The 57,671-nt window shown below is 37.2% G+C and carries 56 protein-coding genes, 3 tRNA genes, 1 other RNA gene, 1 riboswitch and 1 other annotated feature (2 of these 62 only partly in view); of the genes, 13 read left to right on the forward strand and 47 right to left on the reverse strand.

Annotated elements, in window-relative coordinates:
• On the reverse strand, nt 1–270 hold the beginning of the coding sequence (locus BK581_RS04590; protein WP_078577057.1) for a hypothetical protein. 315 nt of this gene lie to the left of the window's left edge; 270 of the gene's 585 nt are visible here — the first part of the coding sequence; it begins with the start codon at nt 268–270; the stop codon falls past the left edge of the window.
• Between the two features lie 246 nt (nt 271–516).
• Between BK581_RS04590 and BK581_RS04595 the strand changes: the two genes are divergently transcribed.
• Together BK581_RS04595 and BK581_RS04600 are read left to right on the forward strand one after the other, a co-directional pair.
• Nucleotides 517–858, forward strand: a complete 342-nt coding sequence (locus tag BK581_RS04595; protein ID WP_078577058.1) for a hypothetical protein — start codon at nt 517–519, stop codon at nt 856–858.
• A gap of 79 nt (nt 859–937) precedes the next feature.
• The gene (locus tag BK581_RS04600; RefSeq protein ID WP_078577059.1) at nt 938–1,417 is read left to right on the forward strand and encodes an endolytic transglycosylase MltG; all 480 of its coding nucleotides are present in this window, start codon (nt 938–940) and stop codon (nt 1,415–1,417) included.
• 278 nt (nt 1,418–1,695) lie between these two features.
• On the opposite strand, the gene BK581_RS04605 is transcribed toward BK581_RS04600, so the two are convergent.
• The 9 genes from BK581_RS04605 to BK581_RS04645 form a co-directional block, all read right to left on the reverse strand.
• Complete coding sequence (locus BK581_RS04605) at nt 1,696–3,744, reverse strand: peptidoglycan D,D-transpeptidase FtsI family protein (RefSeq protein ID WP_078577060.1); 2,049 nt, start codon at nt 3,742–3,744, stop codon at nt 1,696–1,698.
• Nucleotides 3,745–3,834: 90 nt separating this feature from the next.
• A non-coding RNA gene (gene ssrS / locus BK581_RS04610) (6S RNA) lies at nt 3,835–4,025 on the reverse strand.
• A gap of 94 nt (nt 4,026–4,119) precedes the next feature.
• Nucleotides 4,120–5,352, reverse strand: coding sequence for an MFS transporter (locus BK581_RS04615; protein ID WP_078577061.1), 1,233 nt, complete (start codon nt 5,350–5,352; stop codon nt 4,120–4,122).
• A 302-nt stretch (nt 5,353–5,654) separates the two neighbouring features.
• Complete coding sequence (locus BK581_RS04620) at nt 5,655–6,263, reverse strand: superoxide dismutase (RefSeq protein WP_078577062.1); 609 nt, start codon at nt 6,261–6,263, stop codon at nt 5,655–5,657.
• 199 nt (nt 6,264–6,462) lie between these two features.
• A complete protein-coding gene (locus BK581_RS04625) occupies nt 6,463–6,816 on the reverse strand; it encodes an iron-sulfur cluster biosynthesis family protein (RefSeq protein WP_078577063.1) in 354 nt (117 codons plus the stop codon).
• Between the two features lie 145 nt (nt 6,817–6,961).
• Nucleotides 6,962–7,054 (reverse strand) — tRNA-Ser (locus tag BK581_RS04630).
• Between the two features lie 8 nt (nt 7,055–7,062).
• Nucleotides 7,063–7,139: transfer RNA gene (locus tag BK581_RS04635), tRNA-Ile, on the reverse strand.
• A gap of 176 nt (nt 7,140–7,315) precedes the next feature.
• Nucleotides 7,316–7,392: transfer RNA gene (locus BK581_RS04640), tRNA-Met, on the reverse strand.
• A gap of 141 nt (nt 7,393–7,533) precedes the next feature.
• Nucleotides 7,534–9,132, reverse strand: a complete 1,599-nt coding sequence (locus BK581_RS04645) for a Na/Pi cotransporter family protein (RefSeq protein ID WP_407690348.1) — start codon at nt 9,130–9,132, stop codon at nt 7,534–7,536.
• Nucleotides 9,133–9,633: 501 nt separating this feature from the next.
• Here BK581_RS04645 and BK581_RS04650 point away from each other — a divergent pair.
• From BK581_RS04650 to BK581_RS04660, 3 genes are all read left to right on the forward strand, one after another.
• The gene (locus BK581_RS04650) at nt 9,634–10,413 is read left to right on the forward strand and encodes a DUF1189 domain-containing protein (RefSeq protein ID WP_078577065.1); all 780 of its coding nucleotides are present in this window, start codon (nt 9,634–9,636) and stop codon (nt 10,411–10,413) included.
• A 262-nt stretch (nt 10,414–10,675) separates the two neighbouring features.
• Nucleotides 10,676–10,999, forward strand: coding sequence for a helix-turn-helix domain-containing protein (locus tag BK581_RS04655; protein WP_078577066.1), 324 nt, complete (start codon nt 10,676–10,678; stop codon nt 10,997–10,999).
• Between the two features lie 471 nt (nt 11,000–11,470).
• Nucleotides 11,471–11,713 carry a helix-turn-helix domain-containing protein gene (locus BK581_RS04660; protein ID WP_169837544.1) on the forward strand — a complete coding sequence of 81 codons (243 nt, stop codon included), beginning with the start codon at nt 11,471–11,473 and terminating at the stop codon, nt 11,711–11,713.
• A 103-nt stretch (nt 11,714–11,816) separates the two neighbouring features.
• On the opposite strand, the gene sinI is transcribed toward BK581_RS04660, so the two are convergent.
• The 4 genes from sinI to BK581_RS04675 all read right to left on the reverse strand — a co-directional run bounded on the left by sinI (nt 11,817) and on the right by BK581_RS04675 (nt 15,583).
• Nucleotides 11,817–11,942, reverse strand: a complete 126-nt coding sequence (sinI, locus tag BK581_RS19885) for a DNA-binding anti-repressor SinI (protein WP_143709632.1) — start codon at nt 11,940–11,942, stop codon at nt 11,817–11,819.
• Between the two features lie 44 nt (nt 11,943–11,986).
• Nucleotides 11,987–12,087: riboswitch (cyclic di-GMP riboswitch) on the reverse strand.
• Nucleotides 12,088–12,451: 364 nt separating this feature from the next.
• Nucleotides 12,452–13,081 (reverse strand): NfeD family protein, encoded by a 630-nt coding sequence (locus BK581_RS04665; RefSeq protein ID WP_078577068.1) that lies wholly within the window; start codon nt 13,079–13,081, stop codon nt 12,452–12,454.
• A gap of 343 nt (nt 13,082–13,424) precedes the next feature.
• On the reverse strand, nt 13,425–14,300 hold the full coding sequence (locus BK581_RS04670; protein ID WP_245828889.1) for a DUF1002 domain-containing protein: 876 nt from the start codon (nt 14,298–14,300) through the stop codon (nt 13,425–13,427).
• Nucleotides 14,301–14,377: 77 nt separating this feature from the next.
• Nucleotides 14,378–15,583 (reverse strand): MFS transporter, encoded by a 1,206-nt coding sequence (locus tag BK581_RS04675; RefSeq protein ID WP_078577070.1) that lies wholly within the window; start codon nt 15,581–15,583, stop codon nt 14,378–14,380.
• A 121-nt stretch (nt 15,584–15,704) separates the two neighbouring features.
• On the opposite strand from BK581_RS04675, the gene BK581_RS04680 reads away from it, so the two are divergent.
• Nucleotides 15,705–16,064: a hypothetical protein gene (locus BK581_RS04680; protein WP_078577071.1), complete on the forward strand. Its 360-nt coding sequence runs from the start codon at nt 15,705–15,707 to the stop codon at nt 16,062–16,064.
• A 108-nt stretch (nt 16,065–16,172) separates the two neighbouring features.
• A complete protein-coding gene (ispG, locus tag BK581_RS04685) occupies nt 16,173–17,279 on the forward strand; it encodes a flavodoxin-dependent (E)-4-hydroxy-3-methylbut-2-enyl-diphosphate synthase (RefSeq protein WP_078577072.1) in 1,107 nt (368 codons plus the stop codon).
• A gap of 262 nt (nt 17,280–17,541) precedes the next feature.
• Here ispG and BK581_RS04690 read toward each other — a convergent pair whose 3' ends face one another.
• From BK581_RS04690 to BK581_RS04710, 5 genes are all read right to left on the reverse strand, one after another.
• Complete coding sequence (locus BK581_RS04690; RefSeq protein WP_078577073.1) at nt 17,542–17,913, reverse strand: DUF4190 domain-containing protein; 372 nt, start codon at nt 17,911–17,913, stop codon at nt 17,542–17,544.
• A 514-nt stretch (nt 17,914–18,427) separates the two neighbouring features.
• Entirely contained in the window at nt 18,428–18,850 is a 423-nt protein-coding gene (locus BK581_RS04695; protein ID WP_078577074.1) for a Fur family transcriptional regulator, read from the reverse strand.
• Between the two features lie 40 nt (nt 18,851–18,890).
• On the reverse strand, nt 18,891–19,742 hold the full coding sequence (locus BK581_RS04700) for a metal ABC transporter permease (RefSeq protein ID WP_078577075.1): 852 nt from the start codon (nt 19,740–19,742) through the stop codon (nt 18,891–18,893).
• Between the two features lie 19 nt (nt 19,743–19,761).
• Entirely contained in the window at nt 19,762–20,595 is an 834-nt protein-coding gene (locus BK581_RS04705; protein WP_078577076.1) for a metal ABC transporter permease, read from the reverse strand.
• Nucleotides 20,592–21,407: a metal ABC transporter ATP-binding protein gene (locus BK581_RS04710; protein WP_078577077.1), complete on the reverse strand. Its 816-nt coding sequence runs from the start codon at nt 21,405–21,407 to the stop codon at nt 20,592–20,594. Before BK581_RS04710 ends, BK581_RS04705 begins: the two co-directional genes overlap by 4 nt.
• Before the next feature lie 246 nt (nt 21,408–21,653).
• On the opposite strand from BK581_RS04710, the gene BK581_RS04715 reads away from it, so the two are divergent.
• Both BK581_RS04715 and BK581_RS04720 read left to right on the forward strand, forming a co-directional pair.
• Nucleotides 21,654–23,186 (forward strand): Ppx/GppA family phosphatase, encoded by a 1,533-nt coding sequence (locus BK581_RS04715; RefSeq protein ID WP_078577078.1) that lies wholly within the window; start codon nt 21,654–21,656, stop codon nt 23,184–23,186.
• 80 nt (nt 23,187–23,266) lie between these two features.
• Nucleotides 23,267–25,369, forward strand: a complete 2,103-nt coding sequence (locus tag BK581_RS04720; RefSeq protein ID WP_078577079.1) for an RNA degradosome polyphosphate kinase — start codon at nt 23,267–23,269, stop codon at nt 25,367–25,369.
• A 415-nt stretch (nt 25,370–25,784) separates the two neighbouring features.
• On the opposite strand, the gene BK581_RS04725 is transcribed toward BK581_RS04720, so the two are convergent.
• The 3 genes from BK581_RS04725 to BK581_RS04735 form a co-directional block, all read right to left on the reverse strand.
• The gene (locus tag BK581_RS04725) at nt 25,785–26,660 is read right to left on the reverse strand and encodes a metal ABC transporter permease (RefSeq protein ID WP_078577080.1); all 876 of its coding nucleotides are present in this window, start codon (nt 26,658–26,660) and stop codon (nt 25,785–25,787) included.
• Nucleotides 26,660–27,418, reverse strand: coding sequence for a metal ABC transporter ATP-binding protein (locus BK581_RS04730; RefSeq protein ID WP_078577081.1), 759 nt, complete (start codon nt 27,416–27,418; stop codon nt 26,660–26,662). The genes BK581_RS04725 and BK581_RS04730 overlap by 1 nt, the downstream gene beginning before the upstream one ends.
• Before the next feature lie 938 nt (nt 27,419–28,356).
• The gene (locus tag BK581_RS04735) at nt 28,357–29,724 is read right to left on the reverse strand and encodes an ATP-binding protein (protein WP_169837545.1); all 1,368 of its coding nucleotides are present in this window, start codon (nt 29,722–29,724) and stop codon (nt 28,357–28,359) included.
• Nucleotides 29,725–29,887: 163 nt separating this feature from the next.
• Here BK581_RS04735 and BK581_RS04740 point away from each other — a divergent pair, with 163 nt between their 5' ends.
• On the forward strand, nt 29,888–30,151 hold the full coding sequence (locus BK581_RS04740) for a DUF2624 family protein (RefSeq protein WP_078577083.1): 264 nt from the start codon (nt 29,888–29,890) through the stop codon (nt 30,149–30,151).
• Between the two features lie 88 nt (nt 30,152–30,239).
• On the opposite strand, the gene BK581_RS04745 is transcribed toward BK581_RS04740, so the two are convergent.
• Nucleotides 30,240–31,157, reverse strand: coding sequence for a deoxyribonuclease IV (locus BK581_RS04745; RefSeq protein WP_095995529.1), 918 nt, complete (start codon nt 31,155–31,157; stop codon nt 30,240–30,242).
• An 8-nt stretch (nt 31,158–31,165) separates the two neighbouring features.
• Nucleotides 31,166–32,464: a DEAD/DEAH box helicase gene (locus tag BK581_RS04750; protein WP_078577085.1), complete on the reverse strand. Its 1,299-nt coding sequence runs from the start codon at nt 32,462–32,464 to the stop codon at nt 31,166–31,168.
• Between the two features lie 255 nt (nt 32,465–32,719).
• On the opposite strand from BK581_RS04750, the gene vrrA reads away from it, so the two are divergent.
• From vrrA to BK581_RS04765, 3 genes are all read left to right on the forward strand, one after another.
• A complete protein-coding gene (gene vrrA, locus BK581_RS04755) occupies nt 32,720–33,361 on the forward strand; it encodes a VrrA/YqfQ family protein (protein WP_078577086.1) in 642 nt (213 codons plus the stop codon).
• Between the two features lie 160 nt (nt 33,362–33,521).
• Entirely contained in the window at nt 33,522–34,013 is a 492-nt protein-coding gene (locus BK581_RS04760; protein ID WP_078577087.1) for a CarD family transcriptional regulator, read from the forward strand.
• A gap of 183 nt (nt 34,014–34,196) precedes the next feature.
• On the forward strand, nt 34,197–35,153 hold the full coding sequence (locus BK581_RS04765; protein ID WP_078577088.1) for a 4-hydroxy-3-methylbut-2-enyl diphosphate reductase: 957 nt from the start codon (nt 34,197–34,199) through the stop codon (nt 35,151–35,153).
• A gap of 119 nt (nt 35,154–35,272) precedes the next feature.
• Here the strand turns inward: BK581_RS04765 and BK581_RS04770 are convergent, their stop codons facing one another.
• The 23 genes from BK581_RS04770 to BK581_RS04880 form a co-directional block, all read right to left on the reverse strand.
• Complete coding sequence (locus BK581_RS04770) at nt 35,273–36,391, reverse strand: Nif3-like dinuclear metal center hexameric protein (protein ID WP_078577089.1); 1,119 nt, start codon at nt 36,389–36,391, stop codon at nt 35,273–35,275.
• Nucleotides 36,391–37,098 carry a tRNA (adenine(22)-N(1))-methyltransferase gene (locus BK581_RS04775; protein ID WP_078577090.1) on the reverse strand — a complete coding sequence of 236 codons (708 nt, stop codon included), beginning with the start codon at nt 37,096–37,098 and terminating at the stop codon, nt 36,391–36,393. The genes BK581_RS04770 and BK581_RS04775 overlap by 1 nt, the downstream gene beginning before the upstream one ends.
• 219 nt (nt 37,099–37,317) lie before the next feature.
• Nucleotides 37,318–37,680, reverse strand: coding sequence for a c-type cytochrome (locus BK581_RS04780; protein WP_078577091.1), 363 nt, complete (start codon nt 37,678–37,680; stop codon nt 37,318–37,320).
• Nucleotides 37,681–37,807: 127 nt separating this feature from the next.
• Nucleotides 37,808–38,536, reverse strand: coding sequence for a glycerophosphodiester phosphodiesterase (locus BK581_RS04785; RefSeq protein ID WP_078577092.1), 729 nt, complete (start codon nt 38,534–38,536; stop codon nt 37,808–37,810).
• A gap of 25 nt (nt 38,537–38,561) precedes the next feature.
• Nucleotides 38,562–39,122: a hypothetical protein gene (locus tag BK581_RS04790; protein WP_078577093.1), complete on the reverse strand. Its 561-nt coding sequence runs from the start codon at nt 39,120–39,122 to the stop codon at nt 38,562–38,564.
• A 377-nt stretch (nt 39,123–39,499) separates the two neighbouring features.
• Nucleotides 39,500–40,615 (reverse strand): RNA polymerase sigma factor RpoD, encoded by a 1,116-nt coding sequence (rpoD, locus tag BK581_RS04795; RefSeq protein WP_078577094.1) that lies wholly within the window; start codon nt 40,613–40,615, stop codon nt 39,500–39,502.
• A 51-nt stretch (nt 40,616–40,666) separates the two neighbouring features.
• Nucleotides 40,667–42,478, reverse strand: coding sequence for a DNA primase (dnaG, locus tag BK581_RS04800; RefSeq protein ID WP_078579858.1), 1,812 nt, complete (start codon nt 42,476–42,478; stop codon nt 40,667–40,669).
• Nucleotides 42,479–42,677: 199 nt separating this feature from the next.
• A complete protein-coding gene (locus tag BK581_RS04805; protein WP_245828891.1) occupies nt 42,678–43,142 on the reverse strand; it encodes a DUF188 domain-containing protein in 465 nt (154 codons plus the stop codon).
• Nucleotides 43,143–43,959: 817 nt separating this feature from the next.
• Nucleotides 43,960–44,778, reverse strand: a complete 819-nt coding sequence (locus BK581_RS04810) for a pyruvate, water dikinase regulatory protein (RefSeq protein WP_078577095.1) — start codon at nt 44,776–44,778, stop codon at nt 43,960–43,962.
• A 30-nt stretch (nt 44,779–44,808) separates the two neighbouring features.
• Nucleotides 44,809–45,453 (reverse strand): helix-turn-helix transcriptional regulator, encoded by a 645-nt coding sequence (locus BK581_RS04815; protein ID WP_078577096.1) that lies wholly within the window; start codon nt 45,451–45,453, stop codon nt 44,809–44,811.
• A gap of 87 nt (nt 45,454–45,540) precedes the next feature.
• Nucleotides 45,541–47,631 (reverse strand): glycine--tRNA ligase subunit beta, encoded by a 2,091-nt coding sequence (gene glyS / locus BK581_RS04820; protein ID WP_078577097.1) that lies wholly within the window; start codon nt 47,629–47,631, stop codon nt 45,541–45,543.
• On the reverse strand, nt 47,624–48,514 hold the full coding sequence (glyQ, locus tag BK581_RS04825) for a glycine--tRNA ligase subunit alpha (protein ID WP_078577098.1): 891 nt from the start codon (nt 48,512–48,514) through the stop codon (nt 47,624–47,626). The genes glyS and glyQ overlap by 8 nt, the downstream gene beginning before the upstream one ends.
• 119 nt (nt 48,515–48,633) lie before the next feature.
• Nucleotides 48,634–48,805: a binding site (T-box leader), on the reverse strand.
• A gap of 45 nt (nt 48,806–48,850) precedes the next feature.
• Nucleotides 48,851–49,612: a DNA repair protein RecO gene (gene recO / locus BK581_RS04830; protein ID WP_078577099.1), complete on the reverse strand. Its 762-nt coding sequence runs from the start codon at nt 49,610–49,612 to the stop codon at nt 48,851–48,853.
• Between the two features lie 38 nt (nt 49,613–49,650).
• Nucleotides 49,651–49,794, reverse strand: a complete 144-nt coding sequence (locus BK581_RS04835; RefSeq protein ID WP_078577100.1) for a YqzL family protein — start codon at nt 49,792–49,794, stop codon at nt 49,651–49,653.
• 262 nt (nt 49,795–50,056) lie between these two features.
• On the reverse strand, nt 50,057–50,965 hold the full coding sequence (gene era, locus BK581_RS04840; RefSeq protein ID WP_078577101.1) for a GTPase Era: 909 nt from the start codon (nt 50,963–50,965) through the stop codon (nt 50,057–50,059).
• The gene (locus BK581_RS04845; RefSeq protein WP_078577102.1) at nt 50,958–51,356 is read right to left on the reverse strand and encodes a cytidine deaminase; all 399 of its coding nucleotides are present in this window, start codon (nt 51,354–51,356) and stop codon (nt 50,958–50,960) included. Before BK581_RS04845 ends, era begins: the two co-directional genes overlap by 8 nt.
• Nucleotides 51,357–51,418: 62 nt before the next feature.
• The gene (locus BK581_RS04850) at nt 51,419–51,811 is read right to left on the reverse strand and encodes a diacylglycerol kinase (RefSeq protein ID WP_078577103.1); all 393 of its coding nucleotides are present in this window, start codon (nt 51,809–51,811) and stop codon (nt 51,419–51,421) included.
• Nucleotides 51,795–52,259, reverse strand: coding sequence for an rRNA maturation RNase YbeY (ybeY, locus tag BK581_RS04855; RefSeq protein ID WP_078577104.1), 465 nt, complete (start codon nt 52,257–52,259; stop codon nt 51,795–51,797). Before ybeY ends, BK581_RS04850 begins: the two co-directional genes overlap by 17 nt.
• Complete coding sequence (locus BK581_RS04860) at nt 52,256–54,454, reverse strand: HD family phosphohydrolase (protein ID WP_078577105.1); 2,199 nt, start codon at nt 54,452–54,454, stop codon at nt 52,256–52,258. The genes ybeY and BK581_RS04860 overlap by 4 nt, the downstream gene beginning before the upstream one ends.
• Before the next feature lie 169 nt (nt 54,455–54,623).
• Nucleotides 54,624–55,607 carry a PhoH family protein gene (locus BK581_RS04865; protein ID WP_078577106.1) on the reverse strand — a complete coding sequence of 328 codons (984 nt, stop codon included), beginning with the start codon at nt 55,605–55,607 and terminating at the stop codon, nt 54,624–54,626.
• A 5-nt stretch (nt 55,608–55,612) separates the two neighbouring features.
• The gene (gene yqfD, locus BK581_RS04870; protein ID WP_078577107.1) at nt 55,613–56,800 is read right to left on the reverse strand and encodes a sporulation protein YqfD; all 1,188 of its coding nucleotides are present in this window, start codon (nt 56,798–56,800) and stop codon (nt 55,613–55,615) included.
• Between the two features lie 41 nt (nt 56,801–56,841).
• A complete protein-coding gene (gene yqfC / locus BK581_RS04875; protein ID WP_078577108.1) occupies nt 56,842–57,123 on the reverse strand; it encodes a sporulation protein YqfC in 282 nt (93 codons plus the stop codon).
• Nucleotides 57,124–57,488: 365 nt separating this feature from the next.
• Nucleotides 57,489–57,671 carry the 3' portion of a hypothetical protein gene (locus tag BK581_RS04880; RefSeq protein ID WP_078577109.1) on the reverse strand. Its footprint extends 375 nt past the window's final position, so only the last 183 of its 558 coding nucleotides appear in the window; its start codon lies beyond the right edge, outside the window; the stop codon is at nt 57,489–57,491.

The raw sequence follows: 57,671 nt of genomic DNA on the forward strand, positions 1-57,671 counted from the left end.
AAAAGGCATCACGCAACCCGAATTCATATAGTAATGAACTTTCATTTTTGTTTCAATTGTTTTACTTGACATATTGTATATTAATAATTTATTTATTCGGGTTCTTTCATTTTTGTCAGGCAATAGCACACGTTTTATTGCTAAATTGTCTACGCAAACTTCTTGAAAAGCTACATTGGAATTCATTTGGACACTGTGATAGACTTGTCCTTCTCCTTTTATTAAATAGCCGGTTATAAAAGGGCGTACCGTATTTTTTAATAGTTCCATCACTCTTCCCTCCCTTAAATATCTTATCTCTAATCGTATCGAGTATTTCCACATTCAACAAGGTGGTATTTTTGTCTTTATTTGCAAAATCATGCTCAATAAGACTCTCTCATAAGCAAAAATACGACATAATAATTACTATTTAAAGGAATATAAATGAACTTATATAACTATTTCACACAAAAAGGCTTAGATCTGATAATATAAGATAGATAGACTGTACCATTATTAAAGGAGGAAGCGTGCATGCAATGGATTATTATCGGCTTATTTAGTCTTTCTGCCATCTTATTTCTATTATCATTCTTTCAAAAAGATTCTAATAAAGAGATAGAAAATCAAGTTGAAAATATGTCAATTCAAATGATGCAGGAAATCTATTATTTGAAAAAAAAGATAAAAGTACTTGAAGAAGAGTTTCTAATGGATAGTCACAAGCTCTCAGAACAGGAAATTGCAGCAACTGCCAGTAAAGCTTTAACACGTGATGATGTTCTCTCTCTTTATGAAGAGGGCTATACCATAGCTCACATCGCCGATATGACAAATAGCCACATCGATGATATTGAAGAAATGATGGCTAATTAATAGTCTGCAATGGTTAACGTGACACATATACAGAGATTCCATAGACATTTTAATTCGATATTTAGAGGGGAGATAAATTATGGCTTCTAAGCATACATTTCGTGGAATAGCAGCAGGCTTATTTTTGTGTGGTTCTCTTTTAGCAGCTATTTATTATGTGCAACCCGAAACGTTTTTTGCTATTTCCAACGGATCAGACGAAGCTATTGAAGACGATAATAGTGCGACCCAGGAAATAGTTGAAGAAATAAAGAGAGAAAATGAAGAACTGCATATACAAATTGAAGAACTAAAAGCAGTAGTTGACAACGAAGTTAACGAAGACGAATCAGTAATCGAAGCCGATCCTTTGTACATCAGTATTCTCTCTATTGAACAGGGAATGACATCAAAAGATATTAGTCATAAGCTTGAGACACTTAACATTGTTCAATCAGCCCAAGAGTTTGAAGCGGCATTGAGTGATAGAGGCGTCGCCCAGCAACTGCAAATTGGCGATTATACGCTAGATAGTACGATGACACTAGACGAGATAATCGACTTAATTACGTCACAGTAAGACGATCTCGCTTTACTCCTAGTTTTAATTTTAAGATTAAAGAAAAACTAGGTTAACCAAAAACGAATAAATAATTTCTGAAGATGGTTTTCGAAAATACTAGGATCATTATACAGGGATGATTAATTAAAGCAGGCCCTTCATTCCCCAACGGGAGTGAAGGGCTGTTCGTGTAGAGCACATTGAATATCAAAGTAGAATCGTAAGAAACCTAAGAGATGACAAACGAGCTGTTTCATAAGTAAGACTTATGAAACAGCTCGTTTTTATATGGGCAATTAATTTGACGGCGTGTTATCGATCTCCTCAATCTCTCCCCCATCATCAGATACTTCTGGTCCGTTTCTATTTTCTTTTAAATCAAAGTACGCTTCTAAAGATTTTTCTGCAATCCTGTTAGCGACACCAGCAGTATGTTCTGTACGGGTTCCTGGGACAATGACCGCAATGGCTACCTCTGGATCATCATAAGGGGCATAACCGACAAATGTTTGGTTATTTCCTTTTTCTCCGTTCACCATTACTTGGGCTGTTCCTGTTTTTCCAGCCACATCAACACCAACGTTTCTGAAATATGCCCTCGCCGTACCCTGGTTTCCGTGAACAACTCGGTAAAACCCTTGTTGGATACGATTTAAATGATTAGAGTCCACATCTAAATAATTTAATATTTTAGTTTCAACTTGCTGAGAAATGGCGCCTAGTTCATCTCTGCCAGAACCAGGTTGCCGAATTTCTTGTACGATTCTTGGTGCCACACGATAACCATCGTTAGCAATGGTTGATACGTACTGAGCTAACTGCATCGTCGTATACGTATCAAACTGTCCAAATGACAAGAAAAGATATGAGCCGGCTGCCCCTGCTCTCGTTGGATTCCCACCGTTCATGCCGCTGAATTCATTTGGTAAATCGATACCTGTTTCAATTCCTAGACCAAATTGATTGTAGTATGAACGAAGCGTATTAAAACCAGGGTTTAAATCCCCCCAGTTTCTACCTGACACTCCAGGAACATAGCCGATAATTCTCATGGCAATCTCAACCATATAAATATTGGACGATCGCTCCAATGCTGTCAAATCATCGACAGGTCCCAAGTTATTTACTGAGCTGATAGGAGGAGATCCTGGTAATGTGATCGGTCTGTCGTATATAACGCTACCTGGTCCAATCACCCCTGTATCTAAACCAGCCAGTACTGTCGCTCCCTTAATAGAGGACCCCGCTTCATAAGCTTGTGTGAATGTGCCGAGATCACTGGAATACCCAGCCATTGAGAGAACATCGCCAGTATTCGGATCCATCATAACAACAAATGCATCTTTTTCCTCAATAAATCTTGCATTACCACTTGTAACTTCATTTTCAATCGCATCTTGGACTAGTTGTTGTAGCTCCATATCAAGTGTAAGAACTAAATCGTTCCCTCTGCTTCCTAATTTTTCTTCAGCGTTTCTTAACAAGTTACCACTCTGATCCGTGAAATTTTCGATTTCACCTTTATTGCCACGTAAAACAGACTCATATTGAGCTTCGAGGTAACTTCTTCCAACCTCTTCATTTCGCTCGTATCCCAATGAAAGGAATTCATCAATATTATCTCTAGGGATCGCTCCAACACTGCCAAAGACACCTCTCAATGTATCCCCGTAAACATATTTCCTTGTTGAATCGCGAATGATATCGACACCTGGTAATTCTTCAATATGTTCGATAATTTGAGCAGCTTCTTCATATTCAATACCTTGCATCACTTTATGCGGCAAGTTATTATAGCCACTATTAAATTCTCTCCACAAAAAAAATATTTCAATTTCTTCATCTGTTAATTGGGATAAGTGATCTTCAGTAATCTGCTCAAGGCGCTCTTTATGGATATCTTCATCTGTCATATCTCCCGCTTCACTCATAGGTAGAAACGCTTCAAATTCGTCCTTATTTAAGAGGGTCCAATATTCCTTTCTGTCCCTTTCAAATCGACCTTCTAAATCACCATCATATTCCATCGTAATAAATTCATTGAGGCGAGCTGCCACTTCCAACATTTCTTCTTGGGTCGTATTTCGGTTCGTATAAGTAACAGTCAGGAGTAATTCATTATCAACAAGGATGTTTCCATACCTATCATAAATAAGGCCTCTCGGAGCTTCCACTGGATGACTAATGTTAACCGTTCTCTCCAGCTCTTCTTGATATTCCTCCCCTTGGACGATCTGCACGATACCTAACCGAAGAATTAGCGCAGAGAATAATAAAAACACGACAAAGAAAAGTATATTTAATCGTACAGGTAGATGAGGTTTTTGCCCTTTTTTTTCACTCATTAATCTTGTCCCTCTCTCTATCTTACTAGATGTATCTACATATCTATTATTTACTTATAAACAGACACCTTCCTGAAAAGGTGTCTGAAGTAGTTGCCCGCATGTGCGGTTATCTTCCAGATTTCACGAACCCGCCCTAGGCAGGTGGGTGCCCGCAAAAACATCTCCAGCTTCCCAATAATGAACTTGGGCATGCTGTTAATGTTTTAATGTAAAGCTCCCAAAGTGAATTGGTGTTCGGTTCGAATTAAACTCGAAGTTCACCAACACCGCAGGCATGTTTAAATGTAGTGTTATTATATCATACAACGTTTACTTTGCGAAAGATAACTATCGCATAATGTCTGATTTTCCTCTTCGTTTTTAAAAAGAACATTACTGTTCCTTTTTCCCACTTGGCAAGGTAATTGATTTCATCATCCAAAACAATAGCAATTCCCCCGAACCTAACAATAACAAGGTGAACGGAATACCCGTTTTTTCCCCCATTTGCCAAATAGCTAGAAGAAGCACGAGAATGGAGATAATTCTCCCACCGTTTAAATATAACTCCCTAATAACAATATACTCAATCCTCAACTCTTCAGCATTTTCGGAAGAACCGATCACATCATACGTAATCGATAAATAAGGGACCAGTAACAGTGGGTACGCCATGGAAATCACGATACCGTATGTAATGAGTAGAGAAAAATTCTGATCGAACACAATAATAAACACAGCTGCATATAGAAAAATACTTCCTACAAGAATAGCTTTTTTACGGAAGGATTTTGGCAAGAATCTGCCTACTAAATAATAACTTATAAATGAAATTCCTGACGCAATAAGCCCGTAGGTGCCTATAGCTAATTCACTACCAGTAGAGACAAAGACCCAAACAATGACAACAAATGCAAAGCTGCCTTCTCTCAAACCTTGAAAAAAATTAGCATATAATATACGCCGCCAATTAAAAGACTGTTTTCGAAGGCGAAAAACATTCAGCAACTTATAGCGCCCTGCTGCTGGACGCCGCTTTAAGAAAAAGCTAAGAATGACAGCAACTACAAAAAGCCCTAAAGAAAGCGAAAATATCATGTTATACCCTGTTAACTTTTCCATATGTGTAATGACTAACCCTGCTGATATAGGGCCTATCATACCGGCAAACGAATTAAGTAAACCTAAAAATCCGTTAAAGAAATCCCTCGTTTCTGGTTCCGTTATCTCAAACGTCAGGACATTAAAAGAGAGCCAATAAAAACCGTAACCAATCCCTAACAATATACCTAGTAACACAAGGTAATTACCAGCATTTTCTCCAAGCATTAAGACCGTTAAATAAAAGCCCGATAGGAAAATGACACCTAACCTTAGAACCGTAATCCGGTCAATTTTTTTTGCCCATCTACCAGCTAGTACAAACGTGATGGGCTGCATTATGACAATAAATAAATTATATATCGACAAGCTGACAAAATCTTCACTTTGTTTCCACAAGTAAACGTTAACAAAAGTATTAGACAGTGCAACACTTAATGCATAAAGCCCGCCGATTAATAGTAATAATTTAATCTCTTTATTTAATTCAATATCGCCAACCATTGTTCTGACTAAATTTTTCATGTAATCAACGCTCCTTTTGCAGACATGACTAGTGTGTCACTCTGAAAAAGAGGATATTCCCTTAATTTAGTCATTGGATCTGAAGTCACATTTAAATCGGGCATTTATCATGGTTAAAAGTGTCTTATGTAATCATTATTTGTTTAAAAACCATCAGATAAAAAAACTTCAATCAGGACTTTACTTCCCGCATAAATAAATTTAACTTCGCCTCCTATTTTGAGGTGGAAGTTTTACAGACGGTTAACTGTGATAAAACTAAAAACCGTATCCCAAATATGGAATACGGTCGTTTTTAACGATTATTTTGCTTCACTATAATGTTTTGCAACTTCATCCCAATTGATGACGTTAAAGAATGCCTCAACATAGTCAGGACGTTTATTTTGATATTTTAAGTAGTAAGCATGCTCCCAAACGTCAACCCCTAAAATGGCTGTTTTACCTTCCATAATAGGATTGTCTTGATTTGGAGTACTCGTAATTTCAAGCTTACCATTGTTGACAACAAGCCATGCCCATCCAGAACCAAATCGGTTTAATGCGGCATTTTTAAATTCTTCTTTGAAAGCTTCGAAACTTCCGAAGGTGCTAGTGATAGCCTCTGCAAGCTCTCCAGTAGGAGTACCCCCGCCATCTGGAGACATGATTTTCCAAAAGAAAGTGTGATTATAGTGTCCACCACCATTATTTCTAACAGCCCCGCGAATACTCTCAGGTAATGTTTCAATATTCGCAAGTAAATCTTCTAAGCTTTTGCTAGCAAGGTTACTATGCCCTTCCAAAGCACCATTCAACTTTGTTACATACGTATTATGGTGTTTGCCGTGGTGGATTTCCATCGTTTCTTGGTCGATGTGAGGTTGTAATGCGTCGTGTGCGTATGGTAGTTCTGGTAAAGAAAATGCCATTCATATCTCCTCCTTAAATTTTATGTAGGCAAACGTCGGTTACCCCGAAATTTAAACCCACTAAGGATAACACTTTTCCCATAATGGAAAAAGAGTTATCCTCAACACTATTTACATTAACAAATATACCCTCCGCTTTCAATGAATAAACCTTATAGCATTAAACATTATAACTTTAACCATTCATTAAATAGAAGGCTTAGCTTGTTTGTTTAAGACTATCGAACTTAAGTCGCGGATTAATCATTTGATTTGGGCTCTTTAATTGAAACATATTTGCTGCAGAAGAATAATCAATTATGAGGTTGTCATCATACACCCATTCCACTCGCTTTTGGATAGCAGCACGATAAGGAGCAGGCTCTGTTTCAATAATTGAGATGTCTTCCTCCTTAGTTAATTCTTCCGGGCTTAATTCTACCAGTTTTGGGACACCGCTTACGACACAGCCACACCCATCTGTTTCATACTGGAGAAAGAGAACATTTGTCTCAGCACTCATGCCTTCATTTTTCAACTGCTGAATTGCAACTTCTGACAACTCAAGTTTCATAGAATCCCTCCTCTCATATATTATGTAGGATATCCCTACTTCTCATCAAGTTTGCTGCTCATTTCTTTAAAAATATATTATCTTCTATAGCTAGACAAATAAATAAAAACACTCATCAAGAGATGAGTGTTAATTATATAATATATGGCGGAGGAGGAGGGATTCGAACCCCCGCGGGCCGCAAAGCCCCTGTCGGTTTTCAAGACCGATCCCTTCAGCCGGACTTGGGTACTCCTCCGTAAAAATTGGTGGACCCTGTAGGACTCGAACCTACGACCGGACGGTTATGAGCCGTCTGCTCTAACCAACTGAGCTAAGGGTCCAATTTAGAGTTACTATATTAAGATGTTCTTACAAATAAACATTGAAACGCCTGTCTCTTCCTCTCATATTTCTTTAGAAGTCAGATTTGTCAGGGCACTTCGTAGTCTGCTTAAGATGCCTGCCTGATTGCTCTTACCAACTGAGCTAAAGGCCAAATAATATAGCAATATATATATGGTAGCGGCGGAGGGGATCGAACCCCCGACCTCACGGGTATGAACCGTACGCTCTAGCCAGCTGAGCTACACCGCCATTTCAATTTCTTTTCGCCAGAGACAATGACTATCTTATCATGACATTTCTAGCTAAGTCAATATAAAATTATTATATTCTTAAAAAAATATTTCAAGCGCCGTAAATCACCTGTTCATCAGTACGGCGCTCGAATTTTTTCTACTCTTCTTCAATAATTGCTTCTGCGATGTTTACAGAATGGTCTCCAATTCGTTCAAGGTTGCTAATCATATCGACAAATACAATTCCCGCCGAAGCTTCACACTTTCCTTCATTCAACCGCATAATATGCTTTTTGCGCAGTTGCCGCTCCATTTTGTCTATTTGTTCTTCCTTTAATACAACTGAACGAGCCGCCAAAATATCATCATCTTCTAAAGCTTTCACTGCCTGTTGCAATGTCTCTATAGTAAGAGTAAACATTTCTTTTAAATCTTCCATTGCTAACTCTGACATTTTCACTTTATTAGTTACTTGATACTCAGCTAATTCAATTATATTTTCCATATGATCACCAACGCGCTCAATATCCCTGACTGTATCCATAAGCATAGAATGTAATCTGGAATCCTCAGCTGTCAATGAGTTTGTCGAAATTTTGATTAAGTAGTCTGTAATTTTGCGATCAAGATTATTGACGGCATCTTCAAATTGATACGTCAATTCTGCATGACGTTTTTGTTTGTTACTTACAAATTTCGAAGCTTCTTCAAGACCTTGCCTTGATAGTTCAGCCATTCTTAATGTTTCCTTTTTAGCTTGTCCTAAAGCAATGGATGAAGACTGGGAGATAAGCACAGGATCTAAATGCTGAGCCTTGTATTCTATTAAGGTTTCTTTCCCCGGTATTAACTTCGTTACAACTAACGCCAAAACAGCAACAAAAGGCAACTGAATTAAGACATTGGAGAAGTTAAATATACCATGTGCCACAGCTATCGTCATCTCTGCATTTAACGAAAAAGCTTCTTGTAAATAGGCCATCATTTTTATATAAGGATTAATAATTATTAACACGAGTATAGTCCCTATGACATTAAAAATAACATGAGTAAGGGCCGCACGCTTGGCAGCAATCGATGCACCAAGAGAGGCTAAAATAGCTGTAATAGTTGTTCCAATGTTGTCACCAAATAACACAGGTAACGCAGCATCTAGTTCTAAAGCACCTTGTGAGAATAATTGCTGCAATAAACCGATCGCTGCGGACGAGCTTTGGACCGCAACTGTAAATACTGTGCCTATTAATACACCTAAAAATGGGTTTTCACTCATACTAACTGTTAACTCAGCAAAAGCTTCAAGTTCTCTTAGTGGATAGAGTCCCTCTCCCATTAAACTTAACCCATAGAAAAGCGCACCAAAACCAAAGAAAACTTGACCGAAGTTATTCGCTTTTTTATTTTTCAAGAAAAAGATTAAAAAAGTCCCAACCGCTATGATAGGAAGAGCGTAGTCTGAAATTTTCAAACCAATTATAAAAGCTGTTATAGTCGTTCCAATATTGGCACCCATAATGACCCCTATAGACTGTCTTAAGGTCATAAATCCAGCGTTAACTAAACCAATAGCTAGAACCGTAGTCCCCGTGCTCGTTTGTAATAATACGGTCACAACAATACCAGCTATAACTCCCATAACAGGGTTGCTAGTAAATTTATCTAAAATATCTCTAAGTTTATCACCAGCAACTTTTTGCAACCCGTCTCCCATGTATTTAATACCAAACAGAAAGATGGCTAAACCGCCAAAAAACATAAATAATAAATCCTGCAATGGTAAATCCAAGCACTCGTCCCCCACTCCAACAAATTTCTATCTTATCTACTACCGTTCCCCATCGTACGCAATTAGTATTAATTTATTATTAACCATTTGTAAAGATTTTGTTAAGATTTTAAATTCGTTTCATATTCTCAGTCTATTTCAACGTACAAAATACACGACTTAATAAAACGACTGATACAACTCTTTGCTACAGACGAATGATGTCCCCAGGGCTTACCATCTGTTCGGTATGACGATAAGTCCTTGGATCATTGATTTTTTAGACAACGATGCCCCTGCGGAAGTCCCCGCTTTCGGTGCAATTCTTTATTAAGACATACGTGTAATAGCAACTATTTCTCATTGTTCACTTGTTCATGTCAAACATTCATTCTAATTAATAAAAATTTTGTTTACGCTGGCCTTGTAATTGTTAAAATGGCATAGTAATATTTAGAATTGGAAAAAATCGTTTTTAAAAGGAGTGAAGACATGAATATTTTCAAGCAATTCGTAAAAAGTTTAATCTCACCTCAAACCATCGCTAGTTTTCGTTTTCAAAAAATAGGAAAGGCCATTCTCTATGTTTTTTTTCTGATGCTTATCGCTTGTATTCCTTTAGCTTTTCAAATAGGTAGCGGTTTGAACGCCCTTTTTAATACAGTACATAAATATGTAGAAGAGCTGCCTTCATTTTATGTAGAAGATGGCCTTCTTGCCTCTGATGAGCTAAATGAGCCTTATATATCCGAAACAGACCATGGTTTCATCATCATCGACCCTACTGGTGATCTCAATCCAACGGACATTTCTGATTACGATATCGCCTATGCTTTACTGGAGAGAAGTGCTGTTATAATGGTTGCAGGAGACCCTGAAGTAGTAGGTTATCAAGAAATAGGTGTGCCATTTTCGTCGGATGAACTTCTTTCTATGGTAGAAACAGTTAATAACTTATTCCCATTAATACTTTCTTTAATCGTTTTGGGTGTATATTTAATAGGTACAGGTGTCAAGTTTATTGTTATTTTCCTTCTGTCACTTGTTATGCTACTTATGAAATCGAGTATGGCAAACCAATTATCTTATAAACAATGCTGGATCTTATCTGTATACACGGCAACCTTGCCAACGATTATAATAGTACTTTTTGGAACGTTCAATATCCTTGGTATGCCACTCTTATTTATTCTTTATTGGATTATAGCCATTATTATCATTACCTACGTTTTAAAAAGCATCCCAAAACCGAAAGACCCTATTACAGAATAAGAAGTTTTTAACCAACTCAAATGAAGCGGTAATATAGCCATTATATTACCGCTTACCTCATTACTTATTACACATTTCTTTAAAAAATTTAAGAAAAGAAAGCTCAATCAGTAAAAATATGATATATTAAGAATGTATCCCTTATAACGAACATCTTAAAACTTAATAGTGAACTTTTTATCACATAAATAATCATGACATGTTCTTGTAAGATAGATAATAATTTGATGTGTAAATATGAGTATATAGAGGAGGATATCCGATGATTGGTGAAAGAGTTAAAAAATATAGAAAAGAATCTGGTATGTCACTAACCGAATTAGCGGAAAAAGCAGGGGTAGCGAAATCCTATTTAAGTGCTATAGAGAGAAACATTCAAACGAATCCATCCATTCAGTTTCTAGAAAAAATCGCTAATGTACTTAACATAAAAATGGATCTTTTATTGCATGATGATGTTACAGACGACAAACAAATGGATGCAGAATGGCAATCTCTCGTGAAAGAAGCAATGGAATCAGGCGTATCCAAAGATGAATTTAAAGAGTTTTTAGAATTTAACAAATGGAAGATACAACAAAAATAATATGTTCACTTTAGTCGCTACCGCCACTTTATCGCTTTAAACTCCCTCATTCGCTTTAACTCCTCAAAGTGATGAAGTGGTGGAAAAATGAACCTCTCGTTCTTCGTTATACTTCAGTGTGTTGCAATCTCCCGAAAGTCATCATGTCAAAATCAATGAGTTTTACTCACACTTATTCCCTTAAGGTAACACGGCATTCTATTTATGAATAAACTTTTACAATAAAATAATTAAGGCCTATAATTAGCCAAAATATAACGCGTTCTTAATAAAGAATATAATTTTAGTATAAAAGATTTCCTACTAAATGGGAACCTTCAAAAATCGTCAAAATACTCATATAAAGAACTAAATTCGTTCTCAATGTCGTATATACTCCATTTTGCTCATTATTTCTTTTTTTAACAAATGACCATTGTGCTATATAATGAACAATATGAGGGAAAAACTTTGCATGAGAGGGGGATAACAATGATTGGTGATATGATTCGCTATCGACGTAAGGAAAAAGGTCTTACATTATCTGAGCTTTCTAGAAAAACAGGCGTTTCGAAGTCATACTTAAGTTACTTAGAGCGGAATAAAAAGAAAAATCCATCCATTGAAATTGTTAGACGTATCTTTATTACATTAGATCTACCCTTAACACCCTTATTTTATCAAGAAAGAACGATTGACCGTTCTATGACGGCAATGGAAGAACGATCGGTCTAATACCCTATTAGATTTTAAGTATTGGATGATATAGGATAGTCCACGTAACCCTCAGGCTAGTTTAAGATAAGGCTTCTTCAAAATATTTTGAAGAAGCCTTATCTTATATTGTTTTTAATTCTTTTTTCTTCACAAAAAACTCTCTCACTTCTTCTACTGTCAAACCCATGTCCTTTGCTTGATTAAGAAGCACTTCCCAATCTTTAAGTTGTTTTTCATCAATAGCCATTATAATTACATGATCCCCTCTCGCACAAACCATTATAAACACCGCTAGGCAGTTCAGCCATCATAGAGAGAGGTAAACTCCTTTAACTCTCCTTAGACCTGTAACTTTGCGTCTCTATTTTTCAATAGATTTGCCGTTGACTAGAAGAAGATCTGGTTCGAAAAAAATAATGTGACATTCGATGGAGCCAGAGATAATTATAAATAACTTTCAGGTGAAAAGTATGTCGAAAAATGTCATAATATTAAAATTCATCCCTATTGCCTACCCAACATTAAATATTCATTACATAAGTGCTTTTTCACTGTGTTTTCAGGAACATATTTCGAAAAAAATGCATAAATAGACATACTTTTTTGCATTGTTACATATTTACAATGAATTATGACTAGATCGTAAGTATGCTATTTTTAAAAAAATTTTAATGAATTTTTATTTCGCCCTATATAATTTGTCACATATTAGTGCAGTTCCTTTGAAATTATCGGCTTTATATAAGTTATCAGCCATTAATTTTTAGGTACTATAACGATACGTGTACCATCCACTGAAAGAACCTTCACTGTCTCATCTTCCTTAATCCATTGGTTATCTGACGTTGCACTGTAGAGTTTCCCGTCAACCTCTACGGTTCCCGTAGGTCTAAAAGGTGTTTTTGTGATCCCAGTTTTACCAACTAGTTCTTTATAACTGTCATTCATCGAATTATAACCATGTTCTGATGTCAATCTATCTTTCAGCGTCATCTTATCCCACATATTTCTACGTGGAAAAACTTTTGTGAATAGGTAAGATGAAGGAGCAGCTATTAAGAAGGCCATTGAAACAAGTGCCCCATACGTTAATCCAGGAGCAGGAATTGCTAACCCCAATACCATCAACAATATCCCCAAAGAGGCGATCGTGCCATCTGTCGTTACTTTCCCGTCAAAGATGATTAACGATAGACCGATTAGATAAAGTATGACTATCCACAAACTGTCTCCTGCGGTTACATGATAAGAAAAATAAATCGCCATAATGACGACACCTATTACACCGAACAATCCTTTAGTGCGTACCATCATCTCACCAAATATGAAGAGGGTAGCGATAAAAACAACAAAAAAACCAAAAGCAGCGTAGTCTAAAAATTCCATAATACTTCCTCCTTCCTAAATGCAGTCTTTACGTTATTGTATCAAATTTTCTATTCTAAAATCATTTACGTTACATTGACTAAAAAAGTTTCAGCATGAGAAGAAAATCACTTTGCTATGTTTAATAAAACGCCCTTCATCAATGAGAATTTTTCGTATTTCCCCACCGGTTGGTAGTTGAGTGAATCGCACATTCGCGTCCGTTAGCTTAAATAGATTTACGAGGTGAGCATTTTACGGACGGCTATCTGTGATAAAAAAAGTAGGGACGGTTTAGTTTCCCCTCCCTACTCACACATTCCAGCTAAATTGAGTTAACTTAGTAAAAATAGTGTTCTTTCTGTTAAGAACTAAACCAACCTTTCACGATATCAATTAGGTTTGAGATAAAATCAAGAATAGATTGTATGAATCCTTGACCTTCTTCACTATTTAAGAAATCACCAATGTTTTCACGTATTTTACCAATTTGATTTTGCACTTGGTCCCAATCAATATTTAAATCTTTCATACGATTAAATAATGAGACTAAACCATTTAATTCTTCATCAGTTAGAGTCATGCCTAACTCTCCTGCAATTCGTTGAATTAAAGCACGTAAATCTTCCTCTGTCTCTATATTTTCCTCAGCAAGTGCTTCTTTAATACGAGCCATAAGTTCAGTTGCATCTTCTACACCGTATTCATCACTAAGCTCTGCTGTTTTAACTAATTCTTCATTTGCCACTTGTTTTTGATCCTCAGGAATTACCTCATCAGTGGACGCTTCATACGCTTTAATTAATCCAGTTAAAGCACCAGTACCTGAGACATTAAAAGGTGCTGTAACGTAAATATTCGCATCTTTTACACCGGCAGTAATTAAAGCATTAGCATACATTCCTTCAGAAACCCAAGTAATACGATTTGTTTCCACATCAACCCCTTCACCTTGATCTAAAAGTGTAATTTTCGAGGAAGATAAAGCATTACTTCCAATAACAGAAGCACTTATATAATCACCTAAGTATTGATGTTCTTCTTCATTTGTTACAGTGACTATAAGTACCTCATCTTCATTAACATTCATTTCATTAAGTAATGTTTCCCTTTGCTGTGGAGACAAATCATCACCAAGCGTCACAATTTCATCTCCAGGAGCCGCATCTGCAAAAGCGACTGATATAAACAACAACCAAATAGCAAAAGTTGAAACAGCTGTCTTGTAAAGTGTTCTCATTCTCATACCCCTCTTTTCAATAATCTAATCTACACACTACCAGAAAAACGTTATATAAGTAAGAAGAAAAAAGAGAGTCACTTGTTAGGCATATGACTCGGCAGCAACCGACATTTTAAAAGAAATTGGCAGACAATCCCCAATAAGACCATGACGGTAAACAAACTAACAAACATAGCCTCTTCATTATACATAAGTACCGTAAATAATGGAGGACCAAGTCCCACCCCTATGAAACGTACCATACTGTATAAAGACACGATTATATCTCTCTCCTCTTTTAAGACGTTTTCAGTTATAAGAAGGTTACATATTACTAAAATGGCGGCTGAGCTTCCCCCTATCAATGTTGTTATGATAATAAGTAACCACAATGTTTCATGTAATAACAATAGAAAAAAGCATATTGCCAGAAGAATTGTGACCCCTTTAAAAATGTTTCCAAGATTAATTTTACGATAACGTTCTACTAGATTACCTGTTAAAATTGAGCCTATTATGAGCCCTATCAATGGTAAAGTGAATAAAAAAGCCTTAGTCATGCCAGTTTGCCCGTAAATCCATTCAAGCTCATAAGAATAATATGTCAGAAAACCAAATAGCAAACACATAGCTCCACCACCAATAAAAATCAAGGGAAATACATCCTTAATACGATGGAAAACAATGTGCTTTAGCGCTGTAAAATAACTCTTCCAAGTCCGCAAAGGAGTAGGTTTTATCGTTCTTATTCCTAATAAAAGTAATACTATTGCTAAAATACACACACCCATATAGAAAATAAATAAAAAACTTCCTCCATATTGGATCGTAAACATACCAGCGAACGGACTCACTAATTTTGCTATACCATTAAAAACTTCTATAGCTGCTAGCACTTTAACCCTGTCATCCCTTTCCAACAATTCCGCAGTTATCATAAATGGAAGAGGGGCCACTATTCCAGCACCTATCCCCTGCACCACTCTTCCCATTAGCAGCATTGGATAAGCGTAATTGACATGTACACTACCACTCAAGGCGCTTACTAAACAACCTACGATCACGATTGCAATCGCATATGTCGCTATAGTTTTTTTTGAGAATTGTCCAGTCAAGTACCCTGTTAAAGGTATCGTAATGGCTGCCGATAAAGAAAAAACACTTAAAATGAGGCCAGCTTGTGTTGAAGTTACATCCCACATTATCTCCATATCAGGTAAAACTGGTACAAACATTGAATTACCAATAATCATGATAAACGTTAACATACCTAATGTGCTAACTACCACAGATCGCGCCATATCCTAGCTCCTTTTCTTGCATCATCATCTTTTCCAAGAGACTAATTTCAAATAACGTGACATATTTTTTTAAAAAAAACATATTTAATTACTAGAGTCTGATAGAAAAAAGGAGGATCACATGACAATGCGCCCCCTCATATTATTGTGCCTTATTATTATCATAGGGATAAGTGTTCGGATTGATTTATCAGCTGGTACTATCCCTGAGCAGCAAACCCAATCAAAGCAACATTTAAATACAGCCGAGAGTACTGATCATGATAATGAGAACACTCTCTTTTACCAAGAGGTTATTGTAGAAGAGAACCAAAGCGTTTATAGTATTGTCCAACAGCTTCATCCTAGCGATACTTTCGCATTATCAGTAGAACAAGTATTAACCGATTTTGAAGTTTTAAATCCTGGCGTAGTTCCCTATCAATTATCAGCAGGAAATGCATATAAATTTCCTGTTTATAGGGAAATGGACAACGAATAGTTATTTGTTCTTGCCACAATTGTCCCCTGATTGTTACAATGTAATACGATGACTGAAAGAATAAACACTATTTATCACGTTTTAAGTAAACTAAAGGGGCGATGATTTGTGACCCAAATAACACATCGAAAAAATACACGGCCTGTCAAAGTAGGTCCGATAACAATCGGAGGTAGTGATGAGGTCATTATACAAAGTATGACCATGTCCAAAACTCATGATGTAGACGCAACTGTTGCTGAAATAAATCGGCTTGAGGAAGCCGGATGCCAAATAGTTCGCGTAGCATGCCCTCATATGAAAGACGCTGAGGCTATCCCAGAAATTAAAAAGCGAATCAACATTCCTTTAGTCGTAGATATTCATTTTGACTATAAGCTTGCATTAAAAGCGATTGAAGGCGGCGCTGACAAAATTAGAATTAATCCTGGGAATATTGGTCGTAAAGAAAAAGTAGAAGCAGTCGTAAATGCAGCGAAAGAAAAAGGGATTCCTATCCGAATTGGTGTAAATGCTGGTTCATTAGAAAGCCGCATTTTAAAAAAATATGGTTATCCAACAGCCGATGGTATGGTTGAAAGTGCCCTCCACCACATAAAGATTCTAGAAGATCTTGATTTTCATGATATTATTGTCTCAATGAAGGCATCAGATGTCACATTAGCAGTAGAAGCTTATGAAAAAGCTGCTCAAACATTTGACTACCCCCTCCATTTAGGGATTACAGAATCGGGTACCCTTTTTGCTGGCACGATAAAAAGCTCTGCAGGTCTTGGTATTCTTCTTGGTAAAGGAATTGGAAATACAGTTCGTATATCTTTAAGCGCAGATCCTGTTGAAGAGGTTAAAGTAGCAAAAGAGCTCCTTAAAACCTTTGGACTTGCTGCTAATGCAGCGACACTTATTTCTTGTCCAACTTGTGGAAGAATTGAAATCGATTTAATCAGTATTGCAAATGAAGTGGAAGAATATATTCAGAAAATCAAAGCGCCGATTAAGGTCTCTGTCTTAGGTTGTGCAGTTAACGGACCTGGAGAAGCAAAAGAAGCTGATATTGGGATTGCAGGTGCACGAGGAGAAGGCTTACTTTTCAGAAAAGGAAAAACAATTCGTAAAGTACCGGAAGAAATAATGGTTGAAGAGCTTAAAAAGGAAATTGATTTGTTAGCGAAAGAACATGAAGAAAAACAGAAAAAAGAACAAGAGAAGGTATAGTTCTTAAGCTTTATCTTTGTAGTATTAGCTAACAACCCCTTTTGAAACGAGACAGATTTATCTCTTGTCTCGTTTTTTGTATGCAAATGGCTGTTATATAGCTGAGTATAGGTTGAACAGTTAATATATGATGTCAATAGCTAGTCTGCCGTCGTTTCTGCTCATAGAGATATTTAATGCATAATAAAGGGAGGGGACAACTAAAATCCTGTTGTGTCCCCTCCTCTTTATCAATATCCAGCCTCTATCATCTTTTGCTAAATCACGTTACAAATGGTGCAAAAAACATACTAATAATTAACGCAAAAGCCCCGATAACAATTGCTGTATAACCTATCCCTTTTTGATCTTTCTTGACCGCAACAGCTCCTAAGATAATTCCTGCTATTGAAAAAAGTAACGGCAAGAAAAAAAGTGCTACGATTGAAAGGGCGATCCCTAATGCACCAACGCCTTTACCTGCGCCAGTATCTTGTTCCTGTTCATTATTTTCAACTGTGTCATCTGGCTCCCTATACATTCCAGGGTTTACTGCATACTCTGCTGCTGTTTCCTCACGATAATTTTCATTTTTTTGATGTGGCGGTGCGACTTCACATGACTTTGTTTCATTTGGATTATATTTTTGCGTCATAACATTTCCCTCCTTCATACAAGGCTGTACACCTAGTATGAGTTTCGAGTGCCAAAAGCATGAGAGGAAACATTAAACAAACTATGTAATACATTTGAGTATCACGAACTCTTAACCGTTTTAACACACCATAAATGAAAGGTAATTTAGCGACCATCTGGCTTATTTTTCATATCATGACGGAAATTAATAAAATAATGAATACCCATATCGGGATACTAAATAATATGCCATAACACAATCCTATAAATACATTTTGTTCTTCCACGAGACCAACTCCTTTAATAAAAGTGTTGGTAAATTCTCTACTTAATAAACATTTTCCACCTATGTTTATACCAAATCTCAGACATCTTTATAAAACACCCCTCAATCAGTGGACGTCCCCATCATTCTTCCACTAATTGGTAGTTAGCAGCGTCCCTTATCTCCCGACTCAATAGATGTCTCTCTCCTCTCTATTTTTAGCCGAGAGTTTTACGGACGCTTATCTGTGATAAAAAAGCTCAAAACCTTAAAAGGTCTGAGCTTCACATTTATCACAATAACCGTATATTTCAAATTTGTGTCCTACTACTTTGAAACCTTCAGTAGTCACAGATGAACTATCCATAGGACATTGATGGATATGCTTTGTTTTACCACATTCAAGACAAATTAAATGGTGATGATGGTGGTCAGTGGAGCAAGAAAAACGAAATTTCTTTTCCCCTGCCAGTTCTGTAGTTTCCAAAATGCCTAAATCAGAAAATAACGATAAATTTCGATAAATAGTATCAAAACTCAAACCACTATATTTATCTTTTAATGCTTCAAGAACATCTTTAGCCGCTAAATAACGGCTTTCATCAGAAAATAGTTGTAACATATCCATTCGTTTATCTGTATATTTAAAGCCTTCTTCTTTTAGCTTTTCTAGTGCTTTTTCCACATTCATGTAAACACCTCCTGGAGCAATGTCATGTGATTTTGTGACATCAATTAACCGATTTAAAACTAAGAAACGTAATGCTTCTTTTAATAATAACAGAAATGATTAAAATTATAACGCCTGTTACAACAATCATTCCTCCGGTAGCAATGTTAAAATAAATGGACATGATAATGCCGCCAATGACAGATATCTCTCCTACTATAATACCAATAAACACAACTTGACGAAAACTTTTTGCAAATTGAATACTAACTGCAACAGGTAATGTGACCATGGCGCCGACTAGCAGGATACCAATTACTTTCATTGACATGGAAATGACAAGTGCGATTAAGATAGAAAACAAAAAGTTCATTTTCTTCACTGAAATACCTGATGTAATTGCAAACTCTTGGTCAAAAGAGATGGATAATAATTCTTTGTAAAACAGCAAAACAATGCTTATCATGACAATACCAGTTACGACAATAAACAGTAAATCAGTCAAGGTTACGGTGACAATACTACCGAATAAATAATTAAACCACTCAGTATTATTACTAGGTGAAATACTTATAAGGAGCGCACTCAACCCTATTCCAGCTGATAGAATAATCGGAATAGCCAACTCCTGAAAATGGCGATAAATTTGTCTGAGTTTTTCTACAAGAAGAGACCCAATTAACGAAAATAATACCCCTGTGTAAAGAGGGTTAATAAAATTTGTGGCTGGACTTTGCATCAGCACTATTCCCACTGCGATACCTGTTAAAGTAATGTGTGAGAGCCCTTCGGAAATGATCGTCATTCGCCTCACTAGAAGAAAAGCACCAATAATCGGACAAATAAAACCAACTATTAGTCCTGCAATAATTCCTCTCTCTAAAAACGTTAATTGGTGGAGTAAATCTAACATAGATGGTCACCTGATTTCATTAATTTACATGCTTACGCGTTAAAACAATCACACTTGCTAAAATAAATACATTTATCATAACGATCGTTCCTCCGGGTGCCAAATCAAAGTGGAAAGCAGTAAACAAGCCTGTGATAATCGATAGCTCCCCAAAGATAACAGCATAAATAAACATTTGCTTAAAACCTTTGGCGCACCTCATTGCGGCTGCTACAGGTAATGTCATAAGGGCTGAAACGAGTAAAATACCAACTATTTGCATGGAAATACCAATAACAACAGCCACCATTACCATAAATAAGATATGTAGCATACGCTTCGGCAACCCCGAAATGGTAGCTTGCTCTTCATCAAAACTCAAAAAAAAGAATTCTTTATAAAATAAGATAAGACATGATGTTACAATAAAGGTAAGTATGAGTACAACATAGAAATCTTGTTGGGTTAACATGACGACACTACCAAATAGATAATTAAAAAGATCGTTGTTAAAACCATCTGCAAGAGAAATAAAGACAACCCCTGTACCGATACCTGCTGAAAGAATAATGGGAATAGCTAACTCTTTGTAATAGTCGTAAGCAACTCTCAAACGTTCTATTAAAAGTGAACCAGTAATTGAAAAAGCCATACCCATATATACAGGATTTACCCCAACAAACAGCGGTGTATGCTTACTTAATAATAAACTAAAAGCAATACCTGTGAGTGTAATATGAGATAAAGCATCTGCCATTAGCGATAAGCGACGAACCACAAGAAAAACCCCTAGAAATGGAACTAAAAAACCAATAATAATCCCGGTAAATAAAGCGTATCTTAAAAAATCAAATTGAAAGAATACGCTGATCATAACTCTTGACTCCTTACATCATCATGATCATGATCATGGTCATGGTGAGTATGGTCATGATTATGTTCTAATAAGTTCACCTCATGCCCGTACATTGCAGTTATCATCGCTTCTTTATTTTCTTCAAATACCTTTTTGTTTCCATGAAAATGAAGACATTTATTTAGGCATGCCACATCTGTCACATACTCAGACATAGCTCCGATATCATGGGTAACAAGGATGAGCGTCATATGGCGTTTTTCATTCAACTCTTTCAACATCGTATAAAAGTTAGCGACTGAGTTAGCATCTACACCTACTGTCGGCTCATCTAAAATGAGCAGAGTCGGATCACTGACTAATGCCCTAGCAATGAAAACTCTCTGTTGCTGTCCACCCGATAACTGTCCGATGTTTTCATTCATAAATTCTTCCATCCCGACTTGTCCAATAGCTTCACGTACTTTTTCTTTATGTTTTTTTGTCAAGAAGCGAAATAACCCGACTTTTCCAAAGAGTCCCATAGACACTACTTCAAATACAGTTGCTGGAAATCCACTGTTGAAGCTATTCGCTTTTTGTGATACAAATCCAACGTTACTCCAGTCATTAAATTTCTTCACTGGCTGACCGTATAAATAAATACTACCTGTATCTGGCGTTAATAGACCTAACAGGCATTTGATCAATGTTGATTTTCCCGAGCCATTTGGTCCAACTAAACCTAAAAAAGACCCTTGAGGAATACTTAAGTTAACCTCTTCTAAAACATTTTGGTGCCGATACGCAAAGGACACATTATTAATTTCAACTGCAAACGTATTTTTCATTTAACTCCCTCTTTAATAAAAAAATTTTGCTATATCAACAGGAATTGCTACTGATCTAATTTCGTTCAGAATCATTACGATTTATTTTCTCACCGTAGTATACATGACCTACGTATCTTTGTAAACTAACAACTTCTCTAAGAATTATACTAGGTTAACAAAGGAATTCCATTATTATCCAACACTCGCTTAAGAATAGGAAGACCGATATAATAAATACTAACTCTTTCAGGAGGTGACAAGCTGATGAAAGCACAAAAGGTCGCAATCATAGATATGGGCTCCAACTCTGTAAGATTTGTCATTTATGACATAAACAACTATGCATGCTATGAGGAAATATTGAATTTAAAAGTGGTAGCCCGATTAAGCTCACATATTAATGACCATGGGGCTATGACACCTGAAGGTATAGAAGTGGTATTAAATACATTAAATAAGTTTGAAGTAGTTGCAAAAAAATATAATATAACGTCAATACGTGGGGTAGCTACTGCAGCCATTCGAAATGCCACCAATAGTAAAGACATTATGTCAGCTATCCATAAGCACAGCAGCTTTTCAGTAGAAATTCTTTCTGAAGAAGAAGAAGCATATTATGGGTTCTTAGCTGTGACAAACTCAACCCATTTACCTAAAGGAATTACAATTGATATTGGGGGTGGTAGTACTGAGGTAACTTATTTTGAAGACCGTAAAGCCATTCATTTACACAGTTTTCCATTTGGAGCTCTCACTTTAAAAAAACAGTTTATAGAAACAGACAGCCCGTCAGAAAGTGAATGGGTAACATTAAGGTCTTACCTTCAACAGCAGTTTTCTACGCTCCCATGGTTAAAAGATAAAAAAGCACCAGTTATCGGAATAGGCGGCTCTGCTAGAAATCTCGGCCTCATTCATCAAAACATTGTGAATTATCCTTTATCAGGTCTTCACCAATACGAAATGACGTCTGAAGATGTTTTCTCGATTCAAGGTAAACTATCGTCTTTATCGTTAAAAGAGCGAGAAAAGGTGGATGGCTTATCAAAAGATAGAGCTGATATTATTTTGCCTGCTATAGCCGCTATCGAAGAACTAATTCTCTATACGGGGAGTACTAGCTTTATCGTCAGTAATAAAGGATTAAGAGATGGCCTTTTTTACGAGAAATTATTGGAAACCATTGATGTTAGTCACTTTCCAAATGTAACGCACGAAAGCTTTTATCAGCTGGCTGTGACGTATCAATTGGATAGTACTTATCAAAAGAGATTGTCTGTCTTATCCTCTTATCTTGCTACAGAACTAATAAATAATAAACTAATAACACTATCAGAAACCGATTTAACACATCTTCACTGGGCTTCGCATGTGTTTTACATCGGTAATACGATCCATCCTGAATCTAAAAGCCAGCATACATTTTATTTGTTGACTAATCAGTCAATCAATGGACTCACTCACATGGAGCGGCTAGCAATAGCATTTATGGCTTCATTTAGATCTCGTTCACAACTAAAACTTTATGCCAGGCCTTTCCGCCACTGGGTTACAAAAGAAGAATTAAAAAAGTATGAATTAATGGGAGCTCTTCTAAAACTTTGCTATGGATTAAACATTTCTAAACGAGATGTTGTGAAAAGGATACAAATTGACTTTCATACAGAGACAATGATTGGACTCTCAATATACTATGATGGTGACCCTTATTTTGAAGAATTTCACGCTAGTAAATATAAAAAACATTTAGAAAGATGCTTAAAAAGGACGATATCAATCCAATTCATTCAAAATTAATAAAAGCCATGTCCACTTTAGTCTAAGTAAGAACCCAGTTTACCACTAGGTTACTACACCAAGCTTGGAGGTTGAGAGACATGACTAAAATGATCAAGTCGGTGTTATTAGATGACCCTGCATACTATAACAATCGAGAATTAAGTTGGCTCAGCTTTAACGAACGGGTACTCCAAGAAGCAATGGATAAAAATAACCCTTTGTTAGAGCGTCTAAAGTTTATGGCCATTTTCAGCTCAAATCTCGACGAGTTTTTTATGGTTCGAGTAGCAGGTTTGAAGGATCAGGTTAAAGCTGGTTTTAATAAACCTGAGAATAAGGCTGGCTTAACTCCAAAACAGCAATTAAACAAAATTGCGGAACGAAGTCATCATCTCGTTAAGGAACAATATCATTTATATACCCAGATACTCCAACCGCTATTAGAAAAAGAGGGAATATATTTTCTCACCATGACTGACTTGAACGATACTCAATATGACATGCTAGCAAATCATTTCCACAACTATATTTTACCTGTTTTAACACCGATGGCTATCGACGCTTATCGCCCCTTCCCCATGTTACTAAATAAAAGTTTAAACTTGGCTATTTTGCTAGGAAATGAGTCGAACAATGACCAAGAACAAAAGCTTGCTATCGTTCAAGTACCATCAGTTCTGAAACGTACGATCATCTTACCAACAGACAGCCATTATTCCTCTTTTATTTTTCTTGAAGATGTTATTAGTCATTTTATAAATGACTTGTTTCAAGGTTATTCAGTGATGGCCGTCTCCCCTTTTAGAATTACCCGTAATGCCGACTTAACGATTCATGAAGAAGACGCTCGAGATTTGTTGGCTGAAATTGAAAAGGAATTGAAAAAAAGAAAATGGGGTAGTGCTGTCCGTTTAGAAATACAAGCAAATCAAATGGATGAGAACCTTCTGTCTTTTTTAATGGGGGTTCTAGAATTGAGTGAAGATGACGTTTATAGCGTAGAGGGGCCTCTAGATTTTTCGTTTTTCACAAGCTTCTACGAAAATATGGCGCAGGATTGGGAACACCTCGTAAATGACGCCTACATCCCACAGCCACCAGCTGATTTAAGGCATAAAAACGATCTTTTTCAAGCTATACTTGAAAAAGACATCTTTCTCCATCATCCCTATGAGTCTTTTCAACCAGTTGTTGATTTGATCACACATGCCGCTAAAGATCCAGATGTACTTGCAATTAAACAAACATTATACAGGGTCAGTGGAGATTCCCCGATCATCCAAGCATTAACTGAAGCAGCCGATGCTGGTAAACAAGTCACTGTTCTCGTAGAGCTTAAAGCGCGATTTGATGAGGAGAAAAATATTCAATGGGCGAAGCGATTAGAGAAGTCAGGGGTTCATGTCATCTATGGGATTACCGGCCTTAAAACTCATAGTAAAATAACCTTAATTATTAGACATGATAATGACACCATTCAACGATTTGTTCACCTCGGAACAGGCAATTATAATGACAGCACAGCAAAATTTTACACCGACATGGGGTTATTGACCTCTAGAGCAAGTATGGGAGAAGATGCAACAAATTTTTTTAATTACCTTAGTGGCTTTACGTGTAAGCCAAAATGGCATGATATTGTCATTTCTCCAGTAGACATGCGAGATAAATTTCTAACTCTAATTGAACAGGAAATAACTTACCATTCACAACATGGCAACGGGCGGATAATTGCCAAGATGAACTCTCTCACAGATAAACCGATTATTGTTAAGTTATATGAAGCAAGTAAAGAGGGTGTCAAAATCGATTTGATTGTTAGAGGCATCTGCTGTTTAAAACCCGGCATTCCTCATGTGAGTGAGAATATAACAGTTCGAAGTATTGTTGATCGTTTCCTTGAACATAGTAGGATCTTTTACTTTCACCATAATGGTGAAGAAGCTCTTTTTTTATCCTCGGCAGATTGGATGACACGAAATATGGATAAACGAATCGAGATTCTATTTCCAATTTACTCTATAGAAATAAAAGATCGTATAATAAATGTATTAACTCTAACCTTAAAAGACAATGTGAAAGCCCGACTGCAACATACAGATGGTACTTATCACTATCTACCTCGTCATGAAAATGAGCCACTGATTCAAAGTCAACGACTTTTTTATGAGGAAGCAGCCATGTTTTTTGAAGACGACTAGGCAGTCCAGTAATAGGTTAAGAGTAGCGTAAGCCCTTTTTAAATTATGCCACTTCCAGTATCAGATTAAATAAAAAGAAGGACCAATCTCATCTCTCTCTTAATAAATGTTGTTTGGCTATTCCACCGGACAAAGCTAAAAAGCATGAGTTCGATACAACATCGAACTCATGCCTAACTAACAGTCTCTTTGTACCCTCAATCATGAAGAAAGGGTGGATGGGACGTTGTAATAAAACTGAGTAAACACTGTGGTTCAGTCATCCGTTTAGTGGTTCTTCGATTTTAAAGTGGTCCATTTTAATGATTGATTTAGACCCACTTTCAGATTTCTACTGTTAATCACAAAAGTTAACTAAGTATTCATTAGCTCATTGAAACATGGACCAATCTACTCTCCTCTTCCACTCTTAATGTTAGGCAGCTTGTTGATCTTCTTCCTTAGGTTTACGCAAAAGCTTAAACACGAGTCCTTGCTTCGGGGAGAATAGAAAGGCTACCGCAAAAATACCTGAGGCTGTCACAACGATTGAGCCTCCTGATGACACATTGTATATAACGGATAAGTACAGGCCTACTATGCCAGAAACAACACCAATTAGCGCTGCTAATATCAACATGATAGAAAACCTTTCTGTTAACAAATAGGCAGTGGCTCCCGGTGTAATTAACATAGCAACAACAAGAATAATACCGACTGTTTGCAACGATGCCACTGTTACAAATGACAATAAAAGCATAAGTAAATAATGTATCCACTTTACAGGAAGTCCTGAAGCTTTCGCCATTGTTTCATCGAACGTACTAAGCAAAAGAGGTCTGTAAAATATTACAACAGCTGCAATGACAAAAATCCCTATACCTAACGTTGAATAAAGGTTTGTGCGAGAAACAGCCAATACATTACCAAATAAAATATGTTGAAGATCCACTCCAGAGCCATTTAAACTAGTTATCATAATAACCCCCACAGCAAACATAGCTGTGAACATAATCCCTATAGCTGAATCCTCTTTAATTCGACTATTTTGCGAAATAAAACCGATAGCAAGAGCCGTTAGAACCCCTGCAATAACAGCACCAATGAAAAAATTAACACCGAGCATATATGCGAGAACTACACCGGGAAGAACAGCGTGGGAAATAGCGTCTCCCATTAAAGCCATTCCCCTCATAATGATAAAACAACCGATGACGCCACAAATGATACCAACTAAAATTGACGTATATAAGGCGGTTTGTAAATACGGATAGTTTGCTAATTGGTAGAGAAAAGATTCTATGTTTTCCATTAAGGACCCACCACCATCATATTATTTCCATTATTTAAGACAGCTGCTTTGCCTTCATAGGCTTCCTGCAGCAAGTCCGGCGTATATACATTCGCAACTTCTCCCGACTGAATTAGGCGCTTATTCAATAAAATAAGGTGATCAAAATACTTCTCCACCTTACTTAAGTCATGATGTATAACAAAGATTGTTTTACCAGCATCACGTAACTGGTGTAACAAATTTACAATTATTTCCTCTGACTTTACATCAATACCGACAAATGGTTCATCAAGAAAAAATAAATCAGCATCTTGAGCTAATGCACGAGCCAGAAAGACCCGTTGCTGCTGGCCACCGGATAGTTCTCCAATTTGCCTTTTAGCAAATTGGTCCATACCTAATTTAATAAGTGCTTCTTTCGCTTTAGCTTTATCTTTTCGACTTATTAGTTCATACCATGGTACATGCATATACCTTCCCATAAGTACCACATCTTCTACACGAACAGGAAAATCCCAATCGATCAACGTACGTTGTGGTACATAAGCAATTTTTTTTCGCACGGCCGCGACTTTTTTACCAAAAAAAGTGACCGATCCTTTACTTTTTTCCAATCCAAGCATCGCTTTCATTAATGTCGATTTTCCAGCCCCATTAGGTCCTATAACACCTATTATTTTGCCTGAACAAACATTAAAGGAGATATCCTCAATAGCAGTGTGACCATGGTAATGAACAGATAACTTGTTGACACTAATCTCTTGTTTGGAACCCATAATAATCCCTCCTTTTTCACACTAATTACGCTGAAACATATAAGGTTAAACCAATATAAAGTCAGACCCTTGTCCGGTAGAAAACTCATAACTTTATATGGTTAAAAACAGATAAAGGGTGTTGCTACTATATGCACCTATTTCGTATACGTGCAATCGTCGTAAAAGTTGTGTATAAGTCAAAAACTTTCCCTAGGGAAACTTTTAAGATAGATTTATTATAAACCACTTATTTCTAACATGCAATGACTAAAGTTCATGTCATGAATGATTAGTCATCTTTGAATTGGCTTTTCCTTTTTCTTTTATACCCCCTCTCACTATTTAATGACACCTACTATTTCAGTGTAAAAGTATAAGAAAATTTAGAAAGAAGAGATCGGGGATTGAAAATTCAATAAAAAGTGAATACGAGAGAAAAATTATAAAACAAACTTCAATTAGTGGAGGTTTTCATACTTCTCCCACTGATTGGTAGTTGAGGAGGATGTTTTACGGACGGTTATCTGCGATAAATTTAATTAGGGGTTAAGTGATAGGGGATAAAATCATTTCCTTATGGATAATTTATAACAATAAATCACGAAAAGCTTATTTTAAAAATGACCCCCGAACAATAAAATAAACTGTGTAAGTAAGAAACCATCTGGGTTTTTACTTACACAGTTTTACCTTTAAGCGGGTAATGAGTATAAAAATAACGGAGTGTTTTGGAACCAAAGAGACTAACTTCATAGAACAAGGCATCATCAACCAAGATCCTTTAAAGATATGCAAAGGGCGTTAAAAAATGCCCCCGCCATTACCCTTTTAGACGATTTTAGTAGTAATGGGTACTACAACCGAATAAGTAGGTATTTGAAAACATGGCTTTACCCCCATATTTATAGTTCCGTGTAACTATCTCCCTCTCAGAAATGGGGAACGTAATTTTTTAATCATTTTTCGGCTAGTGAGGTTCTAGCCGGAATTTCGTTATATAGTGGTAGCTTAAGTGTTACGGTAGTACCCTTGTCACATATACTCTCAATTTCGAATAGCCCATTATGCTCTTCGATAATCTGTCTTCCTAAAGGAATACCGATCCCTGTTCCTGAATTTTTTGTCGTAAAGAACGGCTCGTTTATCTTTTCAAGAAGGTGGGGAGGGATGCCTGGCCCATAATCCTTCAAGCTAATGACATAATAGTCATGTTTAATGGCTGCAGAAACGTGGAGTATTCTATTCGCTTCCTGCCCCTCATATGCTTCGATAGCATTTCTCATAATATTAATAAGCACCTGTTTAATCATCTGCTCATTTACATACAAATACGCTTCTGTCTCCTGAATGTCGTAAACAAATTCCACATCATGAAGTGTACATTCTGAGTGGAAAATCATTAACATCGATTCCACTAATTCTTCTGGTTGAAGGTACCGCTTGTCCATTTTCTTTCTAGAAATCGATAGAAAATCTTCAATTATTTTATTCATTCTGTCCATCTCTGAATAAATCGTATCATAGTATTTATCAAGATTATTGGATAACTTCGATAATTGAATAAACCCTTTAATAACAGATAATGGATTTCTTAATTCGTGGGCAACACCCGCAGCTATTTGCGAAACAGCCTGCATTTGCTGCTGATAAGATAAAAGCTCTTCATACCGTTCCTGAAAACTTTCATCTTTCACCATAATTAATATATGATCGCCATCTGTTAACCCTTTTATTACAAGTCTCACATCATTTGTACGATACTCTGCATAAGCATCTCGATTAGTTAAACTTAATTGACTGAAAACAAGACAATATTTTTCATAAATAGGGTGTGCATTTTTCCCCACACTAATATGAGCGGCATTATTCTCTTTAATCACCATTTGTTTATGTAATTTTTTTAAATGAGTATTACTTTTTAGGATTCTCCCTTGCTTATTAACCATCATCGCAGGAATAGGAAATTTATTCAGATCAAAAAATCTCAAAGTGTCTGACTCTTTTACTCTATTTCCCAATATATAAATTTTATCATCCACTTTTTTACCTTTACAGTCAAAAAGAATATCTTCCCCATCTATTAAAAGAGAAAAGCGTTTCAGTCCAATAACAGCTCCATTAGCGATCGCCTGAATAAAGGATTGCACTTCATTATAAGGCGTCAAGTGGTGATAAGGGTGATAGAGTAGTCTCGATAATCGAGGCTCTTTCGTAATAACATCTATCACTTGTAATTCTCCATCTAAGACAATACAAAACTCTGATGACAGGTGAATCAGTTCCAGAAATAATTCTTTTTGTGGCACTTCATTTACTTTCTTCATAATGAAAGCTCTCCTTATCATCAAGATATATCATTCTTCTTTTTAACTTTTCACACAACTTATCCATTATTATACATGATCTAGCACACATACGGGGGTGTTATCATAAATTAAATAAAGGTAATGTATGTTCCAATTAAGTGTCTTGTAGGAGGGAAAACTTTTGAACCCTGTCATTCGGGAACTCGTCAATCAGCAAATACGTCAACTTACGCTAAAAGAGCTTATTACGCGAGCTAGAAAAGAAGGCATATCGCTCACTGTGCAAGAAGCTAGACAGCTACTGGCAATGCTTCAACAACCACCGTTGGACATTGCGGATAAGGAAAGAGTTAAACGTTTAAAGCAGCAACTTCGTGAAGACTTCCCCCATCACTACGATACAGCTATGGCATTATTAAAGCCATATGAGCATTATTTAGATTGAGATATTCTTGGCTTATCTCTTTTTATGTCAGCAAAAAAGCATTCAGAGGACCTCCTCCTGAATGCTTCTCTTTTAATCAAATTTCCCATTATTCCACAATTCCTTGTAATAGTTCTTCCTTAAGACTTGAATGAAACTTCCGTTCTTTTAACATCATGATTTCCTTTTTATAAGGTGCTTTCTTATTAGTTTTATCAGTCCCTACATAAGGGGTCTCAAGAATTTTAGGAATTTGACTAAATACCTCATGATTTAAAATCTCATCGATTGCTTCAAACCCTATATGACCAAATCCAATATTCTCGTGGCGATCCTTTGCCGCTCCACATTCGTTTTTACTATCATTAACATGCAAAACTTTAATTCTGTCTAGACCAACAACTTTATCAAACTGATTTAATACCCCATCAAGGTCGTTAACAATATCATAACCTGAGTCGTGTACGTGGCATGTATCAAAGCAAACAGACAATTTATGATTGTGGGTCACTCCGCTAATGATATCTGCAAGCTCTTCAAATGTTCGTCCACATTCTGAACCTTTACCTGCCATTGTTTCTAGAGCAATTTGAACATCTTGATTTGGGTCTAATACTTCATTTAACCCTTCAATAATTTTCTTAATGCCTTTTTCTGTCCCTTCACCTACATGAGCTCCAGGATGAAGAACAATCTGTTTTGCTCCAATTGCTTCTGTTCGGTCTATTTCACTCTTTAAAAAATCAACACCTAACTGAAATGTTTCTGGTTTAACAGTGTTAGCAATATTAATGATATAGGGTGCGTGAACAACTATATTAGAAATACCATATTCTTTCATATGAGCTTGTCCAGCCTCAATATTTAGATCTTCAATAGCTTTACGTCGTGTATTTTGCGGTGCCCCCGTGTACACCATAAACGTCGTTGCGCCATAAGATAATGCCTCTTCACTAGCTCCCAAAAGCATCTTTTTACCACTCATGGACACATGTGAACCTAATAACATAACTCTTTCCCCTTTCATCAAAAGCCCTATCCTTTACGTTGGTTTATTCTCTTCTCCCGTTTCATCTTACTCGCTATTTGTTTCTTTATTTTCTTCTTATATCCTGGCTTTACTTTTTTTGATTTCTTTATGCCTTTTAATGCTCCAGGTGCATTTGGATTTGGTTGGCGCGGAGAAAATTGTCGTTTCTCAATCGACACCCACTCCCCTTGCTTAATTTCTTTATACTTAAATTGAATACCTTGTTTTTCTAACTTTTCGATACTTTGTTGATCGTTTCGCCCATATAATGTAATTGTAGTACCTTCCCAGCCAGCACGAGCTGTCCTACCTGCTCTGTGCACGTAATATTCCAGCTCTTTAGGAAGTTCATAGTTAATGATATGGGTGATGCCTTTTATGTCAATGCCTCGCGCAATTAAATCGGTAGCCACTAAGTATTGAATTTCTGCTTCTTGGAGTTTTTTCAAAACTTTTTTCCGATGACGCGGAGGCATACCACCATGCAAGCAATCAACATTTAACCCTTCATTCCGTAGAACTTCAAATACGTCGTCAGCGGTCTCCTTCGTGTTTGTAAAAATGATCGCTAAATAGGGTTGAATCGATGACGTCACTTTTTTAATAAGTTCAACTCTATCTCTATCGCGATCATTTATGAGCCAATGACTTATTTTTTTAGGTGAAGCAACCTTAGCTTCTACTTCTACTTGCTTCGGGTTTTTCATATATTTCTTAAGAAACGGCTTTAGCTTCTCTGGAATGGTTGCAGAAAATACAAGGAGCTGTAAGTCTTCATTCATCCTTGTAGCAATCTCATCCACATCTTCTAAGAAACCCATATCAAGCATTTGGTCAGCTTCATCAACGACAAAGCTTTTAATGCTATCTGTTTTAATAGCTCGTTCCTTTAGCATATCTAAAATTCGCCCAGGTGTACCAATAACTAGATGGGGCTGCTGTTGAGCCTTCTCAATCATCCGAAGTCTGTCAGTTCCGCCAACAACTAATTGAGAAGTAATCACTTCCGGACTGGCTTCTATATAGCGCTTGGCTACTTCATACAATTGAATCGCTAATTCCCTCGTAGGCGCTGTAATAACTAATTGTGTTGCCTTTTTCTCCTCTTCTATCTTATCTAATAATGGTAGTAAAAACGCCAATGTTTTTCCGGTCCCTGTCTGCGACCGACCGATGACATCCTGCCCATTTTTGATAGAGGGGATTAGTCTTTCCTGTATTTCAGTTGGTAAGGTAATGTTATTTTCTTTTAGTGCTTCAATTAAAAATGCCTTCAAGTTAAATCGTTCAAAATTATGTGTCACGCTTTTTCCTACTTTCTGTCTTGTGCCTTCGCATTTCACAATAATGCGATTACGCTAATTATATATTTTACCATGAAAAGATTAGCGGCCGCCACTTTAATTAACATGAATCATAAATTTACACGCTTTCTTATGTGCCTCATGTAAGGATATCGATGTTCAAAAGCGCACTTAACAAAATCATCCGCCTATACATTTTTGATCAATTGGCATATGACTATAAATAGGAGGTCATGTTTGAAAGGATGATCATAAATGTTCGGCCCACCTTTTTCGCCACCACCAATGCCACCTGCAACACCTCCTTACCTTCCTGGAGGTGTCATGTCTGCACCAGCTTCTGTCGGACAGGGAGCAGGCTTATTATCCCGTCTTTTTGGCAGTGGTGCGTCCGCCGCTGGAAATGTCGCCAGCGGCTTATCAACAGGAAGTCAAGGATTTAATCTTGGTCAAATGATGGGGATGGTACAAAATGCACAAAAAGTGATTCAAACGGTGCAAACAGTTGGCCCTATTGTGCAACAGTATGGACCATTAGTTAAAGCTATTCCACAATTTTTACAAATTATGAATTCCAATTCCGGCGGAGCTAATACGCCAGCGCAAAACAACGACCCGACAACTGAAACGACTGAAGCAGAAAGTGAAAATAAGTCTCAGGAGGCAGAAAAAACAAAACAAATCAGTCAAGAAAAGGAGACAAAGCCACCGGTAGAAAAAGAAGAAAAAGAAACCTCTAAGACTGAGGAAAAGAAACCGAGAGATAAGACATCACCGAAAGAAAAAGAAAAGAAAAAACGACGGCACCTCTCTCGAAAAAGCTCTAGCCAATCTAAAAGGAACACAAAAAAGGCATCCAAAACGAATAATATACCAAAACCAAAATTATATATCTGAATTTTGGAAGTTCTGAGGGTGACATCTTGCTATTCCAGTAACTAAATAAATGAAAATTATTGCTGTTACCCATTGACTAAACTCAAATATCATAGTAAAATTTTATATTTTGCTGTCATTTGTGTTATAATAATAACACTACTCAATTGGAGGGATCGCCATGTTTAAAGTGGGAGATAGTGTTGTGTACCCTTATCACGGTGCTGGTAAGATAACAGATATGGAAGAGAAAGATATACTCGGACAAAAAATGTCCTACTTTGTAGTGTTTTTTCCTCTAAATCATGTCACATTAATGCTTCCAGAAAAAAACATCGAAGAATCCGGATTAAGAAGGATCATCGATGCGGATCAACTTGAAGAAGTTGCCCATGCCCTTAGTACATCTGCTCCCTCAGTCGTTAAAGATACAGCCCGTCCTTACTCTAAAGAGAATGAAACTTTATTAAAATCAGGTAATATTCTTGATGCGGCTAGTGTCATCGCCAATCTAACATCTAAAAAATGCGCTCGAAACAATGGTCTTCATATGGAGGATCGTAAAAACCTAGACAGAGCTAAACAATTTATAGTGAGCGAGTTGATGCTGGTAAAGAAATTTACTGAAGATGAAGCAATGACCTTTATTGATGAGCACTGTCAAGAAGCATAAATTCCGAAAAAAAATATGGAAACACTGAAAAACGGATGTTAAATTAACATCTGTTTTTTTGTATTGTTTATATAAAATAACTACATATGTTTGTCAACAACTACACAAGCCTTTATAATAGATGTGATAAAGTTATCAACATGTCTTGTTACATCATCATCGGCAAGTTAGAGGAGGATACTGATGGAGGTTTTAAAAATTTCCCCACGGGGTTATTGTTACGGCGTGGTAGATGCTATGGTTATGGCTAAACAAGCTGCGGAAAATCCAGATTTACCACGGCCTATCTATATATTAGGAATGATTGTTCACAATAAACATGTGACAGATGCCTTTGACGAAGAGGGTATTATCACGCTTGACGGTCCAAACAGATTAGAGATTATTAAGCAAGTTGATAAAGGAACCGTTATTTTTACGGCACATGGCGTTTCCCCAGAAGTACGAACTATCGCTAAAGAAAAAGGATTAACGACGATCGATGCCACATGTCCAGATGTAACCGTCACTCATGACCTAATTCGAAATAAAATGAAAGAGGGCTACGAGTTTATCTACATTGGTAAGAAAGGACACCCCGAGCCAGAAGGTGCTATCGGTGTTGCGCCAGACATTGTTTATTTAGTAGAAAATGTTGAAGATGTAGAAAGACTTCAGCTGAAAGGCAATAAAATTCTTATAACAAACCAGACGACAATGAGTCAATGGGATGTCTCTCACATCATTAAAGCTGCGAAAAACAAATACCCTGAAGCAGAGGTCCATAACGAAATTTGCATGGCTACTCAAGTTCGTCAAGAAGCTGTTGCTGAACAAGCTGGAGAAGCTGATTTACTAATTGTGGTGGGTGATCCGAAAAGTAATAACTCTAATCGTCTCGCACAAGTATCGATGGACATTACCGGAACACCTGCCTACAGAATAGCAAATGTTAATGAACTCAATCTTGAATGGCTTAAAGGGATCAAAAAAGTGGCAGTCACTGCTGGGGCTAGCACACCCACTCCTGTTACAAAAGAAGTGATTGCTTTCATCGAAAAGTTTAATGAAGATGACCCCCACACATGGGATACGACGAGTACTGTTAAATTAACAAAAATTCTCCCTAAAGTGAGAAAGAAAAAAGCGGAGCGGGCCTAAATATAATTCAAAATCCGGGAGAATGCCCTCCCGGATTGTTTAATAGACATTTTTTACTGAAGCATGGATCCAATCCCCTTTTTCCCGCAAACTCTTCATTCCCTGTTAACAGTCATTTATTAGATAAAACGGAAGGGATCAGTATTTAACTTAGAAATAATAACATCTGTGTTATATTTTTTTTCTTTAATAAATGACTGAATTTTTTTACATACCCCTTCCTTCATTATTTTCTCAACATTATGTCCAGGATCAATCATGGCGAGCCCTTCCATCATGGCATCGTGGGCAACATGATAATAAATGTCACCGGTCACAAAAACATCTGCCCCTTGATGTAAAGCAGCGGACATATATTTGTTACCATCGCCCCCTAATACAGCTACTTTTTTTACCTTTTTAGTTGCCTCACCAACGACTCTGACAGTCTTAACGTCAAACGCATTTTTTACCTTTTCAGCAAATTCGTCCAACGTTACACTTTCATTTAAGTCCCCTATGCGACCTAAACCATAACTTGCAGCTCTTGATGCCATATCATATAAATCATAGGCCACTTCCTCGTAAGGATGCGCTTTTTCCATGGCACGTAAAACTTTTTTTTGTATACTCGCAGGGAAGACACTCTCTATCTTAACTTCATCTACATATTCCATTTCCCCTTGTTTACCTATATAGGGATCAGCATTGTCTCCAGGCTTAAAAGCCCCCATTCCACTAGAAGTAAAGCTACAATGACTATAATCACCTATATCTCCTGCTCCTGCTTGACCAATCGCTTCTCTTACTTGTGCCGCCTGTTCTTCAGGTACAAACACGACAAGTTTTTTTAATAGTTCAGCACCAGTTTCTGCAAGAACACGGGTATCTGTAAGCTCTAATGCTTCCGCCATCATGTCATTGACCCCACCTGTGGTCACATCTAAATTCGTATGGGCGGTATAAACGGTTATATCATGCTTAATTAATTTCTCAATCGCTCTTCCATAAGATGTATCAGTTCTTAACACTTTGATCGGCTTAAAAATGAGGGGATGGTGAGAGATAATTAAATCGACATTGTTGTTTATAGCTTCATCAACGACGGGCTCAAGCACATCTAATGCAATCATGATTTTTTTCACAGGCTTGTTTAACGTGCCTATTTGCAGACCAATTTTATCCCCTTCAACTGCATAGGATTTTGGAGAAAATTTTTCAAACGCCTGAATAACCGTTTGACCGTTCGCATGTTTCATTATAACTCCTCCTCCAACCAAGTCATCTTTTGACTTAATTGCTGTTTTTTTTCTTTCAGCAACTCATCCTGTCCACTAAGAGCGAGTTGTTGATTAATTTTCTCTATTTGTTGACGTTCCCTCTTCCACTTCTTCTCAAAAGCAGTATTTTTATTTTTTAATAAATATGGACCAAGCCACAGTTGCTTTTCTAAATCTTCAGTATCATAAGGTGTTAAACCACGTCCCTTTTCAGCAACTAAAATTTCATATACATGACCATCTTCTTCTAGAATCTCTTCATCAATAAGTTTCCATTTATTTCCCAACAACCATCTTCTTATATGATCTGCTGCAACATTTGGCTGTAAAATGAGACGTTCAACTAAGTTTAACCGCTCTTTCCCTTCTTCTAAAATAGTCGCAATTAAAGGCCCACCCATTCCTGCAATAACAACGGTATTAACATTCTCATTTTCTAAAACCTCTAAACCATTTCCCAACTTGGCACTTATTTTATCAGTTAAGCCATTTGAACGAATATGCGCTTTGGCAGACGCTAACGGCCCTTGATTCACTTCACCAGCTACAACAAAGGGACATTTACCGCTCTGAACCAAATAAACAGCTAAGTAAGCATGATCAGATCCAATATCCCCTACTATTGCACCACAAGGAACATGATCACTTACTTTTTTTAACCTTTTAGACAACTTTTCATGATTCATCCTATTCACCAATTTCCTTTATGTAAGTTAGGCACATAACCTTCTCTCGGCGTCACACGTTCACTCAATTTACAGCATAACAGCTGACAGAAAGGATACGTTTATTCAAACTTTTTTAAAATTAAATTGTATTAGAAAAAGAAGGATACAAAAGATCCTTCTCCCACGCAGTATATTATCATTGTACTGCCTTTTAAACTGCCTGTTTACGAATTAAAGTTATTCGTTTTCTGCCAAAATAAATTCAGCCACCGCTTCAGCTTCTTCACCAGTGACTAAGCCTGCGGGCATTGTACCAGGTCCTTCAGAAATAGCATTCAAAATATCCTCTTGGGATAGATTTCCGCCATCAAGAGCTGGTCCAGAGGCCCCTTCCAATTCCCCGCCGTGACAGGAAACACAGCTACTTTGATAGAGGCTTTCACCTAATTCAATTGGATCATCAAATTCTTGTGCTTCATTATTATCCCCATTTTCAGAAGCCTGATCATCCATATTAATGCCAACAAATGATAAGATGATAATTAAGCCTATTCCCAGTACAGCTGTTACTGCAAAAGGGTAGAGGGGTTTTCCTTTCATCTTGTATGTACCTCCCTTTTAGTGTCTCTCTTTTCCCCAACGTATATAAAATTTATGCCGAGCTCTATTATATTGTATACGAAAATGAATCAATAGAAAAGTAAAAAAGCGTTTCCTTTTTTGATGGTTATTCCTGCTTCTTTTTAAACGTATCTGTCATCGTCTTCGGATCATTTGTTATAATCGCATCCACATTTCTAGCAGCGCAACGCATCGCCTCTTTTATCGTATGAACATTGTAGGCTCTTACTGTTAAACCTTTCTTTGCCCATCGACGGTAATAGCGCATAGCATGATAGCTATGGCGTATATGAATGGCTTCTGCTTCAATTTTTTTAGCGTATTTAATCGCTCTTAAAATGGGGACCTTCGTTAAAAAAGCTGTATGGAGATCTGGACAAAGCCTTTTCACTTCCACAAGATAAGGGTGATAGAAGCTGGATATAACGGCTCTATGAAGCAAATCATGGTCAATGATTTCCTCTATACACCTTTTTACAAAGTCATTCTCTTGTGTTGTCTGCTTTTTCAACTCAACATGCAATTGAAAAGCCTCATGACTAGCCCACGTTAGAACGTCAGAAAAAGTAGGAATTCTTTCACCAAAAAATGTTTCATCAAATAGAACCCCTGCATCGAATTGTTGTAATTCTGACAGTGTGTAAGATGAAACAGCACCACTGCCATTTGTTGTCCTGTCAATGGTTGAATCGTGAATGACGACCGGAATTTTATCTTTTGTGAATTGCAGATCAAATTCAATCCCGTCCACCGGGTACATAGATGCCGATCTAAATGCCGCCATCGTATTTTCTGGAGTATGTCGCTTGTTTCCTCTATGAGCGATAATTTTCATAGATAGTCTCAACACCCTTACGAGATTATATACGGCCTAATATAATTAAAGCGATAAATAATAGAATGCCTGTTCCACCTGCGATATATAAATAATGATACTTGAAACGCCAACCTGTTATAATCCATATACAGCATAACGTTATAATGCCAATAGCAAGATATAATGTATTTTCAGGCGCCATGAGATTAGCAGAAGCAATGATAAATACAAATGAAATAAAAGCAGCCAGTATAACATATAAGTGTGAGACCAACATATTTCTTTTATTATAAAAAATAGCTCCTACTAAACTAATCATCAAGAAAATGAAGAGAAAGATCACTTGCACTCCAGGTGAAACTTGTGTGAAATAAATCATGACTAATACTAACACAAAAATGCCAATCATCACCATTAAACTAAGGAAGGCTTTTGTTAGGTAACGGAATATAAAGCTCCGTTTAACGGTTTTTTCATCATCTGATGCAGGAGCTTCACCTTCAGTATACAATTGTAGTAAAAACTGACAATATGTATCTGGTAACAGTTTATTTTCTTGCCATTTTTTTATTTCATTTATAATTATATTATTCCGTTCCTCCATAATATCACCTACATTCCTCTTAAAAGCGGCTGCTCTTTTTGCTAATCATGATAAAGCACTCTCTTCTGATAGCCCTATGTAAAAGAATCATCTGCTTACAATAAAGTTGTTATTATTTTTTACCTCCTTCATTATATCGTATTAATTCCCTGCAATATATAGTCTTTAATATCAAAAGAATTTGTTCACTTAATGACAGTAGGTTAGAAAATATCCTTCTATTTCTTTTTATCCTGTCTTTTTTTCAATAAAGAGTTTATGTTCACAATGGATAATAATGAATATCTTTGACTAAATCACACATCCATAAAGAAAAGTCATAAAAGGTTAAATGTTTATCACATTTCCTTTTATGACTTATGAACACAAACTGCTGTTTACTCAAGAAAATCTTTAAGTCGTTTACTACGACTAGGGTGACGAAGCTTTCTTAGCGCTTTTGCTTCAATTTGCCTAATACGTTCCCGTGTCACGCCAAATACTTTACCTACTTCCTCCAATGTTCTTGTTCGACCATCATCAAGACCAAAGCGAAGACGTAAGACATTTTCTTCTCGGTCAGTTAGCGTATCAAGCACATCCTCAAGCTGCTCTTTAAGTAACTCATATGCTGCAGCATCAGAAGGAGCTAAAGCTTCTTGATCCTCTATAAAGTCTCCTAAATGAGAGTCATCTTCCTCTCCAATCGGTGTTTCCAGAGAAACAGGCTCTTGAGCAATTTTCAAAATTTCTCGTACTTTTTCTGGTGTCAATTCCATTTCTTTAGAGACTTCTTCTGGTGTCGGTTCCCGCCCTAAATCTTGTAAAAGCTGACGTTGAACTCGAATAAGCTTGTTGATTGTTTCCACCATATGAACTGGAATACGAATCGTTCTTGCTTGATCAGCAATAGCTCGTGTAATGGCTTGCCGGATCCACCATGTAGCATAAGTACTAAACTTAAAACCTTTATCGTAATCAAACTTCTCTACGGCTTTAATGAGACCCATGTTCCCTTCTTGAATTAAATCAAGGAAGAGCATTCCACGACCTACATAACGTTTAGCAATACTAACAACTAAACGTAAGTTTGCTTCCGCTAATCGACGCTTTGCTTCTTCATCTCCATTTTCAATTCTTTTTGCTAAATCAATTTCTTCAGCAGCTGATAATAACGGTACCCGCCCAATCTCTTTTAAATACATCCTTACTGGATCGTTTATTTTTATTCCTGGGGGCACACTCAAGTCGTTTAAATCAAATTCTTCCTCTTTTTCAACTTGCTGAAGACTCGGGACAGTCTCATTATCATTTAATATTTCAACACCTTGTTCTCCAAGGTATTCAAAAAATTCATCCATTTGATCTGAATCTTGATCAAATGCACCTAATCTCTCAGTAATCTCGGCGTAGGTTAAAGTCCCCCGCTTTTTACCTGCTTCTAATAGTTGCTCCTTAACTTGATCGATGGTTAAATCACCTTCCGCCATAGGACGAATTGGTTTGTCTGCCATACGATCCCTCCTTCCTAATTGTCACTACATTATCTGAGTCAATTGCACTTATCACTGCTTTAATTCTTGATTGATCTTAACGATTTCCATAGCTATAAGTGCGGCTTCTTTAAACTGTAAGGATTCTTCAGCTTGTTTTTGCTTTATTTTCAATTGTTCAATCTCCTTTTTTTTCGGAAATTGACGAATGTGTTTTAAATAATCGTCCATTTCTTGCTCAGACAGATCAATATTAACCTTCTTCATTGCAAGACTAGTCGTTATTTTTCTTAATTTAGGATCTTCAACCCGCTCAATAAAATGAGAAGGATCAGGCTCGTACCCTTCGCCATAATAGCTATATATATGGGCGGCAATCGCTTGATAATCATCATAATGGAATTCCCCACCAATTTCTTTTTGCACTTGGTCGGCAATCGAACGTGATTGAAGCATAAGAGCAATCAATTCTCGTTCTGCCGCTTCATGGGCAGAGATCATTCTTTTAGCATCGTTAACATTTTTTGCTTGAACAGCTTTATAAAATTGACGTTTTTCTTTTTTTTGCTGTTTTTTTATAATATCTATTTGTTCCTGCTTCAAAGCTTCCAATGATAATGAAAACTCTTCAGCAAGTTGGCGCAAATAATAATCTCGTTCCACAGCTCTAGGGAGAAGACTAATTTCTTCTATTATTTGTTCGATATAATTGAGCCGGTCTCCTTCAAGCTGAAGGTTCTTACCTCTACGGAAATAATGAAATTTAAAAGCAGTAAACGTTATATGGCGATTAATAATATCTTGTACAAATCGGTCTGGACCTTTCTCACGAATATAATCATCTGGATCATAACCTTCAGGTAAAGTAGCAATAACAACTTCTGCTCCTACTTTTTGGAGGATTTGAGCATTTTTATACGTGGCATTTAAACCGGCATCATCTGAATCGTAACAAAGAATAACTCTATCAGCATTACGCCGTATCATTTTTGCCTGAATTTCTGTCAGTGCCGTCCCCATAGCAGCTATACCGTTGTCTATACCCGCACGCCAGGCGGATATAACATCCATATAACCCTCGAATAGTACCGCTTCGCTCTTTTTCCTTATCATCGGTCTTGCCTGATGAAAAAAATATAATACCTCACTTTTATTAAAAACCTTAGATTCTTGGCTATTTAAGTATTTCGGTTGACCCTCAGACAAAATACGTCCACCGAAAGCAATTAATTTCCCCCGCTGATTCCAAATTGGAAACATAATACGATCTCTAAATCGATCATAAGGCTTTTTATCCTTTTCGCGTAATGCCAGAAGTCCACATTCTGCCAAACTCTCATGTGATTCATCTAAGCGTTTTTCTAGAAAATTAGTGAGGAAATCCCACGAATTCGGCGCATATCCCACTTGAAAGTGATCAATCATTTCTTTTGTAAAGCCTCTTTTTCTCAAATATTCACGCGCTTCCTTCCCCTCGTCTGAAGCTGTTAGGATATGATGGTAGAGCTTAGCAGCCAGTTCATGGGCCTTAACCCAAGTAGTCATTTTATGGGAAATCTCAGGTTTATTTTCTTCCTGTCCTTCCAATTGAGGCAAAGAAATGTTCGCTTTTGAGGCTAATTTTTCTACAGCTTCAATAAAGCTAATCCCTTCTGTTTCCATAACGAATGAGAAAGCATTACCTCCTGCACCACAACCAAAACAATGATACAGTTGTTTATCGGGTGATACAGAAAAAGAGGGCGTTTTCTCACCATGGAAAGGACACAAACCAACGAAGTTTCTCCCTTGTTTTTTCAATTGAACGTATTCACTTATAACATCCACTATATCTAGTGCCTTGCGAACCTCTTCAATTGTTTCTTCGGGAATCCGTTGTGTCATATACGCCACCAACCTTCTCCCTTTTACAGTAAGCAGACTATTTCTAAAAGAATAGCGTACAACCTTTTGGGTAGACTTTAGAAGCACTCTGTTTTCTTTATTAAGAAAAGTCGTAGACATCACTTGAAAATATTGGACAACGTAAGCCTTAACGACTATATTTTTAAAGAGAGTGTCATAAATATATTCGCTTCAACCTTCAAGATTCCTGCTTTTTTGACAAAATCTTTTTTAACTGTTGTTTAAAAAAATGTCGATCTTCATCACGAAGCTTTTTAGGTCCCCGTGTTTTTTTGCCCGCTTTTCTTTTTTTGGCTTCATCGTGCCTTCTATCAAGTAAAAAATCCACTTGCTCATTCTCAATGATGTTTCCCCTAGGAGATAAAACAACACCACCCTTTGCTAATAAAAGCCCAGCTAAGCCAAGATCCTGGGTAACTGTTATATCACCAGTAGAGGATCGATTGCATATTTCCATATCAACCGCTTCTCTATCTGGATCTGTTATAACTTCCTGCACAAAAGTTGGCAACAAATCGCTTCTCGAATGAGCGTAAGAGTGAACGAAAAGAACTGGACACTTAAATTCACTGGCACAATGAATGATTTCTTCTAAAACTGGACACCCGTCTCCATCGACAAAAATCCTCTTATTTTGTATCAATAGTGAATTCTACACCCTTTTCCGTAAATCCTTTTTTTATTTGTGTTTATTTTCAATCCCCCATGTCCTCTTACTATCTTTACCAAATAAATTAAAAAAAGTCTTGACATTTTCAATTTATTTGTTCTCACTGTGATTATGCCTATTTTTTATAAATTTTATCAAGTCACAATATTTCATTATATAGGATAATAATAAATCTCGCTATGGTTTTGATCATTTTTTCTATTAAAGCTTTTAATAGCTGGACGGGCTGGACGTCAAAACGTCAAAATGATGCTCAGCTATTACATATCACTCATTAGATCGGATTAACTTTTGCTATTTTTACAAAAAGCACCGGCGTAACCATTGAATGAATATCATAAATCAAAATAAGTACAGTCGAACAATGGCTGTAGCTTCACTTCAGAGGACGCTTTCCCCAGGGCTTATCTTCAGGGAGTCGCCGTCTTACGTTTCGATCACTTTTTATCATCCTCATATTAAATGTATTGCATATTATTCATGTTATTGCTTTAAAAACATCATTATGAAATCGACTCATTTAGAAAGTTAATTAAATGAATTGAAGAAGCATCATTTATGAGAAAAGCTACTACCTTCTCTTCTGTTTTATGCATAAATTAACTTTAACGATAGACGCGCATAGGCACTGGCATCTGGTGTATTTAGCAGATAAACGAGTGAATGTTTACATGGAAGGAAATTTTAACGATAGTGCAGCCTATCATAAAATAATTTTTTGGAAAGGTGACTATCCAACATATAAAAAACTTTGAAGTTCTTTTCTAAGAACTTCAAAGTCCCAGTTGGCTTATGAAGAATGATGATGAACAAGTTGATAAATCAAATTTGCAGTCTCTTCCACTGCTTTTGTAGAGACATCAATAATACGACAACCAATCTTATTCATAATTCGAGCAGAGTACAAAAGCTCCTCTTCAATACGCTCTAATGCGGCATAATTAGCTTCTTCTTTTAAACCTAAAGCTTTTAGCCTTTCCGTTCGAATCGTGTTTAATTTTTTGGGGCTGATCGTTAATCCAATTATTTTCTCAGATGGCACATTAAAGAGTTCCTCGGGAGGTTCTACTTCAGGCACAAGAGGTACATTAGCTACTTTTAAACGTTTGTGCGCCAAATATTGAGATAATGGTGTTTTGGATGTGCGAGATACCCCAATTAAAACCACATCAGCCCTTAAAACCCCACGTGGATCTCGACCATCATCATATTTAACCGCAAACTCAATCGCCTCGACTTTTCTAAAGTAATCTTCATCTAGTGTGTGAATAAGACCCGATTTATTTTTTGGTGATGTGTTTAACCGGTTCTCCATCAATGTAATCATAGGCGTTAAAATATCGTAAATAGGTACGTTATGGCTAGCTGCCTGCTGTAATAAATAATTTTTTACTTCTGGTACTACAACGGTAAATGCAATGACACCATTGTTTTCAATAGCTTGTGTTATGACGTCATCTACTGTAGAGGTGTCTTCAACGTAAGGGATTCTCGTAATAGCCGCTTTTCCTTGGCTAAATTGACTTAATGCAGCCTTTACAACTAATTCAGCCGTTTCTCCAACAGAATCAGAAATCACATATACCATCGATTGATCAGATGAACTCATTGGCATTCTCCTTCACTCAATTAATAAAGCTTACGTATGAAGATCATCACTTGCCATATAAACAAAAGCCTTCGCAATATTTGTTTTGGTTAAACGTCCGATTACCTCGTGAACAATGGCACCTTCTTCCTCAATTTCACGAACTACCGGGACACCATCTATTTGTTTATTAATTAATTTATTAGCCACTTCTACAATAGTATCTTCAGGTTTACACATTGTAACATTCGGCATTCTTGTCATAATGATACTCACAGGTACACTCTCAAGGTCTTGTTTACCCATACTAGCACGCAATAAATCTTTTCTTGAAAGAATGCCAGCTAATCGGCTTTTTTTATTTACAACAAAAAGTGTGCCCACGTCCTCTAAAAACATAATACAAATAGCATCATAGGCAGAAGCAGATTCGTTAACTACGACAGGTACAGATTGAAATTGTTTAACAGTTAATTTTTGCATTTGCTCATTAAAAAGTTGCCCACCATTTTTCCCACTATAGTAATAACCTACACGGGGACGTGCATCGAGAAAGCCCGACATGGTTAAAATGGCCAAGTCAGGCCTCAAGGTTGCACGCGTTAGTGACAGCTTCTCAGCAATCTGTTCACCCGTGATCGGACCTTCTTCTTTCACTATTTGTAAAATTCGTTGTTGTCTTTCATTCAACTCCATTGCCTTCACCGTCCTCTATACTCAGGCAAACTCACTATTTTCACTTATTTCTATTATAACCTAATTAAAAACGCTCGAAAAATACGCTTAGTTCTCGGCATGGAAAACAATTGCCTGAAAATCAGCAAAAAAAGTGATCATCTCAGAGGTTTGTTTCATTTGGGCAAGACGATTAGCTTTAATAGTCTCACTTTCAGCCATGACCATTATATTATCAAAATAGCGGTGGATAACTGGCACGAGTTGTTTCAGCAAAGTATAAGCTTCGGCTACCTCACCTTTATCTAGTGAATTTAATACATTTTTCTCATGATCACATGTAGCATCGAAAAGATTTTTTTCTTCCTCTTCTGTGAAAAGCGATGAATCTGGCATTGCATCAGAAGCTGTTTTTTTAGAAATATTTATGACTCTGTTAAATGCTTCAACATCTTTCTTGAAGGAAGCATCATTGAGAAGTTCCATTAAAAACAGGCCTTTTTTAATCGTTATATCTACTCTTCCCGGTGCTGTAGCAAGTACAGCCTCAGCTACATCATAGCGTACATTTTTCTCTTGAAGTAAATGCTTATATCTCAACTTAACGAATTCTTTTAAGTCTGTCATAACATCTTCAAGTGGTCGACTGATTAACCCATGATTATCAGCTTCTAACAAAGCTTCGTTCATCACTTCAAATAAATCAAAGTGCCAGTCTTCTTTTAAGAAAATGTGTAAAATTGCTGCTGTTTGGCGGCGAAGTCCATGGGGATCTTGAGAGCCAGTAGGAATAGCGCCGATTCCAAAACTTGTAACAAGTGTATCGATTTTGTCAGCAACACTGATAAAAGCACCAATCGCGTCAGATGGTGGAAGATCTCCTGATTGCTTAGGTAAGTAATGTTCCTTAATCGCACGAGCTACGCGGGTATCTTCTCCTGATTTTAATGCATATTCCTCTCCCATACGCCCTTCAAGCTCTGGAAACTCATTTACCATATGTGTGACTAAATCATTTTTTGCTAAATGAGCTGCTCTTTCTGTGAGGTGAATTATTTCTTTAGTAGCACCAGCTTTTTTAGCAATTTTTACAGCTAGAGCAGAGAAACGTCTCACTTTATCAGCAATTGAACCTAATTCCTCATGGTAAACGATTGATTCAAGACGGGAAAAGAGAGCTTCAAAATTTTTATTCAAATCTTCGTTATAGAAAAATTCAGCATCTGCCAATCGCGCCCTCAGTACTTTTTCATTACCCTTTTGAACATTTTCTAAGTGACGATGATCCCCATTTCGAACCGTAATAAAGATGGGCTGAAGGTCTCCGTCTTTATTTTTAACTGGGAAATAACGTTGATGTTCCCTCATTGATGTAATGAGGACTTCTTCAGGCACCTGTAAAAACCGCTTATCAAATGTACCATATAGCGCTGTTGGGTATTCCACAAGATTCGTGACTTCTTCGAGTAAATTTTCGTCTACTGGAACGACCCATCCTTCACTTTCTGCCATTTGTTCAAGTTGTTTTCTAATCGCTGTTTTCCTTTCGAGTGGATCAACAATTACATGCTCTTTTAACAAGGCAGAAACATAGTCATTTGCGTCCTCAAGGATTAATTGGTTTCCTAAAAAGCGGTGACCAAAGGAATAACGATCGGTGGATACATTCGTGATGTTAAATGAGATCACCTCTGTCCCATATAGAGCAACTAGCCATTTTACTGGACGAACAAATTTCTGATCATTTACTCCCCACTTCATATTTTTTGGGAAAGGAATACTAAGGATAACGTGTTTCAATTCGGGTAGAAGAGACGTAACAGGTTCACCAGCTGTGAATTTTTTAGCGAAAACATAGTCTTCCCCGTTAATAGACTTTACGTAAAGGTCATCTGTGTTTACTCCTTGTCCACGAGCGAATCCTTGAGCAGCCTTTGACCAATTTCCTTCTTCATCTTGAGCAATCTTTTTAGAAGGTCCTTTTGCTTCCACTTCAACATCATCTTGCTTTTCCTCGAGTCCGTGTACGATGACAGCTAAGCGACGCGGAGTTGAGAAAGCTTTTGTTTCATCATAAGTTAACCTATGCTCTTTCATCCAAGCTTCAGTTCGGTGTTGCAGTTCTTTCATAGCATCTGTTACAAATCTTGCAGGCATCTCTTCCAAGCCGATTTCTAATAATAATGTCCTACTACTCATTAGCAGCTTCCCCCTTCTCTTTAAGCATCGGAAAACCTAATTTTTCCCGTGCGTCATAATAGGTTTTCGCGCAATTACGGGCAAGATTTCTTACACGACCGATATAACCAGTTCTTTCAGTAACAGAAATGGCACCTTGGGCATCTAACAAATTAAAAACGTGAGAACACTTTAACACATAGTCATAAGAAGGAATAACGAGTTGTTCATTTAGCGCACGCTGCGCTTCTTTTTCAAAAGTTGAAAACAGTTGAAAAAGCATGTCTGCATCCGCCACTTCAAAGGAATACTTAGATTGTTCATACTCATTTTGTAAGAAAACATCCCCGTAAGTAAAACCATTCACCCATTCGAGATCGTAAACATTCTCTTTATCTTGTATATAAGATGCTAATCGTTCCAGGCCGTATGTAATTTCGACAGATACAGGTGAAGCGTCGAGCCCTCCTACTTGTTGAAAATAAGTAAATTGGGTAATTTCCATCCCGTCGAGCCATACTTCCCAGCCTAATCCCCATGCAGCAAGAGTAGGCGCTTCCCAGTTGTCTTCTACAAAACGAATGTCGTGCTCTTCTGGTTTAATCCCTAATTTTTTTAAACTCTCTAAATATAATTCTTGAATATTGTCAGGAGATGGCTTCATAACTACTTGAAATTGGTGGTGTTGATATAGTCGATTTGGATTTTCTCCATATCTTCCATCAGTCGGTCGTCGTGATGGTTCAACATAAGCTACATTCCACGGTTCTGGTCCAATACTTCGTAAAAATGTCATAGGATTCATTGTGCCAGCGCCTTTTTCCACATCATACGGCTGCAGGAGAAGGCAATTTTGTTTTCCCCAAAATTCTTGTAACGTGAGAATCATGTTTTGTACGTTCATGCGTAAAGCCTCCAATTTTACTAAGATTTTGTGAGTGTCATAACGCAGGGAGATTGATTTAAAGCTTTTTCTAAGAAAAGTTATTCAATAAAAAACTCCCGTCTCTATATCCATAAGGATACAGGGACGAGAGTAACCCGCGGTTCCACCCTACTTGCACAGCTAAACTGCACCACTTTAACTATACGTACTCTGGAACGCCTTCCTTGTCATCGTTATACTCAGCTTTCACCATCCTGAGCTCGCTAATATATTGAGAGGACAAGTACTATTTTCCTTCATTGCACGGTAACTATAAACGATCTCTTATCATTACAAATCTTACTTAAAAAAAAGTTAGCTGTCAACATCTTGTTGTGAGAACTTCTCTATCTGATCTAAAAATCGCTTTGATTTTAAATGAATTCCGATATATTCTTGATAATACAATGCTAATATTTCTTTTAATTGCAGTTTATTATCAGGTTTCACAGAAATTTTACCAATTCTAGAAGGGTTAATTTGTTGAAATAGCCTTAAAAGTTTCATGACTGAAGGGGATGCCTTTAAATGATACTTATCCTCGTGGGAACAAGCGGTACAGAGAGCCCCACCAAACTTCAGTGAAAAAACAAAAGGCAAATCTGTTCTTCTACAATGGGCACATTCATGTAAAGTTGGGGGAGAACCAGAAAAAGCCAACATCTTTGTCTCAAGAATGCGAATTAGAATTTCCCCATCATCTCCCTCATTTAAATGGTGTAACAATTGATACAGCAATTCAAATAAATACGGGTTCTTATCATTATCATCTGTCAATTTATCAATCATTTCCACTATGTATGCACCATAAGCAGTGAGCATTAAATCATTTCGTACTTCTTTGAATGAATCAATAATATCAGATTGACTAAGCGACCCCATCCCTTGAGATTTTTGATATATGAAAGAACCATAAACAAAGAGTTGAGTTGATGAAGCAAAGCGACTCTTTGGTCGTTTTGCTCCGCGTGCCATTACGGCTGTTTTGCCGTGTTCACGAGACAATAATGTGATAATTTTGTTCGTTTCACCATAATCAGTCGTACGAATAACAATACCTTCTGTTTTGTGTAACAATATCGCCACCTGCCAATTTTAGGTGAGCTTCAGGTCATTTAGGGGATCGTCTCCTCATCAGAATTCCCATCATCCTGTTCATACATAATGGTATCTTGCTGATCTCGATCAATTTCTTTAAATAACAAATAAGATTCCACATCGCCTGTCATGGAGAATACGTGCCAGGATAACTGACGCATCGGGCTACTCCACCTTTCTTAAAGCAAGCTTTATTGTGCTTCTATATCTGTTATAGTGACCTTCTGCGTCCTTTTCATGTCAAGGAAATATTAACAGTATAAAACGCCCCTTCAATCAATGGGTTTTCTCGTTCTTCTCCCGCTGATTGCTCGTTGAGTCCAACATCTCCCCGTCTGAAATAGATCTAGCACTCCTCTCTATTTTATGCTGGAAGTTTTACAGACGGTTATCTGTGATAAAGATGAACGAGTCGGTATTATTTTAATACTCCTCATTGTTATAGCCGAAATTTTTTAAATGCTTCGGTTTATTTCGCCAATCCTTTTCAACCTTTACCCAAAGCTCAAGAAAAATTTTGGATCCCAGAAGACGTTGAATATCTTCTCTAGCTCGTTTCCCTATTTCTTTAAGCATTTTCCCTTGCTTACCGATAATGATCCCTTTCTGCGAACTTCTTTCCACCACAACAACTGCCCCAACATAAACAGTCTCCGTATTTTCTCTACGCTTAATTTGTTCAATCTCAACAGCAATCGAATGAGGCACTTCTTCTTCAGTTAAATGAAGAATCTTTTCACGAATCATTTCTGCCATTAAAAAACGTTCTGGATGGTCAGTAACCTGATCCTCCGGATAAAATTGAGGACCTGTGTATAAATAAGCATAAACCTGTTCGAGAAGTGTGGTAACGTTATTACCTTCCAACGCAGAAACAGGAATGATCTCTTTAAATGGATAAAGCTGTGAATACTCTTTAATAAGTGGCAAGAGCTCGTCTGGGTGGACGTCATCGATTTTATTAATAATAAGGAAAACGGGGGTATTGACATTTTTTAAACGTTCAATAATAAATTCATCACCACGCCCTTTTCCTTCTTTAGCATCTACAAGAAATAAGATCACATCAACTTCATTAAACGTATTTTGCGCAATCTTTGTCATGAAATCACCGAGCCGATGTTTAGGCTTATGAATCCCCGGCGTATCAATAAAAACGATTTGACCTTTATCTCCGGTATAGACGCCTTGAATACGATTTCTTGTCGTTTGAGGTTTATTACTCATAATCGCAATTTTCTGCCCTAAAACATGGTTCAATAATGTGGATTTGCCTACATTAGGTCGGCCAATTAGTGCTACAAAACCTGATTTTTTTTCATTCTCAGTCATTTAAATCCTCCGGTGAAAATGCTCCTGGTAACAATTGTTCCATTGTCCACTCAGTAGTATCTCCATGCAAATTCGTTAAATATATTTTTGTCTCACGCTGTAAAAGCTCCGACATCACTTGTCGACATGCACCACAGGGAGAGACTGGTCCATCCGTATCGGCTACCACTGCCATAGCAGTAAATTCACGTACCCCATCAGAGACGGCTTTAAATATAGCGGTTCTTTCAGCACAATTACACATGCTATATGCTGCATTCTCTATATTACACCCATGAAAAATATTACCATCAGATGCCAGAAGGGCTGCACCTACTTGAAAATTAGAATATGGCACATAGGCTTTTTCTCTAGCTCGTTTTGCTTCCTCTAATAATTGATCTTTGTTCATTTTATCACCCTCGTATAAAATAATCCCTGAATTTAATATCATCTTCACTTTGCACGAATGGGTTAAAGCAGCAATTGAAGAATATGGGGTATGAAAATCATAGCGCCCACAATCGCCGCTGTCAATGCAAAGACAAAGACAGCTCCTGCTGCAGCGTCTTTTATGATTTTTGCCTGCTCATCATATCGCTTTACGACGAGGTCTACCACATGTTCAATTGCAGTATTAATCAGTTCCATTCCTAAAACCGCCCCGATCACAACAGCTAGAATGACTTGTTCACTTAAAGGGACGTTAAGCAACTGTGCTAAAATAAATACCCCAATCGCCGCAAGCACATGTATGCGGAAGTTTTGTTCATACTTCCACGTGTGTTCAATTCCTTTTGCTGCATAATAAAAACTCTTCCTCAACCGCCGCCACGAAACAAAAGGGATATTATTTCTTGAGCCCATGTTTTTGCAAAATATCTTCTTGTTTTGTAAACATCACTTTTTCATCTTTTTCAGTTTCGTGATCATAGCCAATGAGGTGAAGGAAGCCATGAACTGCCAAAAAGCACAGTTCTCGCTCCATATCATGGCCATATTCTTCTGCTTGAACTTTTGCGCGCGGTACAGAGATAATCACATCCCCTAACAAATTAGCAGCGGGACTTTCACTTATGTCCTCATCACCTTCATTTAATGCGAAAGACAATACGTCTGTTGGCTGATCTTTATCCCGATACTCTCGGTTTAATTGGTGTATATGTTCATCAGTAACGAACGTGACAGACACTTCAGATTCTTCTTTCAGATTCTCCTCTTTAAGTGCCGTATTGAGTACGTCAGCGACAAGGTTTTTCTCTACGTCTGTTAATTGCTCTGTCTCGTCAAATAGATCAATCGTATATCGGTTCACACATTATCCTCCTTTTTACTCAAATCATCTTCTGGATACTCGATCCTTGAGTGGAACGTTCCCTGCAACGTTTCACATATTGAAGTCGCTGCTTTATTTAACTCTTTTAATGTAAGGTCACAGTCATCAAATTGACCATCTGTTAACCGATCCAATAATATTTTACGAACAAGATTTTCGATTTTTTCAGTTGTAGGGTGCTGCATTGATCTAACAGCTGCTTCTACACAATCAGCAAATCCAACGAGTGCTGCTTCCTTTGATTGCGCTTTCGGCCCTGGATATCTGAACTCTTCTTCTTCTATTTCGTCCTTATCATCATTTTGTTTTGCTTTATGGTAAAAGTATTTAAGTAACGACGTACCATGATGCTGTTCTGCAATGTCCACAATTTCCTTCGGAAGCTTATGTGATTTAAGCATGTCTGCCCCATCATAAGGGTGAGCAATAATAATTGTTTTACTTAAATGCGGTGAAATATTATCATGTGGATTTTTAATTTTCATTTGATTTTCTATAAAAAAATGTGGGCGTCTTGTCTTCCCAATATCATGATAATATGAACCAACTCGTGCTAATAACCCGTTAGCTCCAACAGATTCACAGGCAGCTTCGGCTAAGTTAGCGACGACCACACTATGATGATATGTTCCTGGAGCCTCTAATAAAATTTTTCTTAAAAGAGGGTGATTAGGATTGGACAATTCAATTAGTCTAGTTGGAGACAAAACTCCGAATCCTGCTTCCACAAAGGGTAATAACCCAATCGCTAACACCACAGAGATAAAGCCAGACAAAAATGCAAAACCGACGTTGGTCCCAATATCAAACCACCCATATTGAGCATTTTTCAATAAGAGAATAGCAATTACCACTAAAATATTAATAAACGAGACGAAAATTCCCGTTTGTAACATCCGCATCATCCGTTGTGACTTACTCAAGAAAAAGACTCCTGCCAAGCCACTAAAAAAGATGTATATGCCATGAGTGTAATTAACAATACCAGAGCTCTCACTATTAAACATAATACTTGCAATAATAGCGAATATCATGCTTGTAAAAATAGCGACCCGTGATTGTAGCAATGTTGTAAGAAGCATTGTTCCCATGGCTACTGGCGCTAGGAAGGTTATACCGTTAAGGTCAATGACATGCGTCAAACTAACGAGCTTTAACAAAATGAGCGTCAGCATATAAATCGTACTATACATTAACAAATGGGTATTATTTGTTTGTAAAGAGGTTTTTGCATCATTTAAGTAATAGGCAAGCATCGCTATTAATAGACTAATAATAATAGCAAGACCAATATAAGGGTAGTATAAAGGCACCTCTTCAGTTAATCCTACAAGCGATAGTTGTTGATAAATTTCTCCCGTAATGACTTGACCTTCTTCTACTAGCAGCTGACCTTCTCGTATCATAACAGGTTCTACCGCTTCAATAGCTGACTCTCGTGCTTCTTGTGTAGCATCTTCGTCCATCATGTAATTTGCCGTAATACCAAAACGAGAAATTTCAATCATAGCTTCAAGTAAATCTGGACTAACAGCTGCAATGGCAACCTTGCTTTCAACCCTATCTTTTGCATCATCTACTTCATCCATTGGAATTTCTTCTTCCATCACATCATACACTGCACTAGTAGTCGTTTCTTGGGCAGTCTCTAAATCTTCACCGGTCGTTTCCAACAATATTAGAAAAGCGTCATCAGATATTTGCTCTATGGTTTCAGTTGGAAGAAGCTCTTCAAGCAAATCAAGCTGTTCGGACTCAGAAAGTTCTTCAATCGTCATGTCATCTTCATTAGAATTGTTAGACGCCTCTTCTATTTCAGAAATTCTTTCATCAATCTGACTTTGGACTTGTTCCACCGAATGGAAAATATCCTGAATTCTTTCAAGTTGATTTTGGGCGTATCTCGTTTTTTTTGAATATACAGGTTCGACCGCATCAGATGCTTCTAGTTGTAAACGTTCAGTTTCTAGCTTATTTTCAATTGTTAATGGCGATCGTATATCTTGGTCAGACACGGTTCCTTGTTCAACTTCTAACGTCTCAGGGATCACATTTGTGACGAGCATACCATACGTAAAGATGCCTAAAAATACAAAGATGAAGATACGTAAATAACGATGTTTTTTTAAATTTTTCCACCATGCTTGTTGATCTATAGATGATCGTTTTGACATTTGGCTCCCCCATTTTAAAAAAAGAACTTCGTATCGTCTTTTACCAATTATTTCAAACTAGGCACTCCTTTGTAAAGAACATTCCTCTCCTTATTAAAGTCATACTGGGCAACTTTCATACAAGAGGTGTTTTTTAAAATCATTTGGCCTACCATTTCGTTTAAGTAGTTTACGCATTATGCTCAGAAGACGTTTCACTCTCTTTGTCATAAGCATTAATAATTTTTTGAACAAGTGTATGACGGACAACGTCAGTAGGCTCCAAATGTATAAATGACAAACCTTCTACATTTTTTAATATTTTTAAAACTGATTTTAAACCGGACATTTTACCACGCGGCAAATCAATTTGCGTTAAGTCTCCTGTCACAACCATTTTTGAACCAAAACCAAGTCTTGTTAAAAACATTTTTATTTGTTCAGACGTCGTATTTTGAGCCTCATCTAATATGACAAAGGAATCGTCAAGTGTCCGACCTCTCATATATGCTAACGGTGCGATCTCGATCGTGCCTCTTTCCATTAGTCTTTCAGTATGTTCTACACCAAACACATCATGAAGTGCATCATACAATGGTCTTAAATAAGGATCTACTTTCTCCTTTAGATCCCCAGGTAAAAAACCGAGGCTTTCACCTGCCTCAACTGCAGGCCGAGTTAAGACAATTTTCTTTACTCGCCCTTCTTTTAAAGCATGAACCGCCATGACAACAGCTAAATAGGTTTTCCCTGTTCCCGCTGGTCCAATTCCAAAGACGATATCATTTTTTCGAATCGCAGACACATAATGTCTTTGGCCTAATGTTTTCGCAAGAATTGGCTTACCTTTAGCCGTGAGAGTTATTTTATCCTCATACAAATCTGCCATTTCATCTAGCATGCCTCTTTTAGCTAATTGGGCGGCATACACAACATCCCTTTCTTGAACTGAAAGGCCATTTCTAATGAGTTTTAATAGCATGTTTAAGATATCATTAATCTTCTCTGAGGAATTACTGTCTCCAACTATTGTGATTTCTTCACCACGTGTCATAATTGTCGTGGCGAAAAATTCTTCTAAACGTTTCAAGTGATTATCATTTGGCCCAAACAACGCTTGGGCTTCATTTGCTCCTTGAATTGGTAAAACAAGTGTACTTGTATTTTCTGTCAATCGTCTCAGTCTCCTTGAATTATGGGCTGTTTCACTGCAATATTATCTTGAATCTTATAGTGCAGCGATACTTTTACTTTACCACCGTCTACTGTCTCGTGCAAAACTTTTTCTCCAGTGATTATGGCATCCTCTGATAACATTTGCATAAGTTTTTTCGTGGCTTCTTCTTTTGCAATAGCTACAGCTTTTTTTTGAGCTCGCTCCCTGTCAATTGATTGTAATTCATACTCATGTGTGACAACATGTGAAAATGGGGTTTTATAACCAAATATTTCCCAATCTTTTGATATCTGCTCTTTATATTTTTCATCCGTGTTTAATCCTGAGAAGCCCCAGACCGGAACAGTCATATTCCCTATTTTAAGGCCATGTTTTTTTGCTGTTCGTCCCGTAACAGTTTCGATCGTCTGACTCAACGGCACCTTCACACGGACCTTGTACCAAAATTCGCCAATAACTTCTCCTTCTGCAGCTATAAAAGTCGTTTTACCTTCTTTACCTAATTCACCAGATACGAGAATGTCACCTTTTTTAACCACTTGGTTCGGTTTAATGAGTGGATTTCCTTTTTCAACGAAAAGATCATGAATTACAGCTTTTCGCGATGCAACGAGATGCCCTGTACCAGTAGTTGGGCGTTCTTCAACTATTTCTTTCTCCACTACTTGAAAATGATAAGAGGACCCGTGTTTCGTAACACCGATCCACGTGACTCCGTCTAACTCATTCATGATGTTATCCTGGATGATTTCTGGTGCAGGCAAAAAATATTGAAAGGCTCCCTTTTTTATTCCCATCTGCTCTAACACATGACGTACTTCGTGTTCCATTGCAGGGTCTGTTCCTTCAATTTCAATTGTCCAAACCATATTTGATAAAAGGATCAGAACCGCAATAAAACCTAAAATACCTGCTACTAACCCTTTTCTATTGCTTAATTTCTTTAATAAAAATGGTAACCCCTTTTTTTCTTCAAATTTTATTTTACAGGATAAAAGCTTGGCCATTTTTTTCAGTTTATAAAGATCGGTCAACAGTACATAAGCTGTAAACCTTTCTTCTTCTTGGAACGTCACTTCCCAAGTTAATACACCTTGCCTTTGACATTCTTTAATAAATGTCTCTGGAGACGCATGTGTCACCTGAATTTTCATGTACCCGGTTGATTTGTGCAACCAATCGTTTCTCACGTGGCTTCCCCCTTATTTTAAACATAACATAGCGAAAACATTTATGGTTTTTCATAATAGACGTGCTCAATGATGCCTTCAAGAAGTATTTCTTCAGGTAATATCGTTTTTATTATAAATTGATTGCCACTAATCACAAGCTCACCTTCTTTTAAAGCTAGTCTTAGCTCTGTATTAGTAAAACGTACAACCCCGCGATGGTTTTCTATATAAACATGAAGCTGACCGATCATTGTCAACCGCGGTAGATCCATAATCACATCTGCGGGTAGGTCCATATAGTTAACCATCCATTTTTTTAACCAATGCTGGAATCGTTTCATGGCGAACCTCCCTTTCATTCATATGTATGAAAGTTAGCTGAAGCCTATCACCTAAAATGGTACTTAAAAAGCTTATAAATAAAAAAACGTTAGCTCATGAATAAAACGAACCTTCAATCAGAGGTTTTCGTTCTTCTCCCGCTATTTGAGAGTTGAGTTAATTAGGACTTTAGCGTCCATTATCTCCGTCCATATAGATTTAGCTCTACTTTATTTTGAGACGGGAGTTTATGGACGGCTGCCTGTGATAAACAAGTTTTTTACCCATAAGAAAAGCACGCCCAATTTAGCCTATGCTAAAATTGGGCGTGCTTTAAATTAACACTACTTCATTCATTACTTCTAAATAATGGTCCAATCATTTCTTACCTACGACGTGCTTTTGGTTTCCCAAGTATTTCAGACCAAACAATGCCTTTAATCGCTTCTTCACGCGAAATGTGACTAAAATTAAGCTGAACTTTAGGTTTTGCTGCTGAGCGGGTTAAATCCCCCTGCATAATTGGCGAATCACCGATTTCTCCAACTTGCTTCGCAGCTTGCTCTTG

The sequence above is a fragment of the Salipaludibacillus agaradhaerens genome, assembly GCF_002019735.1.
GTDB classification, from domain to species: domain Bacteria; phylum Bacillota; class Bacilli; order Bacillales; family Salisediminibacteriaceae; genus Salipaludibacillus; species Salipaludibacillus agaradhaerens.

Coding starts and splice junctions, on each gene's coding strand:
- BK581_RS04670 (WP_245828889.1), bottom strand. CDS start 14,300: ATGAGAACACTTTACAAGACAGCTGTTTCAACTTTTGCTATTTGGTTG.
- BK581_RS04660 (WP_169837544.1), top strand. CDS start 11,471: ATGATTGGTGATATGATTCGCTATCGACGTAAGGAAAAAGGTCTTACA.
- BK581_RS04715 (WP_078577078.1), top strand. CDS start 21,654: ATGAAAGCACAAAAGGTCGCAATCATAGATATGGGCTCCAACTCTGTA.
- glyS (WP_078577097.1), bottom strand. CDS start 47,631: ATGAGTAGTAGGACATTATTATTAGAAATCGGCTTGGAAGAGATGCCT.
- BK581_RS04595 (WP_078577058.1), top strand. CDS start 517: ATGCAATGGATTATTATCGGCTTATTTAGTCTTTCTGCCATCTTATTT.
- BK581_RS04785 (WP_078577092.1), bottom strand. CDS start 38,536: ATGAAAATTATCGCTCATAGAGGAAACAAGCGACATACTCCAGAAAAT.
- BK581_RS04645 (WP_407690348.1), bottom strand. CDS start 9,132: ATGTTTTTTGGCGGTTTAGCCATCTTTCTGTTTGGTATTAAATACATG.
- BK581_RS04770 (WP_078577089.1), bottom strand. CDS start 36,391: ATGAAACATGCGAACGGTCAAACGGTTATTCAGGCGTTTGAAAAATTT.
- BK581_RS04675 (WP_078577070.1), bottom strand. CDS start 15,583: ATGGCGCGATCTGTGGTAGTTAGCACATTAGGTATGTTAACGTTTATC.
- BK581_RS04765 (WP_078577088.1), top strand. CDS start 34,197: ATGGAGGTTTTAAAAATTTCCCCACGGGGTTATTGTTACGGCGTGGTA.
- BK581_RS04810 (WP_078577095.1), bottom strand. CDS start 44,778: ATGAGTTCATCTGATCAATCGATGGTATATGTGATTTCTGATTCTGTT.
- BK581_RS04745 (WP_095995529.1), bottom strand. CDS start 31,157: ATGAAAGGGGAAAGAGTTATGTTATTAGGTTCACATGTGTCCATGAGT.
- BK581_RS04665 (WP_078577068.1), bottom strand. CDS start 13,081: ATGGAATTTTTAGACTACGCTGCTTTTGGTTTTTTTGTTGTTTTTATC.
- BK581_RS04725 (WP_078577080.1), bottom strand. CDS start 26,660: ATGGAAAACATAGAATCTTTTCTCTACCAATTAGCAAACTATCCGTAT.
- BK581_RS04690 (WP_078577073.1), bottom strand. CDS start 17,913: ATGACGCAAAAATATAATCCAAATGAAACAAAGTCATGTGAAGTCGCA.
- BK581_RS04845 (WP_078577102.1), bottom strand. CDS start 51,356: ATGAACAAAGATCAATTATTAGAGGAAGCAAAACGAGCTAGAGAAAAA.
- BK581_RS04710 (WP_078577077.1), bottom strand. CDS start 21,407: ATGAAAAATACGTTTGCAGTTGAAATTAATAATGTGTCCTTTGCGTAT.
- BK581_RS04735 (WP_169837545.1), bottom strand. CDS start 29,724: ATGAAGAAAGTAAATGAAGTGCCACAAAAAGAATTATTTCTGGAACTG.
- BK581_RS04790 (WP_078577093.1), bottom strand. CDS start 39,122: ATGGAGGAACGGAATAATATAATTATAAATGAAATAAAAAAATGGCAA.
- BK581_RS04650 (WP_078577065.1), top strand. CDS start 9,634: ATGAATATTTTCAAGCAATTCGTAAAAAGTTTAATCTCACCTCAAACC.
- BK581_RS04600 (WP_078577059.1), top strand. CDS start 938: ATGGCTTCTAAGCATACATTTCGTGGAATAGCAGCAGGCTTATTTTTG.
- BK581_RS04700 (WP_078577075.1), bottom strand. CDS start 19,742: ATGTTAGATTTACTCCACCAATTAACGTTTTTAGAGAGAGGAATTATT.
- BK581_RS04730 (WP_078577081.1), bottom strand. CDS start 27,418: ATGGGTTCCAAACAAGAGATTAGTGTCAACAAGTTATCTGTTCATTAC.
- BK581_RS04625 (WP_078577063.1), bottom strand. CDS start 6,816: ATGAAACTTGAGTTGTCAGAAGTTGCAATTCAGCAGTTGAAAAATGAA.
- BK581_RS04760 (WP_078577087.1), top strand. CDS start 33,522: ATGTTTAAAGTGGGAGATAGTGTTGTGTACCCTTATCACGGTGCTGGT.
- BK581_RS04615 (WP_078577061.1), bottom strand. CDS start 5,352: ATGAAAAATTTAGTCAGAACAATGGTTGGCGATATTGAATTAAATAAA.
- BK581_RS04605 (WP_078577060.1), bottom strand. CDS start 3,744: ATGAGTGAAAAAAAAGGGCAAAAACCTCATCTACCTGTACGATTAAAT.
- BK581_RS04720 (WP_078577079.1), top strand. CDS start 23,267: ATGACTAAAATGATCAAGTCGGTGTTATTAGATGACCCTGCATACTAT.
- BK581_RS04815 (WP_078577096.1), bottom strand. CDS start 45,453: ATGGAGTTGAATGAAAGACAACAACGAATTTTACAAATAGTGAAAGAA.
- BK581_RS04835 (WP_078577100.1), bottom strand. CDS start 49,794: ATGCGTCAGTTATCCTGGCACGTATTCTCCATGACAGGCGATGTGGAA.
- yqfC (WP_078577108.1), bottom strand. CDS start 57,123: ATGAAACGATTCCAGCATTGGTTAAAAAAATGGATGGTTAACTATATG.
- BK581_RS04705 (WP_078577076.1), bottom strand. CDS start 20,595: ATGATCAGCGTATTCTTTCAATTTGATTTTTTAAGATACGCTTTATTT.
- vrrA (WP_078577086.1), top strand. CDS start 32,720: ATGTTCGGCCCACCTTTTTCGCCACCACCAATGCCACCTGCAACACCT.
- BK581_RS04860 (WP_078577105.1), bottom strand. CDS start 54,454: ATGTCAAAACGATCATCTATAGATCAACAAGCATGGTGGAAAAATTTA.
- BK581_RS04620 (WP_078577062.1), bottom strand. CDS start 6,263: ATGGCATTTTCTTTACCAGAACTACCATACGCACACGACGCATTACAA.
- BK581_RS04850 (WP_078577103.1), bottom strand. CDS start 51,811: ATGGGCTCAAGAAATAATATCCCTTTTGTTTCGTGGCGGCGGTTGAGG.
- sinI (WP_143709632.1), bottom strand. CDS start 11,942: ATGGCTATTGATGAAAAACAACTTAAAGATTGGGAAGTGCTTCTTAAT.
- BK581_RS04655 (WP_078577066.1), top strand. CDS start 10,676: ATGATTGGTGAAAGAGTTAAAAAATATAGAAAAGAATCTGGTATGTCA.
- glyQ (WP_078577098.1), bottom strand. CDS start 48,514: ATGAACGTACAAAACATGATTCTCACGTTACAAGAATTTTGGGGAAAA.
- era (WP_078577101.1), bottom strand. CDS start 50,965: ATGACTGAGAATGAAAAAAAATCAGGTTTTGTAGCACTAATTGGCCGA.
- rpoD (WP_078577094.1), bottom strand. CDS start 40,615: ATGGCAGACAAACCAATTCGTCCTATGGCGGAAGGTGATTTAACCATC.
- BK581_RS04775 (WP_078577090.1), bottom strand. CDS start 37,098: ATGAATCATGAAAAGTTGTCTAAAAGGTTAAAAAAAGTAAGTGATCAT.
- BK581_RS04695 (WP_078577074.1), bottom strand. CDS start 18,850: ATGAATGTGGAAAAAGCACTAGAAAAGCTAAAAGAAGAAGGCTTTAAA.
- BK581_RS04780 (WP_078577091.1), bottom strand. CDS start 37,680: ATGAAAGGAAAACCCCTCTACCCTTTTGCAGTAACAGCTGTACTGGGA.
- BK581_RS04680 (WP_078577071.1), top strand. CDS start 15,705: ATGACAATGCGCCCCCTCATATTATTGTGCCTTATTATTATCATAGGG.
- dnaG (WP_078579858.1), bottom strand. CDS start 42,478: ATGACACAACGGATTCCCGAAGAAACAATTGAAGAGGTTCGCAAGGCA.